The sequence below is a fragment of the Ruegeria sp. AD11(2025) genome (assembly GCF_056542405.1).
In genome coordinates this window covers 1-57,671 of sequence record NZ_JBQFZU010000018.1, presented here as the reverse complement: position 1 = coordinate 57,671, position 57,671 = coordinate 1, and the positions used below count along the sequence as shown (strand labels likewise).

Below are 57,671 nucleotides of genomic sequence, written 5' to 3'. Positions count from 1 at the left end.
GGGTAACAAGGGCGGGTCTCCTGACCCGCCCTTTTTTGCGTCATCTCGGGCAGGACACGTGAGGTGTCTTCACCGCCTGCGCCCGGTTTATCAACGCGGCGACCTTGGCGATGGCAAGATCAAAGCACGGCTGGAAGACCTATTGCAGGCGTTGATTGCACCCAGGCGAGCGCGGCAAGTGCAGAAGGGTTCATGAAGCTTTGAAAAGCTTTGAATTGAAAGGGCGTGCAGCGGCACAACTCAAAGGGCATTCGCGCCATCCGCATGCTGTAGACAGATTTCCTGTTGGAAACCGATATCGTTGCCTTTGTGGGGGATGCCCGGCTTAACCCGAATTAGACGGCCAACTCCCTGACCCGTTGGATGGCATCCGGGACAACGTTTCTATTCATCGTAGATGATATCGGACTTGCGCAGCATCTCTCTCGTATTGCAGGTCACCAGACGATTGCTCTGGAATTGCAAACTTGGCATCGCACTCCGTACAAACAGAGACGAGAATGCCCTAAGCGATCCCGATACCTCCATCAAACGGAACATCGCGTTATTGGAACACTGTCTTCTTCGCTACGCCGCAATTCTCGCTAAATCCGCTGCTTCAATCGCCAGTGCTGTAAACCATTTGATCTTCGCTGACCAAACTGAAGAGACCGCTCCGTTTTTTGTCAAGCGTCGATCATAAGAATTGGGGCTGAGATCACTCCACAAATGTCTTAAAAATATTATAGAATTATCTTTTTACGCCTAACCTTTCGGGTGTGAAACAAAGGATAGGGGTTCATTTGCGAGTCTCGCAAAACGGTTTTCAATTGCTCACTTGGGCTTTCGCGAATGAAAACAGATTGCGAGTTTCTTTGGGCGGAAACCGGTGAGAATTCTCAATGTTTCCGAAAAGTGTTTCGCAGATTTGTCGATATGCCAGCGTTTGCCTTCCGCAAGAAACGATTGTCTCTGGTCCCGATTGCGCCGGAAAGCTAACGCTTCCGCAGGGGACTTTGAACCAGCCAGATTGCTCAGCTAGGTCCCAGCCACTAGGTCTTCCAACGACCCACCATCAAGCAGAAAGTCGCTCCAGATCCACGCCATTCGGTCAACAAACCACATCTTGCCCCCTGAGATCACAGCTATACCGAGGCATGTAAAGCCCAAGTCGAACACCCAAAGACCGTACGCAAACGGCAGAAGACCCAACCCGCTGACATAGGCGAGTGCTTTTGCTACTTGTAAATGATGAGCTGCAACCTTGTCTCGATGCCGCAGCCAGACACGCTCGCCCAGTACACCTTGTGCCGACCAGCTTTCGAAGGTCCTGGGCTGTGAGAACGCACGCGGGTTGATCCAGACCCAAGCCAAAACCACCCCGACGGCAACCCACACCCAACCGCCAATCCACGCCCGACTCCAGATCGCCAACGCGATAAGGGGCAACGGTGTCAGTACGCGGGTCCAGACTGACCAAGGGTTTGTATGCCGCAACCAAACCTCGTCTTTCATACCCATAAGGCGTTCGGAGAAGCGGGCTATGTCCATCGGGTCACTCCAGAATCTGCAAGTTAATAACCGACATTGGATGGATCCAATATCGATCACAACCGCTTTCAAGTCTCGTTCCTTGGTGCAGATCAGGCCTTCGTTGATAGCATGGCGAATACCTGGGTCGAACCTGACAGGGCTGAGTAAAACAAATCTGGTCCGATCTTCGCTTGAGTGTATTCTTGTCACATTTTGGGGCTTTGGGGGGTGAAGTGGCTGATACAGCGGACTTTGAGAAGATGGAACGCCACGGATGGGCGGATCCGTCCATAGCCAAAGGGTATGCCACCGGCTTTGAAACGGCGACACGTCTGGTTGCCAGAAAGCTTGCGGACGAAGTCGCTGCGGGGCCAAATTGCAAAGTACTTGACCTGTGCACCGGACACGGTGTCGTGGCAGCAGAGCTTGTCGCCCGGGGCTCAGATGTGACCGGCTTGGATTTCTCTGGACCGATGATTGAACTTGCCCAATCAGCGGTTCCAACCGCGCGGTTCGTTCAGGGTGACGCGATGGCAATGAATTTTCCAGATGATGTCTTTGATGCAGTCACAATAGGGTTCGGCGTCCCACATTTTCCTGACCCAGCACGCGGCCTCAGGGAAGTGGCCCGAGTTCTGAAACCGGGGGGTAGGATTGCATTCTCGATATGGCAGGGCAAAGGGTCAGATGGCGCGTTTGGCTGGCTGTTTGACGCGGTTGAGCGCCTGGCCGATTCTTCTATTTCTCTGCCCGCAGGGCCGGATGCACACATGCTCGTGGATAGAAAAATTGCCAAACCAATGGTCGAAGGTGCCGGTTTTGGCAATGTGCGGCTAATCGATGTTGCAAGTGAATTGTGCGTTTCAGATCCTCAGTTGCTTTTTGATGTTTTTGACGGTGGTGCAGTGCGTGCGGCATCGCTTCTCAGGCGTCAGCCGAAAGAACGACGCGATGCAATACGAGCGGATTTGGCAATGCGTGTTCAGTCGGAAGCAATCAAAGAAATGAGAGGTTATCATGTGCCTGCTCCCTCGGTTGTAGTCACTGCTTCGTACCATGGCTGAGCAGCTTCGTGGTGAATCGATGTCACCGGAAGATACGTAGAGGGATCGTCCATTGATGCCGCATGGACGTAGATGCAGCCACTCATCTGTTCGCTTCTGCGGGGCAACGGTGATCCACAGTTTTGGCAGAACACGCTAAAGGCGACCGCCCTGATCCTCCTGTCATTTCAAATGTCTTGAGTGCGTCACCAATTGAGAGTGACTTGGCCCCAAGTGGCACCCTCTCTGAATGCCCCGAGCTGGTGAGTCGTTGGCAATCTCGGCAGTGGCACTGAAACATCGCAGCGTCAGAGTGAACCCCAGAATACCGCACCAACCCGCATGTGCATCCACCTTCAACATTATCACTCTTGTCCTCTCCTCCACTCAAAAAGGAAAAACGGTCCGCTCATTGTGTTAGCTTCAGCTTGCTGTTCCGAGTTCAGGAGAACAGGCTGTGGGTCAGAACGTTATAGCCACGCTTGATCCGATACTCCGGCGATCCGCGCCTAAATGGGCGTAGATAATCCTGCGGATGGGCGAAGCGTCCGAATGGATAAGCAAAACGCCCCGGTTTTGCAGAAGAACTGATCGCTGTTACTGTGAATGCGGCGCAACAACGGTGTATGAGGGGTGCAAAATGGCGCGGAAACTCCCACACGAGAGTGACAAGAACTTCCTTGTTTATGCAGGTACAGGTACGGACCTCATCTTTAACCACGGTATCGAGCTCCCGGGATTTGCATCGTTTCCTTTGCTGGAGAAGCCTGACACCCGGGCAGTTTTGGCCGGGCAAATGCGTGCGCTCGTTCAATTGGCTGGCGAAATGGGTGTAGGCTGCATACTTGACGCACCGACCTGGATGGCAAATGCCGACCGTGCTGCTCCTTTGGGTTACGATGCTGAACGCCTTCGTGAGGTAAACAGGGATGGCGTCGCACTGATGGAAGAGGTGCGCAAAGACGCCGGTCGAAACGACGTATTGGTTTCCGCCTGCGTTGGGCCAAGATACGACCCTTATGCTGACATCCCGTCCATGATGGTTGAACAGGCGCGTAAGTACCACGGTGTGCAACTTGCTGTTCTAAAGGAAACCAGTGTTGATCTGGTGACTGCCTACACGTTCAACCGCCCAAGCGAGGCCGCTGGTTGTGTTCTGGCTGCAAGAGACATTGGGTTGCCGATCATTATGTCTTTGGTGGTCGAAACCGATGGCTGTTTGGCTGATGGGACAAAGCTCATTGATGCGGTAAACCAGATCGAGGCAGAAACAGACGGCGCGGCTCTGTTCTACATGGTGAATTGTGCACACCCCACTCACTTCGCTGACGCGCTCAACGCGCACCCAAGACTCAAAGGCGTTGTTGCCAATGCATCAAGTTGTTCACACGCAGAACTTGATGAGGCCGAGGACTTGGATGCAGGAGACCCCGTACAACTTGGCAAAGAAATTGCGGATGTCGTGCGGGAAAACCCGTCTATTCGGGTGTTTGGTGGTTGCTGCGGTACGGATATGCGACACCTGAAACAAATGACGCTCGAGGTCGTTGGGTGATATTATCTCTGATAGTTACACTCAATCTGCTTACGCTGTACTTGGCCCTGATCAGCTCTTCCTTGATTTTCCACCATTGCCCGAATTGGGCTTCGACTCGTGAATCAAGTTAAGAGCGGGGCGAGGTGGGTTTGAATAAAAGCTGAAGGCTGCGTGCGCGCCAGACTATCCGTGAATTTACAGGTCGCCGATGATAAAGATAGGTCGATGGTCCTGACGTTTGAGCATGCACCGGAATTGGCTTGCACCACCAAGGAGAACCGTTTTGAAGCGCCAACTGGCTGCGATTTTATCGGCTGACGTGATCGCCTCGACCAGGCTTATGAGCGAGGACGAAGAAGGTACTCTACAGAGAATCCGTCGACTGCAAAGGGAGGTGATAGAGCCGGAGATCTCGTCGCAAGACGGACGAGTGGTGAAGTACATGGGTGATGGTGTACTTGCCGAATTCCCTTCTGTAGTAAATGCCGTCCAAGCCGCAACTGACATACTCGAAAATAACAAATCCCGAGAACAAGATCAGCCGGAAGACCGCCGCATCCGGTTGCGGGTTGGCATAAATCTTGGTGATATTATCGCCGAAGAAGGAGATATTTTCGGCGACGGAGTGAATGTCGCATCACGCCTAGAAGCACTTGCTGACCCGGATGGGTTGTGCATCTCCGGTTTCGCATTCCAGGGGTTGGGTGCAAAATGGGCACACGAATTCGTAGACAGCGGACCTTACGAGGTCAAAAACATAAAGAAACCCGTTCGTGTCTACAGATGGCGTTCCTCGCTGAACAATTCAGAAGGCGAACGTCGAGGGGAGATCAAACCGACGATTTCCATTGCCCCGTTCAGTTCGCCGCCAAACGACGATGCAATAAACGGATTTGCAGCGGGTCTCGTAGAAGATATCGCAGTTGCAATAGGGACTGTCGAGCAACTCGTTGTTGTCGATGAGACCAAAGCGGTGGAACTACCAAGATACCGGTTGAGCGGAAGTGTTCGAACTCTGGCAGAACGCTTGCGGATTCAAGCGAAACTCGTGGACCAATTTTCTGGAGTTCAGGTTTGGGCGCAGAGATTTGACAGAAAAGCAGAGGACTATTTCGACCTGCAGGATGAACTGGCACAGACCATTGTTATCAGCGTCCATACCAAATTGGGGGCGGGGAGCTATACCAACAGGTGGCAACTCGGTACAAACAACTTCGAAGCTTGGCGATTGAGCGCTCAGGCTTTCAACATTTTCCAAAGGTATTCGCCGGATGCCATGGATCAGTGTATTGAAATTTGGAATGAAGCATTCAAGCACGATCCCGAGTTTCCGACACCACGAATTGCCCGATCCTATTGCCGTGCTCGAAAGGCGTTGTGGTCTTCTCCGGAAGAGGCGCAGGAATTACTTCGCGCGGCAGAAGAAGACTTTGAAGCCGCGCGAAATGCGACGGATGAGACAGATAGCCGACCCAATTCCCTTTTACGCGCCATTCGGATCGCTCGTGGCGATCATGAGGGCGCAATTGAAGCAGCTCGGCAGGGGTTCATGCGAGAGCCTGGAAACGCTGCAACCCGAGCGACATTGGCTTACGCATTGCTAATGGCAGGGCAACATGAGGAAGCGTTAGAAGAAATCCTCAAAAGCACTGCTGAGATCAAGAATTACCCTGGTTGGTTTTCGTCCATCAAAATTTTGAGCTACTTCTTCAGTGGGGATGTTCAACATGCGCGCGCAGAAGCCGAATACATCGTCCAAAAACAACCTGACTTTTATCCAGGCAGACCGCTCCTCGTTGTTTGCCACGTTGAAAGCGAGGCGATGGAGGCAGCACGAAGCATCGCCAATGAAATTAAGGCAAGAGATAGCAAATTCTCTACTGAAGTCTTTGCCAAATCGTTGGGGCTTAACCACGAAGACCGTCGTAATCGCATTCGCTCCGCCTTGACGCGGGCAGGCCTGTGAAAGGCGATTGAGTTATGGATGATCGGTTTGTTATGCATTGCCACCAACCATGCGTCCAACTCCACAGACCTGTTCACGGCGGCCCGCTGGTTTTTTCGATGCAGGGAAATCAGCTTACATAACAGATCATTGATGTTGTTTGCTTCTGCAATGCCCGTGAAGAACCTCATTAGTTTTCCGCATCGTGCATAGAGGGATTTTGATTGCACTTGAACCCGTTCAATGGCTCTGACAATCAGCGGAAAGTTCTAAATCTATTACGCGGGGTCAGAACGCGTAGCGCATTCCGAATTCGGTGCAATTCTGGTTCAGTGTCAGATCGGCTTTCCCGCTATCTCTGATGACACGTTTAGCATTGGGGAGATCGTTCGTTTTCGCGCGTTGCAGTGCGGTCTTTGGGTCAAGTCCGTGCCTGATCCAGCGGTGTTGTAGCCTGTTCTCGAGCTCTTCCAAAGTTTGGCTGACGAAAACCGTTGCGGTATAGACATCTGCCAGTGTACTCCACGGGGCGCTATCCATCAGAAGGTAGTTTCCCTCAACGACGACAATCGGAGTTTCTGGGTGAACAGCAATCGCGTTGGCAATGGCCAGATCCATCTGGCGGTCGAATTTGGGGTGAAAAGACACATGTCGCGCAGACTTCAGCCCTCTGATTGCATTACAAAACCCGTATCCGTCGAAGGTTTCCGGTGCGCCTTTTCGTGCTAGCAAACCACGCGCTTCAAGTATGCGATTGTCCAGATGATAGCCGTCCATAGGAACCAGCGTGGCCAACGGAACCGCGGAACTCTGTTGTCCGTTCAGCGATTGCACAACGGTTTCTGCAAGGGTCGACTTTCCGGATGCAGGGGGGCCAGCGATTGCGACAATCGCGCGGACCCCATCCTGCCTCCGGGAGGAGATCAGATCGCAAACGCGCTTAACATCCTGCTCGATCACGCGGCGTCCTCTTTCGGGGGCTCTTTGGCACCGGTCATGAAAGCCACGGCGTCGGACATCGTGTAGTCCTTGGGATCGATCGTGCAGAGCCTTTTGCCTAGCCGATGTACATGGATGCGATCGGCGACTTCGAAGACATGCGGCATGTTGTGGCTGATGAGAATGATCGGAATGCCACGTGCGCGCACATCCTGAATGAGTTCGAGAACTTTGCGACTCTCTTTGACCCCCAATGCAGCCGTCGGCTCGTCCATGATGATGAACTTGGTTGCAAAGGCCGCAGCGCGTGCAACCGCTACGCCCTGGCGCTGACCACCGGACAGAGTTTCAACTGCCTGATTGATGGATTGTACGGTCATCAGTCCAAGTTCGGTCAATTTTTCACGAGCGAATTTCTCCATCGCGGGTCGGTCGAGCTGACGCATGAATTTGCCCATGAAGCCCTGTTTGCGGATCTCGCGCCCCATGAACATGTTGTCGGCAATGGACAGGGCCGGGGACATGGCAAGCTGCTGATAGACAATCTCGATCCCCATATTCCGGGCGTCGATCGGAGAGGTGAAGTTGACCTTTTTGCCTTCAATGAGGATCTCGCCCTCATCCGGGATTGTGGCACCGCAGATCGCTTTGACGATAGAGGACTTACCTGCGCCGTTGTCCCCGATAACTGCAAGGATTTCTCCTTGGCGCAGTTCAAAGTCGGAATGATCGATGGCGGTGACGTGGCCATAACGCTTCACGATCCCGCGCCCCTGGACGACTGGAGTTGTGTCTGACATTAGCCCGATACCTTTCTGATCCACTGGTCGACCGCGACCGCTGCGATGATGAGAAGTCCGATGAGCAGGAAGGTCCACTGAGCGTCCGCGCCAAGCAACCTCAGCCCAAGTGTGAATACGCCAACGATCAACGCACCGAACAGCGACCCCAGAATAGAGCCCCTTCCGCCGAACAGAGAGATGCCTCCGATCACAACAGCGGTGATGCTCTCGATGTTGGCCAATTGGCCGGACGTTGGCGAAACAGATCCGATGCGGCCGATCAAAGCCCAGCCGGCGAAGGCACAGATCAAGCCGGATAACATGTAGACGGACATGAGGGTTCGATGAACGTTGACACCGGATAGCTCGGCGGCCTCGGGATCATCGCCGACCGCATAGACATGTCGGCCCCAGGCTGTGTGTTTAAGCGCATAGGCCAACACAAAAATCAGGGCGAGCATGAAAATGACGCCAATCGTAAAGGTCGCCCCACCGATGCTGAACTTGGTTCCGAAGAACTGAAGGAAAGGAGCGTTCGCCTCAATATCCTGACTCCGGATGGTCTCATTTGCGGAATACAGAAAGTTGGTGGCCAGAACGATCTGCCACATTCCTAGCGTGACGATGAAAGGCGGGAGTTTGACACGGCTGACAAGCCAGCCGTTGAGTGCTCCGATCAGGGTTCCAATCGCAAGACCGCACATGACGGCGATAGGTACCGGAATGCCGTAGCGGAACGTGAATTGCCCCATGATGACAGAAGAAAACACCATGATCGCACCGACGCTCAGGTCAATGCCTGCTGTCAGAATAACAAGGCTCTGTGCTGCGGCCACGATGCCGACGATCTGAACCTGCTGAAGGATCAGGGTCATTGCAAAAGGCGAGAAGAACTTCGAGCCCAATAGCAGGCCGAAAATCAATATCGCCCCGACCAGGACAATTAACGGCACAAAGGACGGGTTAACATGGAGAAGATGTTGCAACTTCCCCAATACGCCACGCCGATGATCTTCGAACTCGGCTACTGATTCTGTTTTGCTGGCGGCGGATTCAAATCCCTGGGCGCTTTGGTTTGATTCAGACATATCTCCCCCTTTTCGTGCATGGCTTTGCGCCCACGAGATCAGTGTACAGGAAGTTTCGGTTTGCTGGTGAAAGGATTGATGAGGCGCTCTCATGCGCCTCATCCATTAGGTCTGCGTCAGCCCCAGCAGAGATCCAAGCCTTCGGCGACCGAGATTGATTCTACGCCATCAACAGGTTGGTCCGTGATGAGCGCGACACCGGTATCGTAGAAGTCTTTACCGGGCGTGTTTTCAGGCTTCACTCCTTCATCGGCCCACTTTTTGACAGCCTCGACCCCAAGCGAAGCCATCAACAGCGGATATTGCTGGCTTGTGGCGCCAATAACTCCGGCCTGCACATTTTGTACGCCGGGGCAACCGCCGTCGACCGAAACGATCAGAACATCGTTTTCACGTCCAATGGACTTCAGAGCCTCGTAGGCACCTGCCGCTGCCGGTTCGTTGATCGTGTGAACAACGTTGATCGTTGCGTCCTTGGCCAGAAGGTTCTCCATGGCGCGGCGACCGCCTTCTTCGTTGCCGTCGGTCACGTCGCTGCCGACCAGTCGCGCATCCGATTCATCGCCAATGACATTGGGGTCTGCCAGGTCCACACCAAAGCCATCGAGGAAGCCCTGATTGCGCAATACGTCTACCGTTGGTTGGCTAACGTTCAGATCCAGTGTCGCGATCTTGGCGTCCGCTGCCGCATCGCCCATTTTTGCTTTTGCCCATTGTCCGATCAACAAACCAGCCTTGTAGTTGTCTGTCGCAAAGGTTGCATCCGCAGAGTCAATCGGGCTCAACGGTGTGTCCAATGCAATAACCAGGATGCCAGCGTCGCGCGCCTGCTGAACAGCGGGGACAATCGAACTTGTGTCGGAGGCCGTCAGGAGAATTCCCTTTGCACCGTCGAGAATGCAAGTTTCAATAGCCTGAACCTGGGTTTCGTGGTCGCCGTCAACTTTGCCTGCAAAGGCCTTTAGGGTCATGCCAAGCTCTTCAGCCTTGCCCGTGGCGCCTTCCTTCATCTTTACAAAGAATGGATTGGTATCTGTTTTCGTGATCAGGCAAACAGTTTCCCCGGCCGCGTGAGCAGATGCAGCCGCCATAGTAAGTACGGTCGCAGATGCCGCAATCTTGAATAGACTTTTCATGTTGTCCTCCCAGAAAAATGTGTTGCCCCGCATGGCATTCCCGCGAGACCCGCCCTCATCCTCCAATGAAGGTCTTATTCAAGAAACCGTGATTCTAGTCTCTCTGTCAATAAATAAATAAAGTTTATTTATTAATTTACTCCTGTATCTTTTCATAAGAAAACAAGGTGTTTATGTTTAAGGTTATGGAGAGAGAAGCGCTCAAAACACTGACCGGTGGGGTAAGTCAAAGCGGGGTTCGCGATCACAACGAACGTCTGATTTTGACAGTTTTACAACGGCATGGGCCCGCCGCAGGCGCCGACGTCGCGCGATTAACGGGCCTGTCTCCTCAGACTGTGTCGATCATTCTGCGCAAGCTTGAAAAGGATGCGATTCTCAAGCGTGGAATCCCACTGCGCGGGAAGGTGGGAAAGCCTTCGATCCCTATGGAGCTAAACCCGGAAGGCATCTTGTCGGTTGGGATGAAGATCGGGCGGCGCAGCGCTGATCTGCTTTTGATCGACTTTACGGGCACGCCGCGCCGCCAACTTTCCACGACCTATGATTATCCGCTACCCGAGATCATCTTCGGGTTTTTGGAATCTGGTTTGGAAACGCTTCTGTCCCACGAGCCCCAGAGGCTTCGCGACCGCGTTTGCGGGATCGGAATCGGAACCCCATTCGAGCTTTGGAAATGGCATGACCTGTCTGGGCTTGCGGCAAAAAAATTCCGGTCCTGGAAAAACGTGAACTTTTTCTCCGAGGTCGCCAAATTCAGCGACTTGCCTGTTTTTGTGGTTAACGACGCGACGGCCGCCTGTCACGCAGAGCATCTCTATGGGCGTGGGGCAGAATATCGCGACTACTTCTACTTCTTCATTGGCTCAATGATCGGCGGCGGTGTTGCGTTGAACGGAACCGTGTTTGAAGGCAACCAAGGCAATGCCGGTGCCTTGGGTGCCATGCGCACGACAGGTCCTTTGGGTGAAAGCCAGCAACTGATCGATACGGCATCACTGTTTTTGCTCGAGGACCGGTTGATCGAAGCGGGCGTCGATCCGGGGATTCTGTGGAAGAAGCCGCAGGATTGGAGCAGCATTTCTCGCTATGTCGAACCATGGATTGGCACCACGGCACAGGAATTGGCCAAGGCCGCTCTTTCAATTTGTGCTGTCATCGACTTTGAGGCCATTTTCATCGATGGCGCGTTCCCACCGGAAGTTCGGGAAGAACTGGTATCAAGGGTTCGCCGTTACTTAACCAACCAAGACAAACGCGGTTTGATTCCACCGGTCGTGGAGGCCGCAGCGGTTGGCGAAAACGCCCGTGGCATCGGGGCGGCAAGCAGCCCGATTTTTCGTCAGTTTCTACTGAACACCAACGCGGGACTTTCTGGGATGTAGCCGAAGTTCGTCGCCGTCAAATCTCCTAATCTGGAAGAAACCGCGGCGCCTGCAAAAGGTGGTGGCCTTCGAGTGGCCGCTTTGGTGCAGCACCGAATAGAGTAGCGGAGGGCTTGCTATGGGCCGCAGGTGAAGGCGGCGCAGAGGCAGCTTGCAGAAGAAATCGCCAACACTGACATCACCCGATTGGCGGCGGTGAAATAGCTTCTGAAAAAAATCGAAACAACTCTGTGATTGCCAGGCATTCGCTTAGCCTGCAATGTTCAAGGCGACTCTCCAACTGGAAAAGGACCACCCATGTCTCGACTTTCAGAACGCAGAGATTTTGCCGTCGCAGTCTGCGAGGAGGCTGGGGCAATTGCTCAAAAGTACTTCGCGGATCGGGGTAGTCTTGTTGTTGATCGAAAGGGTGCTCAGGACTGGGTCAGCGAGGCGGACAGGAATGTTGAAACCTTTATTCGTCAGAGGATTGCAGAGGCGTGGCCCAATGACGGTGTCTTCGGTGAAGAGCACGGCGCTACTGCTGGCAAGAGCGGTTTTGACTGGGTGATTGACCCAATTGATGGGACAACGAATTTCGTCAACGGCATACCTGCATGGACTATCGTTCTGGCTGGCGTCACCGAAGGACACACGGAAGTCGGTGTGATACGTGATCCAAATGTGGATGAGACCTTTGTAGCGCTGCGCGGAGAAGGAGCAACTCTAAACGGATCACCAATACGCGTCGCATCAGGGGTGGCGCTGCGGGATGGAACAGTCGCCGTGGGGTATTCGAACCGGATTGAGACCCGCCATGTTTTACCCATTGTCGAGAATCTTATCGAGAATGGGGCCATGTTTCACAGAAACGCCAGTGGGGCTCTGTCGTTGGCCTACGTTGCTGCCGGGCGCCTCCTGGGTTACGTGGAAGAACACATGAACGCCTGGGATTGTCTGGCTGGGCAATTGCTGGTCTCGGAAGCGGGTGGCATTGTCGAGGGTCAAAACGCCGATGTGATGATCCGCGAAGGCGGGCGCGTAATCGTGGGTACGCCAGATGTGTTCGAGACGCTGCGCGAAATCGCAGAGAGCGCTTGGAACGCCTAACGTCTATGCCAAGGCGATCCAACATGAGTTAGGCTTAAGCGTCTTTAAATCTGCCTGCCAGAAGTGGCCCTGTGAGGGCTGGTCGTGTTTACGGTCTATCGAACACTCCGACAATGCGCACCAAAGCAACGTGCCGACCGCTCCGTGTGTAACAATTGCAAGATCCCCGGTGTCATGCATCTGGACAATCTCTGCGACCGCGCGATGAATGCGTTTTTGCGCCCCGAAAGCTGTTTCCCAACCGCGATAGCTGACGTCCGGCTGAGCAAAGAATGCATCAGCCGCTGCCTCGAATTCGTCCCGGGGCAAATAACCGGTTGCGCTGCGGTCGTTCTCTCCAAGGCCCAGGTGATAGTTGACGAGTAGCGTTCGTGGTGCAGCAAGAATCTCGCCCGTTTCACGGGCCTTTTGCTCGTTGCTTGCCCAGATTTGCGTGACGTTCGACAAGATTTCACTGGCAGCAAATTCAGTAGCGCGTCTGCGGCCCGTCGCACTCAGACCCCAATCTGTGATCGGGACGACCGGATCGATAGACACCTCGGGGTGTGTGATGATCAAAAGATTCGGCATTTAGTCCGGCAAAAGCACCGGCCCTTTGTCGGCAAAACCCATCGTTATTTCGGTGCCGGGTTCAAGCGGCGCATCGACATCATCATGGACGGCAAAAACCTGACCGAATGCACCTGTCAGCGTGTACTCCATCCGAACGCCAACATAGGTCGCTTTGGCCACCGTGGCTGGTATGCCCTGATCTGAACCGATCACTAAACGTGAGGGGCGCACGGCGATGGTTGCGGTCCCTTCGGACAAACCACGGCGTGGTAATGTGTGGCGGTAGCCTTCGATTTCTATGGTTGCCGCGTCGCCTTCGATACCGACGACCTGGCAGTCCAAAAGGTTTGCCTCACCGATGAAATCGGCAACAAACCGGTCATTCGGGGCATCGTAAAGCTGGCGTGGTGTACCCATCTGAGCGATCGCTGCATTGCGCATGACGACAATCTCATCCGAGACAGCCAGCGCCTCTTCCTGATCGTGGGTAACGTAAACAACTGTCAAACCAAGGTCTTGCTGTATTGCCCGAATATCCTCACGCACTTGACGACGAAGCTTGGCGTCGAGGTTGGACAACGGTTCGTCGAACAGCAGCACCTGCGGCTCAAGAACCAATGCCCGTGCGACGGCAACACGCTGCTGCTGGCCGCCGGATAACTCTGAGGGAAGGCGGTTGTCGAACCCTTGAAGGCCAACCAGCTCCAAACCATGCAACGCGCGACTGCGGGCCTCATCCTTCGCAAAGCCCGAGAATGTGAGGCCATATTTCACATTCTCCAGCACGCTCATATGAGGGAACAGCGCGTATGACTGAAATACCATAGATACATCGCGGTCGGTGGCTGGCAGTTTGGTCACGTCCCGATCACCGATCAGGATCTTGCCGGAACTGGCCATCTCCAACCCTGCAATCATGCGCAATGTCGTTGTTTTTCCGCAGCCCGACGGGCCAAGCAGCGTTACGAGCTTTCCTGCGTCTACGTGAAGGTTGATGTTATCGACGGCGACGACATCCTTGCCGAACACTTTCGACACGTTCTCAAAGCGTACCGGGGCGGCCTTGGAACCGATTTTGGTGTCGGTCATGGCGATGTCTCCGTTCCGAGCTGCGTGCGCCGGCCAATCTGAACCCGGCCGACGAGAAGTTGCAATAAGCCAACCGCCGCGAGCATCACGAAGATCAGCGTCGTCGAATAGGCGATAGCAAGGCCATAGTCGTTATTCTCGACCCGACCGATGATATAGCTGGTTGCCATGTCATACTCCGCGCTGACCAGAAAGATGACGGCCGAGATTGCCGTCATGGCTCGAACAAAGCTGTAGACAAGTGCAGCAAGTATCGCAGGGCGCAACAGCGGAAGGATAACATTCCGGAAGGTCTGCCACGAGTTTGCGCCAAGGGTCAGTGAGGATTCATCAAGGCTGCGGTCAAGTTGCGACATGCTGGCAATGCCCGCGCGAACGCCAACCGGCATGTTGCGGAAGATGAAGCTGACAACAAGGATAACCCCCGTGCCAGTGATTTCGATTGGCGGAACGTTGAAGGCTAGGATGTAGCTAACGCCGATTACAGTGCCGGGGATCGCGAAGGACAGCATGGTGCCGAATTCAAAGGCGTTCTTGCCCGCGAAGCTCTGTCTGGTCAGCAGATAGGCAGTCACCAGTCCAACGGCGGCAGTCAATGGTGCAGCAATGGCGGCGATCGTGATGGTGGTCCAGAAACTGTCCCAAGCAGCTCCGGTCCAGCGTATGCCCTCTTCTTCGAAGCGAACCGAGAATGCGGTGATGTAGTGCTTGATGGTCAGCGAGTTATCGACCCCCCACAACTCGACCACACTGCCGTAGATGATCATCGCATAGACAATGATTGTGAACAGCCCCCAGCCCAGTGCAATGAGCAGAACGGGAACCGAAAGGCCGGTTGGCATCAGCGGATGAACACCCGCATCGCCTTTGCCGGTGACTGTTGTGTAGCTCTTCTTTCCCAGCCAGACGCGCTGCGCGTAAAAGGCGGAAAGGGTAAAGAACAGCAGCACCATTGCCAGAACCGCAGCCCGGCCTTGATCATATTGAGCACCGACGATGGCGAAGAATATCTCAGTCGACAGCACGTCGAAATTCCCACCCAATACAAGCGGGTTGCCGAAGTCAGCCATGCTTTCGATGAAGCCCAGAAGAAATGCATTCGCCAGACCAGGTCGCATCAGGGGTAAGGAAACCGTCTTGAACGTCTGCCATCTGCTGGCCCGCAGGGTCTGGGCCGCTTCCTCCATCGAGGGAGATACACCTTCAACCACGCCGATCAGCACGAGAAACGCTATTGGCGTGAATGCAAGTGTCTGCGCGATCAGAATGCCCGGCATTCCGTAAAGCCAGCGTGTCGGCTGTGTGCCGAGTAGTTCGGCAAAGAACCGGGTGACAGAGCCAGACAGTCCAAAAAGCAGGATGAGCGCGAGGCCGATCACGAATGGCGGGGTGATTATCGGGAGAACGGTCAATGCCCGTAACGCGCGTTTGTAGCGAAAACCCGAGCGCGTCACGACCAACGCGAAGCAAAGGCCGAGGATCGTTGTGATGAAGCCAACGAGGATGGCGAGGAAAAGTGAGTTCCAGGCCGCACCGCATCGGGCACCTTGAAAACACCCCAGCCCCCACAACCGGTCGTCGAAGAACTTCGAGAAAAAAACCGCAATGGAATACGCGCCGTCTTCGGTAATGAAAGCGGCGAAAAGCATCTTGGCGATGGGGAAAAAGACAAAAGCGGTGACGATGGTAATCACGCCGCCGATGGCGCTTACAACAAAGACGTCACCGTTAATGGCACCTCTTGCCGCGATACCTTGAGTGAGCAGGAACAGAAAGCTGGATGCGCAGATCATTGCGCCGTAGCCCATGCCGAACTGACGGTCGCCAAGCTCGCCAAACAACGCTTCTAACCAATCGAAGTTGAAGCCTCGGATGCCAATGCTGAAACCCTGAGCGATCAGCCAGCCGAAGCCGAGCGCACCGGACAGGATCAGAATGCGGGCATAAAGCGGATCAGATTTGGCGCGTTTCAACACCAAAAGTGGTAGGGCCAGAGCGATCAGGAGTGGAGAGAGCCAAAGTTTCTCACCCTGTCCAATCAGAAATGCAGCGGGGGCATAATCCTCATCGAACGGGTAGCCGTCCAAGAGCCATACGAACGACCACAGGCCGCCGTCGACCATGTACCAGGGCAACAGGCAGAATCCGACCCACCCGGCGATGATCCAGAAGATCAAGATCGGATGGGTCGTTTTTGATGTAGTGTCAGTCATTTACTGCGGCAGAACCGAAACCTCTTCGTCCCATTTCTGCAACAGACGTTTTCGTTCATCTGAGGAACCGTACTTTTTGAAGTCATAGTCGATCAGCTTGATCTGGCTCATATCAGGTGCGCTTTCCGATGTTTCCGCCCCCTTGTTCGATGGCACCTGAAACGCGTTGACCTGAAGGGCAAGATTCTGAGCTTCGGGCGACAGGGCCCAGTCGTAGAACTTCTTCGCCTCTTCCTCGTTGCGGGCACCGTCGATGATCGACATTGAGCCAATTTCGTACCCCGTACCCTCGCATGGTGCGACGACCTTGATCGGGAACCCCGAAACGGCCTGCTTTACGGCGTCATGCATGAAGACGATACCAATCGTGTTCTCGCCACGACCGGCGGCCTTGATCGGCGCAGAGCCGGACTTGGTGTATTGGTTGATGTTCGAATGCAGGCCTTTCATGAACTCAAAGCCCTCATCCTCACCAAAGATCTGCACCATTGAGGCCAGTGTTGTATAGGCCGTCCCTGACGAGTTCGGGTTCGCCATCTGAACGTGTCCCTTGTATTCGGGCTTCAGCAGGTCTTCCCAACAGGCAGGTTCGGGCAAGTTGTTTGCGGCGACAAGGTCGGCATTGTAGCCATACCCAAGCGCGCCTGAATAAATACCGATCGTCTTGTTGCCCGCGCTTTCAGCCTGGGATATCGCCCAATCGTGAAGCTGGTCGCGCATTGGCGACATGTATTCCATCGTCAGGCCTTCTTCGGCGGCCTGCAAATGCGGATCACCCGTTCCACCCCACCAAACGTCTCCTTTCGGGTTCGAACTTTCGGCGCGGATTTGTGCGAAGGTCTCGCCTGACGATTTTCGAGTCATGTTGACGTCGATGCCAGTCGCATCTTCAAAGCTGCGTGCCATGAGTTGGCACCAATCTTCTTGCGCCGAACAATAGAGTGTCAGCTTGTCGGCTTGTGCCGCCGACAGTGACGCGGCCAGGGCAATCACCGATCCAACCGCGGTCGATGTCAGTTTCCTCATTTTTTCCTCCCATTGAGCTTAATGCTTCCGGGTTTCCCGGTTCTTTTATGCCCTTCCTCAAGCAGCCTTTCGAAGCTTCTTTACGGCAGTTTTTACTTCTTGATTGTCTGTTAGATTTCTCAGCAATTGTGACAGGTCTTTTTCTTCGACCAGCTTTGCGGCTTTTGTCGGTGAAAACCAGTGACGCGTCCGCTCACCTTCTTCCTTCCAGTGTCGCTTCAGCTTTTCAACGACCAGAGGGTAAAGAGTGACGCGGCAGCGAACGCTGCTTTTGCCCTCGTATCGCTTGTCGTAGAAAAAACAACCGATTGGCCGCTTCGAGATGGTACCGACTGCGCCCGCTTCTTCCTGAGCTTCTATTTCTGCTGCATGCCATGGCTTTTTGCCATCCATTAGCCATCCCTTTGGGATAACCCACCGGCCGGTATCCCGCGAAGTGACCATCAGAACACGCAACTTGCCAGTCTTGTCCCAGCGCATCGGAAGCGCCGCAATCTGATCTGCTGTTTCGCTGTCGCTCATTTTGTCCCTCAATGCCGCACGATCAAAAAACAAAAGGAAGCTGTCTTATTAGCAAGTTGGCCAGTTAAAACACTCCCTCGATTTTGCTTCTGAATTTGATCAGCCTGTGCATCTTTTGCTCTGCGCTTTGAAACACTTGGAATTTCTCGAATTCTCACAACCTTCCGAGGGTTATGCAACAAAAATTATTGCAAAATGCCCGAAAGCCCACAAAGGTAGGTTTCGAAACCTAGTCGGGTTGTCGGATGTCCAAAACCAAAACGCGCGGCAAAATGTTTGAAAAGAACCAGAGCCGGGTCAAGAAATCCGATCGGCGCCAACAGATACTGTTGGAGTTGAAGCTGCGCCCGCACGTTCGCATCAACGAACTGGCACAGCGGTTTAATGTCTCTAACGAGACGGTGCGCAGGGATTTCGACGCCCTGTCGAACGACGGTTTGATCGCGCGTGCACACGGGGGGGCGTCAGCCCCTGCGCAAGGACACTTTCCAGGCTTGGATGAACGGACAAACGCACAGGTTGAGGAACGTGAGCGGATAGGTGTTAGCGCGGCAGAACTAATTCAGGGCGGTGAAACGGTCATGATTGACTCCGGTTCAACCACCATCGAGATGGCACGTGCGCTGGCTTATCTCGGCACCCACTGCACGGTGATCACCAATTCAATTCCCGTTGCGATGACCCTTGGCCATGGAGCTGCCCAAGTCCTGTTATGCCCAGGGGAATACTTGGCAACTGAATCTGCTACGATCGGAACCGAGACGCTGGAATTTCTGTCCCGTTTCAATGTCGACAGGTGCATGATCGGTTCCTCAGGGTTCTCAACCGAGGGTCCTTCAGAGACAGTGCAGGGTTTTGCTGCAGTAAAAAGGATGATGCTGACACGTGCCGAGAAGCGGCATCTTCTTATTGCTTCCGGCAAGTTCGGTCGCAAAGGCCTGTCTCAAGTGGGCGACCTTAGCGGCTTGGATTCCATAGTTACCGACAAAAAACCAACAGGAGAATTGCGTAACGCTATTGAGGGCGCCGAGGTCGATGTTCTCGTCGCCGGGTAGGCATGCCATGATTGATTGACAGCGGATCGAAAAAAGGGCCGCGCATAACTGGGAGGAAAACATGAAGGTCGATTTCAAACTATTGGTTGGGGCATCCGCAATTGCGCTCATGTCGCTGAGTGGGACGGTGTCGGCGCAGGATTGTCCGCGCGGTGACTTGGACGAGCGTTTTTGTGACGCCGACGGAGATCTGATCGCGGATATTCCTACTGATCCTAGTGAGTGGATTGATCCCGACACGTTGATCTTTGCTTATACTCCGGTCGAGGACCCGGCGGTTTATCGGGACGCATGGGTCGAATTCATCGACCACCTTGAAGAAGTTACCGGTAAAAAGGCCGAGATATTTCCGGTTCAATCGAACGCAGCACAGATCGAAGCTATGCGGTCCGGCCGTTTGCATATCTCTGGTTTCAATACTGGATCGAACCCGCTGGCTGTAAACTGCGCGGGGTTCCGGCCATTCACGATCATGGCTTCGGAAGACGGACATTTCGGCTATGAGATGGAGTTGATTACTTTTCCGGGATCAGGGGTCGAGGCGGTTGAAGACATTAAGGGCGGTAAGCTTGCATTCTCGTCACCTACGTCAAATTCTGGGTTCAAGGCACCCTCTGCCATCCTGAAGGGCGACTATGACATGGTTGCGGATCGTGATTTTGAACCGGTCTTCTCGGGTAAGCACGACAACACGGTGCTGGGCGTTGCAAATAAAGATTATCCTGCAGGTGCGGTGGCCAATTCTGTCATGAAACGGATGATCGCTAGGGACGTGATCGATGCTGATCAGGTCGTGTCTATCTACAAATCGCAGACCTTCCCAACCACTGGCTTTGGTACCGTTTACAACCTTCCGCCTGATCTTCAGGACAAAATCAGAGAGGCGTTTTTCACATTCGACTGGGAAGGAACAGCACTTCAAGCAGAGTTCTCTAAATCCAACGAGGCTCAGTTTATTGAAATGAACTACAAAGATTTCTGGGATGTCATTCGCAAGATCGACGCAGCAAATGGCGTTTCCTACGCTTGCCAGTGACACACGGATAATCGGCGGGCCTGAACGGCCCGCCTACAGCCTATACAGGGACAATTTATGCTGCGTCTTCAGGAGCTAACAAAAACATACAAGACCGGGGATCAGGCGCTGAAAGCGGTTGATTTGGAGGTTCCCAAGGGGCAGGTGCTTGCGTTGATTGGTCCTTCAGGCGCGGGCAAATCGACCATGATCCGGTGCATTAACCGGTTGGTTGAACCCACAAGCGGTGGTGTCCTTTTGGGTGACGTGGACCTGACCAAACTCGGATCGGGCTCTTTGCGTAAAGCGCGCCGCGAAATGGGCATGATCTTTCAGGAATATGCCTTGGTCGAACGCCTCACGGTGATGGAAAACGTATTGTCGGGACGGCTGGGATATGTTGGATTCTGGCGCAGTTTCCTGCGACGATATCCGCAGTCGGACGTTGACGAGGCTTTCCGCCTGCTTGATCGGGTGGGGTTGTTGCACATGGCTGACAAACGGGCAGATGAACTGTCGGGTGGTCAACGCCAAAGGGTTGGCATCTGCCGTGCATTGATTCAAAACCCGAAACTGCTGCTGGTCGATGAGCCAACTGCGTCGCTGGACCCAAAGACCAGCCGTCAGATCATGCGCCTAATCACCGAGTTATGTCAGGAGCGCGGGCTGGCGGCCATCATCAATATCCATGACGTGGCACTTGCCCAGATGTTTGTTCCTCGCGTCGTGGGTCTCCGCTTTGGCGAAATTGTGTATGATGGTCTTCCAACAGGCCTTACCCCCGAGAAGTTGACCGAGATCTATGGGGAGGAAGATTGGGAAGCGACCATCGAAAAAGTGGACGAAGATGAAGATGTCGAGGCTGCGGAATGAGCCATCGAGAACTGGATGACATGCTTGGAAAAGGCTGGCGTAAGCCTGCCTTTGTCAAAAACCCATTGCTCCGTTGGGCATTGATCCTTGGCTTTCTCGCCTACCTGATTGCGGCTTTCATGACCATCGATGTTGACTGGGGCCGGGTCTATGAAGGGCTGGACCGGGGATGGGCATTTGTACTCGCGTTTACCAGCCCGGACTTCATTTCGCGGTGGTCAGATATTTGGAGCGGCCTTCTGGAGAGTATCGTGATGACCGTGGCCGCGTCGGTCGTGGGCATCCTGATTTCAATCCCGATTGGATTGGGAGCAGCACGCAATATCGCCCCACTGCCAATCTACATGATTTGCCGGGGCATTGTCGCGATAAGCCGGGCTTTGCAAGAGATCATCGTCGCCATTCTGCTCGTGGCTATCTTCGGTTTTGGTCCGCTGGCCGGATTTCTGACGCTTTCCTTCGCCACCATCGGGTTTCTGTCCAAACTTCTGGCCGAAGATATCGAAGCCATGGACAAGGTGCAGGCCGAGGCGATCAAAGCCTCAGGCGCACGTTGGCCACAATGGATCAACTATGGCGTTCAGCCACAGGTGATGCCGCGACTTGTGGGGCTTTCCATGTATCGGATCGACATAAATTTCCGAGAAAGCGCAATTCTTGGGCTCGTGGGGGCAGGCGGTATCGGTGCAACATTGAACACTGCATTCGACCGTTATGAATACGACACAGCAGCAGCCATTCTAATCCTTATCATCGGGATCGTCATGGCACTTGAATACCTTTCGGGAATTATCCGGGCGAGGGTTCAGTAATGCCGGTGCTTGAACGCGACGATGCGCAAATCTGGCGTCGGCGGACGACGGGCCAGAGTCTGGTTCGATGGTTCGGCTGGCTGTTGGGCGTGGCGATATTTGTTTACTGTTGGCAACTCATATCGGAATCGACGACTTGGTTTTTCGTCTGGGATGCGCCCCGCATCGCCAACGATATCTGGACCCGTGCAACGCCTCCTAAGTGGGACTACATCACCCAACTGGGCCGCCCGATTTGGGATACACTGAACATCGCTACATTGGGTACGATCATCGCCCTGTGCATGGCAGTGCCGGTTGCCTTTTTGGCGGCCCGCAACACCACGCCATCGGCCTTGTTCATCCGGCCCATTGCCCTGTTGGTCATCGTTTCGACCCGCTCAATCAACTCGTTGATCTGGGCGCTTCTTCTGATCGCGATTATTGGTCCCGGCGTCTTTGCCGGTGTCATAGCAATCGCCATCCGTTCCATCGGGTTTTGCGCAAAGCTTCTTTACGAAGCGATTGAGGAAATTGATCACACGCAGGTCGAAGCAATCACGGCGACCGGAGCTTCACGCTGGCAGGTCATGGCTTACGGAATCGTTCCGCAAATCCTGCCCGCTTTCGCCGGCATTGCCGTCTTCCGTTGGGATATCAACATCCGCGAATCCACGGTGCTCGGGCTGGTTGGAGCGGGAGGTATCGGGTTGCAATTGTCGGCTTCGCTCAACGTTCTGGCCTGGCCGCAAGTCAGCCTGATCCTTATTGTAATTCTTGTTGCGGTCATGATCAGTGAATGGGTTTCGGCGAAAGTACGAGGAGCCATCATTTGACCGGGTTCTCTGCGCAAGAGGCTTTTAATGCCTACGAGGCCGTGCGACATCGCCTTCCGGAAAACAGAACGACTGAAGTGAACTATCGTCACGCCGAGACGCTAGAGGACATAGCTCATGAGTTCGACGTGTTCCTTCTCGACGCCTTCGGAGTTCTCAATATTGGTGATACGGCGATCCCAGATACACCAGATCGGGTAAGGTCACTGAAAGCCGCCGGCAAGCGTGTTTTGGTTGTGTCAAATGCCGCAGGGTTTCCGCACGCCGCTCTTTTGGAGAAATATACCAGACTTGGATACGATTTTGCGCCACAGGACGTGATCACCAGCCGGGCCACGTTGCTGTCAGAGCTAAACGGTAAAAGTGGGTTGCATTGGGGATTGATGGCGACCCCCAGCGCCGGTCTTCGCGATTTGGAGGGGTTGAAACTCACTTATCTGGAGGATGATCCGAAGCCCTACGAAACCGTCGACGGGTTTTTGATGATCGGGTCAGCGGTTTGGACTGAAACGCGCCAAGCCATGTTGGAGACCGCCTTGCGAGAGCGTCCCCGCCCGGTAATGGTCGGCAACCCTGATATTGTTGCTCCTCGCGAGTACGGATTTTCCAAAGAGCCCGGTCTTTTTGCGCACCGGCTGGCAGACCGGACGGGTGTCGCCCCTCAGTTCTTTGGAAAGCCTTTCGGCAACATCTATGATCTTGCTTTCCAACGCCTCGGACATATCGACAAGTCGCGAGTTCTGATGGTTGGCGACAGCCTGCACACCGACATTCTGGGCGCACGCAATGCCGGCGTAATTTCGGCGCTGATCTCAGGATTTGGGTTCTTTGCAGGGCATGATGTTGAAGCAGCGATCAAAAAGGCAGGGATAGTACCGAACTTTGTCGTAACCCGCCCCTGAGTTTGGCGCGTTCCTTTTCGATGAATGCTCTGAATACAAAAAGCCAAAGGTCAGTTGTGACCGCAGATTGTGAATTCAGCTGACATTGGATTTCGCACCAGCAGCGCACAGCAGGTTCGACAAGCTGCTGCGCAGCATTAACAACTGATGACCAATGGCAGGAATGAGCCGAGAGCGCGTAGAATTGCATGCTCGTTTGAGCCAATGCTACGCCGATGTCAGAGCGGATTCTGACTCCGAAAAAAATCTCAATCGAAGTGAATGCTGTCGTCAACGACCACAGTTTGCCCAGTAAGCGCCCGTTGATCTGGCTGCAATGACATGCCCAAAGCGGCCCGAGGTGAGGGAAGTCTATGCGGAAAGCAAACTGGCTGTGACAATGTGGAGCCTGACCTTTGCCGAAGCCCATTCGGACGGTCCGGCCCTGTCCGCAGAATTCTTCAACGCGTCGGGCTGCGGGTTTGACAATAACAGAGGTCGGTTCTTGCATCCCAATCAGGATGCCTCTGATCCGCAGTGAGTCGGAAAGGTGGTCGCGGTGATCATTACCGCCATTGCCGGGTATTAGAGTGAGGGCTGAAAATTGTGTGGTTCAGCAAGATTATTCTTCCGGCGTCAACATTATCAGAACATTCTTCTGATCTGGGTGGTGGTAAATTCGCCACAAACACCATATGAAAAGCGTCACGAGTCAATCAGGCAGAAAAACAGTCCCGTGTTCGACCTACCCGCGCAGCGCGCGCATCTCTCCGAAAAGTATGACCTGGCCCCGTCGCCCGAGCTTGCTGCAAGCATGAGCGAAATCTACGACCGCATGTCCCGCGTGGTTTCGCCCGTGGATTGGGCGATCTATGCGCCCTATGTGAAGGCGATCAATGATCTGAAGGCCGAGCGCAACGCCGTTATTCTGGGTCATAACTATATGACGCCCGAGATTTACCATGGCATTTCCGACTTCGGTGGCGACAGCCTGCAACTGGCGATCAAGGCGACCGAGGTCGAGGCGGATGTAATCGTGCAATGCGGCGTGCATTTCATGGCCGAGACCTCCAAGATCCTTAGCCCGCAGAAAACCGTGCTGATGCCGGATATGGAGGCCGGGTGCTCGCTGGCGGAATCGATCACCGCTGAAGGCATCGAGGAAATGCGTCGCCGCTACCCCGGTGCGCCCGTTGTGTCCTATGTGAACACCACGGCTGAGGTCAAAGCGGCCTCTGACATCTGCTGTACCTCGTCCAACGCGGCACAGATCGTTGCCGCGCAGGACAGCGACACCGTTATCATGACCCCCGACCAGTATCTGGCCCAGAACGTGGCCCGCGATGTACCACAGAAGAATGTGGTCTGGTGGGAAGGCTCGTGCATCGTGCACGAACAGTATTCGGCCCGCGACCTGCGCGATTTCCGCGAATGGAACCCGGGCACGCGGCTGATCGCTCACCCCGAATGTCCACCGGACGTTGTGGCCGAGGCGGATTTCTCGGGCTCGACCAGCGGCATCATCAAATACGTCACCGATGAAAAACCGGAAAAGGCGCTGCTGATCACTGAATGTTCGATGGCATCCAACATTGCCGATGAACTGCCCGAGGTCGAGTTTGTCGGCCCCTGCAACATGTGCCCCTACATGAAGAAGATCACGCTGGAAAAGGTGCTGTTCGCTTTGGATACCATGACCGGACAGGTCGAGGTTGATGCGGACGTGGCAGACAAGGCGCGCCTTTCGGTTCAGCGCATGATCGACCTCTCGCGACAATTGGGTATTTGATCGACGACATGCAGACCGTTGAGACGCCGCGTGTGGTCATCATCGGGGCCGGGCTGGCGGCGGTTTACACCGCACTGAAGCTGGCCCCGTGTCCGGTTGTGATGATCTCGCCCGAACCGCTGGGCTCAGGCGCAAGCTCGGCCTGGGCGCAGGGCGGTGTCGCGGCGGCGATGGCGCGGACAGACAGCCCCGAAGCCCACGCCGAGGACACCATGCGCGCAGGCGCTGGGTCGGTCCTGCGCGAGGTGGCCGAGTTCGTCACCAAAGCCGCGCCAGAGCATATTCTCGACCTGTCCGACCTCGGAACCGGGTTCGACCGCACCGCCGACGGTGGCTTTGTGCAATCGCGTGAGGCAGCGCATTCGGCGGCGCGGGTGGTGCGGGTCAAGGGCGATCAGGCCGGGTCCGAGATCATGCGCGCGCTGATCGAGGAATTGCGCCAGACGCCTTCGGTTCAGGTGATCGAAGGCGCGCAGGCCGTTGGGCTGGAAAGCGACGGAACGAAGGTCACTGGTGTTTATCTGACCAACGCAGATACGGCCACGGCGCCAACCGTTCTGTTGCGTGGGGCAGCGCATGTCCTGGCCACCGGCGGGTCGTCTGGCCTCTATGCCCAAACCACCAATCCGGCGCGTATCCGGGGGCAAGGGATCGGCATGGCCGCCCGTGCCGGCGCGCGGATCGCTGATGCCGAGTTTGTGCAGTTTCACCCCACCGCGATTGATGTCGGAGAAGACCCGACCCCGTTGGCGACCGAGGCCCTTCGCGGCGAAGGCGCCGTTCTGATCGACCGCGACGGCCATCGGTTCATGCCTGATATCCACCCCGACGCTGAACTGGCCCCGCGCGATACAGTTGCCCGCGCCGTCTACCTGCAGGCGCAGGTGGGAAAACGACCCGCCTTGGACACCCGCGATGCTATCGGGGCGGAAATTGCGTCCCATTTCCCCGCAGTGACTGAAGCCTGTCTGCGCAATGGCGTTGATCCAGCGCGCGACCCGATCCCAGTAACCGCCTCGGCGCACTACCATATGGGCGGGGTCGAGACAGATCTGGCGGGACGCAGTTCCATGACCGGGCTTTGGGTCTGTGGTGAGGCGGCTTCGACCGGATTGCACGGGGCCAATCGCCTGGCTTCCAATGGGTTGCTTGAGGCACTGGTTTTTGCCCGCTCCTGCGCGCGGGACATTGCGGATGTGGTGACCACGCGGGACGCGCCCGAGGTTGATGCCCAATTGATCTCTGGTGATGAAACCGCGTTGGATCAGGATGTGGCCGCCTTGCGTCGCACCATGACCGAACATGTCGGTGTGGTGCGCGACGAACAAGGCCTGCGCCGTGCCTTGACACAAATAGCTATGCTTGAAGACAAACACTCCGAGTCCGCAGTGTTCCTCAACATGACCGCCACCGCCACTTTGATCGCCGCTGCCGCTTTGTTGCGCGAGGAAAGCCGCGGTGCGCACTACCGATCCGATTTCCCTGACCTTATTCCCGGCCCCGGCCAGCGTTCGGCCCTGACACTGACTCAGGCGATGGCCCTGCGGGACCGCATTGCAAAGGACGCAGCATGAATTATCCGGCTTTGCCCGACATGATCCTTGAACCCATGATCCGGTCCGCGCTGATGGAGGATCTGGGGGCCAATGGTGATGTCACTACGTTGACCGTGATCCCGGCGGATGCCACCTATAACGCCCGGCTGAACGCGCGTGAGGATGCGGTGGTTTCCGGCATGCAAGTGGCCGCGCTGGCGTTCCGTCTGGTCGATCCGTTGCTGCAGGTCACGACCCATCTTGCCGACGGTCAGCGGTGCGTCAAAGGTGATACGCTGATGGAGATCAAAGGCAGTGCCGCGTCGATCCTGTCGGGCGAGAGGGTGGCGTTGAACTTTGCCGGGCGCATGACGGGTGTGGCGACGGCGACGGCTGCACTGGTAGGTGAAACCAGAGGCACCAAAACGCGCATTACCTGTACCCGCAAGACGACGCCCGGCCTGCGCATTTTCGAGAAACAGGCCGTCCAGCATGGCGGCGGTTTCAACCATCGATTCTCGCTGTCAGATGCGATCCTGATCAAGGACAACCACATCGCAGCCGCCGGTGGCGTGCGGGCGGTGCTTGAGGCCACCAAGGCCCGCGCCTCGCATATGATGAAGGTCGAGATCGAGGTGGACACGCTGGACCAGCTGGCCGAAGTGCTTGAGATCGGCGGTGCCGATGTGGTGTTGCTGGACAACATGCCGCCTGAGATGCTGAGAGATGCTGTTGCGCTGGTGGACGGCCGGATCGTGACTGAAGCTTCGGGCAATATCAGCCGTGACACGGTGGCCGCCGTCGCGGCGACCGGTGTGGACTATATCTCGTCCGGCGCGCTGACCCATTCCTATCGCACCATTGATATCGGTCTTGATTTTTAGCTCAGTGCCGGTGCTTCCGGGGCGGGATCTTAACCCTGCTGCGCTCTGCCCAGAAGTCACGAAACATTGATCCCGTTGCCCTTGGCAAGTGGTTGTCACCACCACAAGTGGGGCGACGGGGTTCGGTATTGAGAATATCGGTGAAAATGCAGCCATGACATAGGAAAGGGACACATTATGGAAATACCCGTTATCGGTTTCATCGGCGTCGGCCTGATGGGGCATGGCATGGCGAGAAATATCCTTAAACATGGTTATCCTCTTGTCGTCATGGGGCACCGAAATCGCCAACCGGTTGACGATTTGGTGCAACGTGGTGCGACCGAGGTCACCTCGCCAAAACAGATGGCCGAACAATGTGACATCATCCATCTGTGTGTATCCGGCAGCCCTCAGGTTGAACAACTGGTCCGGTCAGATGACGGGATTCTGGCGTCGGCTAAGGCCGGGTTGATCGTGGTAGATTGCTCGACCTCCGACCCGGTCTCAACATTGCGGCTGGCTGCAGATCTTCGGGCCGCTGGCATGGATCTGGCTGATGCGCCTCTTGGCCGCACTCCAAAAGAGGCCGAGGCTGGCACTCTGGACGCCATGGTCGGCGCCGCGCCGGAGACCTTCGAGCGCATCAAGCCTATTCTCGACTGCTGGGCCGGTCTGGTCGTACACATGGGCGACGTTGGGTTGGGTCACAAAATGAAGCTGATCAACAACTTCATCTCGCTGGGATACGCCACGCTATATTCCGAGGCGCTGGCTGTCGCCCGCAAGTCCGGGCTAAGTGCGGAGCAGGTGGATTCTGTGATCCGCCCCGGCCGGTTGTCGAACGCGTTCTATGAAACCTTCATGAAGTGGACGCTGGAACGAGATGCAAACGCTCACAGGTTCACCATCACCAATGCGCATAAGGACATGCGGTATTTGGCGAACCTTGCCAACGATGTGGGTGCCGTGACCCCAGTGCAGGCCGTGCTGCGAAATGCATTTGCGGCAATGGAGGCCTCGGGACGCGGGGACAGCTACCTTCCGATGCTGGCCGATTTCACGGCTGATGTGAACGGATTGGCTGAAACAGAGGGGCCGAACTAAACCCCTGCGGCACCAATACAAGTGGTGCGGCGGCACAATTCATGACACACCCTAAGCCTGAAGGCTTTTCAGGTCAGGGTGCAGGCATGAAAGACGTCCCCCAAGTGGTCGAGGGTTATCCAAGGCGGTCGCTTGCCGTAGCCTTTGCAATCGGCATCGCGCTTGCGATCATCCTGTCTGTGTTCCTTTACATGTCGCGCGAAACAGGAAACCGCATTGGCGATATGCGGCAGGCCTGGCACAGCTATTCGGTGGAAACCACGCCGCGCGGTTACTGGATTTCCGACATCCGTGCGGATTTCGGCTATGGCGGTCTGATTCACAACTTCAAGAACTACGTGTTGCGGCAGGACCCGAGTTATGGCCCGGTTCTGCGTCAGCAATCGGCCCGCCTTTTGGGCACGATTCAGGCCTATCGCAATTCGGGCCCGTCGCAGGTGGAACTGGACGCCTTGCGGCAGATCGAAGACGTTGCCCTGGAATATACCGGCAATATACCCCTGATCGAGGAGGGTATCGCCGCAGGCCAGACCGCTGAACAGATCGACACCCGTGTCCGCGTTGATGACAGTGGCGCGCTGGCGGCTTTGGCGGCGCTTGAAAACCTGTGGGTCGAAGAGCGGGATCGCAGCCTCTCGGGCATGGTGCGGGCGTTTTCGGATGGCGAGCGGCTGGTGCGCAACTTCTCGGTTCTGCTGGTCGGGCTGATCGTTCTTGTCGGGGTGGTCGCCATTCTGACCACCTTGCTGATCGCCAACATCCTGCGTACCAACAGACGTCTGAAGGCCGAGCTGACATTGCGCGAGCAGGTTGAACTGGCCGAACGCAAACTGGCCCGCGCGGTGGAGCAAAGCCCGGCTTCGATCCTGATCACCGATACCGATCTGAATATCGAATACGCCAATCGCAAGTTCTTTGATCTCAGCGGGTACACGGCGGACGAGGTCTATGGCCACACGCCCAAGATGCTGCAATCGGGCTATTCCGGGCAGGGGGTCTACAAGGACTTGATGGGGCGGCTGAAACAGGGCCAAAGCTGGTATGGCGTGTTCCGGAACCTGCGCAAGGATGGCACGCATTACTGGGTTTCCACGGCCATTTTCCCGCTGGTGGATCAGAACGGCTCGGTCACGCATTACATCGGTATCGGAGAAGACATTACCGAAACCCGTCGCACCCGCGAACAATTCGCCCAGGTGCAGAAGATGGAGGCCGTCAGCATTCTGGCCGGCTCGGTCGCGCATGATTTCAACAACGTGCTGATGAGCGTGATCGGCAACGCCGATCTGATCGAACTGGATGCTGACGGGAACGAGGATGTCCAAACCTCGGTCAGCCACATCCGGATTGCGGCGCGACGGGCGCAGGCGCTGGTGCGCAAGATGCTGACCTTTGCTCGCCAGCGCCCACGCAACCCGCAGCGCGGTGATCTGGTGAAAGCCACGCAAGAGGCGCTGGAGCTGATCAAGGTCTCGGCCCCGCCCAGCATTGAGACCCGCTTTGACATTGAGATCGACGCGGCCTTTTCCGATTTCGACACCACCCTGTTTTTCCAGACCCTGCTGAACCTGTGCCACAACGCGTTCGAGGCGATGGGCGATCAGCACGGCGAGGTGGTGCTGAAGATCAGCCGGGTGGATGACAATGCGCTCGATGACTTGCCGGACGAGGCGATCGGTGTGATCCGTCTGGATGTCACAGACACCGGGCCGGGAATGAGCGACGAGGTACAGCAAAAGGTGTTCGAGCCGTTCTTCTCGACCAAACCGGTGGGCAAGGGCACCGGCCTGGGGCTGACCATCGTGCATAACAGTGTCGAGGAATCCCATGGCCGGGTTGAGCTGCACTCGGAACCCGGCAAGGGCACCCGGTTCAGCCTGTTCTACCCGATGATGCCCGCACTCAGCCGCGAACAGCAGGCCGAGCTTCGCGCGGTGGCCGGGGATGAACATGTGCTGCTGGTCGATGATGATGAAAACGTCCTGTATGTCACGCGCCGATTGCTGACCCGTTATGGCTATCGAGTCGAGGCATATTCTGATCCGCAGCGGGCGTTGGAGGCATTCCGCGCGGCACCGGACAGCTACGATGTCATCGTCACGGACCTGATGATGTCGGGTCTGAAGGGTACTGACCTGATCAGCGCGACCCGATCCCTGCGTCCCGGAGTGCCTACGATCCTGGTCAGCAGCTATTTCGACGACGCTGATACTCCGGATGCGAACGACTCCACGATCCGTGTTCAGAAACCCGTTGAGGTTCAGGACCTTGCGCGGATCATCCGTGCGTCGGCTCTGGGCGTTTCGTTACAAAATTTAACATCATTTCACAGACCTTAACCTGTATCAAATCACTACGAAACAACTGCCCCTTATGGTTCGTGTAGCTGGTCCGCGGCCAACCGTGAGATCGGAATAGCGAAAAAGGGGCTTTCAGATGATGACCAAAGCCAGAACATGGTTCTCGGCGCTATCGACAGTTTCGCTGCTGACGATGGGCGTTGCGGTTCCGGTTCACCAGGCCCAGGCGGATGAGCCGGGCCCGGTAGAAGCCATAGAGTTCGACCCAGCCAAGGCGGCCCTTGGCAAACGTTTGTTTTTTGATCCAAGACTATCTGGCGATACCGAGCTGTCCTGCGCCAGCTGTCACCAGCCGGAATACGGTTTCACCGACGGGCAGGCCCTGTCGGACGCTTACGCGGGCAGCCTGCATTTCCGCAATGTGCCAACGCTGATCAACAGCGCCAAGCGAGCTGCGTGGTTCCATGACGGGCGCATCGGTACCAACCTCAACGACGTGACCCGCGAAAGCATCACCGAAACCTATTCGATGAACATGGACATGCGTCTGATGCAGGAACGCATCAAGCAGGACCCTGTCTATGTCGAGATGTTCGAAGCCGCCGGATTTGGCGAGCCTTCGAACGGTGGTGTCCGCAACGCGATTCCGGAATACCTGAAAACATTGATCTCGCGGGGCGCGCCGTTCGACGCCGGTGAGATGTCTGAAGAGGCCAAAGCGGGCTATGAGCTGTTCAATGCCAGTGGCTGTAACTCCTGCCACTCGGGCGAGCGGTTCACCGATGACCAGCCGCACAATATCGGTGTTGGCGACAATCCCGATATCTGGGCAACTCCGGAACGGCACATCACCTTTGTGACCATGATGAAATTTCTTGGCGTTGCGAACTACATGAACCTGCGCGCCGACCCCGGCGCGTATATCCGCACCCACACCGCCGACACTTTCGGAACCTTCATGACCCCCACGCTGCGTGAGCTGTTCTATACCGCGCCGTATATGCACAACGGTACGCTGGCGACGCTTGAGGACGTCGTGGCCTTCTATAACGCTGGTGGTGGTGACGATGAAAACAAGGATCCGCGCATCAAGCCGCTTGGCCTCACCGAGACTGAGCAAGCGCAGCTGGTGGCCTTCCTCAAGGCCCTGTCCGGCGAGCCGCTGACCGGCCCGGAATTCGTCGCCGAGAGTATCGATACGGACTATGCGCCGATCGAGAACTGGCAAGACGCGACAAACTGAGGAGTGGACCCATGAAAGACCTTTCGTCTTACTTCAAAGGCACGATCGCCACCGCTGCCCTGTTTGCCGTCCTTGGTTCGCAGGCCATTGCGGAAACCAGCATGGAGATTGAGGCCGGTATCGGCGGGGCAGACCCTGACCCGGATGCGCCTCTGGTGGCGCTGGGCGAGCCGCCCGTCCCACTGGACAACCCGCAGACCGACGCCAAGATCGAACTTGGCAAGATGCTCTTCTTCGATCCGCGTCTGGGGGGCAACCCGTCGACGCCCTGCTCGGCCTGTCACAATCCCTATATCGGGTGGGATGTCGAGGCGCCGATTTCATTTGGCTATCCGGGCACGACCCACTGGCGCAATAGTCAGACCATCGTGAATTCGGCCTATTACGGCAAGCTGTTCTGGGCGGGCTCAAGCAAAAGCCTTGAAAGCCAGGCCAAATCCGCCGCAGGCGGCGCGGTCGCAGGGAACGGCGAGGCTGACATGATGGAGGCCCGTCTGGCCTTCGTCCCCGAATATGTCGAACGCTTCAACGATGTCTTCGGCGATCAGTGGCCGCGCGTCGGTAACGCATGGCGGGCCATCGCTGCGTTTGAACGCACCATCGTTCAGACCGACACGCCCTTCGACAACTATCTGCGCGGAGATGATGCGGCGCTGACCGAAGAACAAAAACGCGGGCTGGAGCTGTTCACTGGCAAGGCGCAATGCTCCGAATGCCACAACGGCGCGCTGCTGTCGGATGAGAAATACTACAACACCGGCGTTCCGCCCTATAGCGGCTGGGAAGATGATGGTCTGGCGCAGATTACTTTCCGGTACGAGCTTTATGCCAAAGGCTCGACCGAAGAGATGTATCGCCACACCAAGGACGACCCTGGCTTCTATTTCCGCACCAAGGAAAAGGCCGACAAGGGCAAGTTCCGCACACCGTCCCTGCGTTACACCCTCTATACCGAACCCTACATGCACAACGGCATGTTGGCGACGCTCGAGGATGTGGTTGAATTCTACAACCAGGGCGGCGGCGAGAATGAGTTCTCGGATAACAAATCCCCGCTGATCCAACCCCTTGGTCTGAATGACCAGGAGAAATCGGATCTGGTGGCCTTCCTGAAATCCCTGTCCGGCGAGGAGATCCTGATCGAGGAACCCGACCTGCCGGATTACCAGCCGCTTCCAGCGGCTGCCACAGAGGAGTAAGCGTCATGACAGATCATAACGCAACCGGATGCAGCTGTTCGGGTGAGGCCAAAAAGGCCTGCACCGTGAACCGCCGCCAGTTCCTGTTCGCCTCGGGTGCCACGACCTTTGCCGTGATGGTGGCCATGCCCACCCGCCACGGTCAGGCCGAACAGGTTCCCGCCTTGGTCTCCACCTATCCGCGCAAGCTGATCGGCAAGCTCTCTGAGTTAGAGCAGGATGTCCCGGTCGAGTTCTATTATCCGGATGAGGGCGACTATTCGGACTCGATCCTGGTCAAGACCGGCGTGGAAAGCGGCGGCGGCATCGGTCCGCAGCGGGACGTTGTGGCCTTCAACCTCACCTGCACCCACCAGGGCGGGTCGATGTTTGACAGCTACAAGCCGGATCACAAGGTGCTGGGTCCGTGCCCACTGCACCTGTCCACCTATGACGTGACACGGCACGGCATCCTCGTTTCGGGGCAGGCCTACCAGTCGCTGCCGCAGGTCCTTTTGGAACTGGATGGCGATGACATCTACGCCGTTGGCATGTTCGGCCTGATCTACGGCCGTTACGACAACCTGATTGCATAAGGGGAGACGGTATCATGGCAACCCCGTACTACGTACCCGAAACCAACGTCCCGCTGCCGCCCAAAGGCGCCGAGGTCATCTCGACCGCCTGCGATTACTGCATCGTGGCCTGTGGTTACAAAGTCTATCGCTGGCCCGTGACGGCCAAACCGGGCGGCCCTTCCGCGGACGAAAACGCATTTGGCGAGGATTTTCCCGTTGCACCGCTGGGTGCCTGGGTCGCGCCGAACCAGCACAATATCGTTCTGCACAAGGGCCAGCCGCACCACGTGGTGATCATCCCTGACAAAGACACGCAATACGTCAACACCGATGGCGACAGTTCCTTACGGGGCGGGTGTATCGCGCAGAAATGCTATAACCCGCAAACCCCAACGCGTGACCGTCTGAAGACGCCGCTGATGCGGATCTATGGCACGTTGATGCCGGTTCCGTGGGATCTGGCGCTGGATGTGGCAGCTGAGGTGGGCAGTCACGTCATCGCCAAACACGGCACCAATGCCTATGGCGTGAAAACCTTCAGCTACCAGTATATCGAGAATACCTACGCGATCTCGAAATACGCGCTACGCCATATCAACACCGCGAACTTCACCTTCCACGACACGCCGTCCGACGTGACCTCGACCCCCGGTTTCCGGGACGCTGGGTTCGACAACTTCGGCCCGTCCTACGAGGACTGGCGGGATGCGGAAACCCTTCTGGTCTGCGGCACCGACCCGTATGAGACCAAGACCATCCTCTATACCCAGTGGATGATGAAGGGCATGCAGAACGGTCAGAAAGAGATCTATCTGATCCCGCGACGGTCCGCCGGTGTGGCCCATGCGGAAAAGATGGGCGGTCTGCATATCGACGTACTGCCCGGTACCGACCTGCTGGTCGTCAACGCCATTGCCCGCGTCATCGTGGAAAACGGCTGGGAAGACAGCGACTGGATTCAGAAATGGGTCAACAACAAGTGGGAAAGCTCGTCCGGCTTCGGTCAGGGCACCCGGAACACGCCCTGGCAGTGGCGCACGACCTGGGGCAAGTTCCAGACCAAAGGCTTCGAGGACTGGAAAGAGTGGCTGCTGTCGCAGGACGAATTCGCGCCCGAGACCGCCGCGGCCATGGCCGAGATCGATGTGCAGAAGATCTACACCGCTGCCGAATGGCTTGCCAAACCCAAGGATGACGGCTCGCGCCCGAAAACCTCGATCATGATCGAGAAAGGGTTCTACTGGTCCAACAACACTGGCAACACACAGGCGATTTCCGCGCTGGGCATCATCTGTGGATGTGGTGGACGTCCGGGTCAGGTCATTGGCCGGGCCGGTGGTCACCAGCGGGGCGGCGTGAAGGGCGGGAAATACCCGCGCAACAAATCGCCCGAGAAACTGCCGGGTCGCCGTCGTCGCGCGATGGATACCGACCGGTATCTGATCGCAGGTCATACCCGTATGGCCCACGTGATTGGCACCACATGGATCCAGTCCATGTGCGGATCGCAGCAACTGGCCGACAAGTTCGAGGAGCTCACCGTCCGCAACCCGCATCAGATCGCCTCTTTCGACAAGCAAGAGATGATCGATACGCTGAAGGCGCGCGCCGACAGTGGCGGCATGGTGGTGATCAATCAGGACATCTATCTGCAGGACCCGATCGGCAACCGATACGCCGACATCGTATTCCCGGCAGCAACCTGGGGCGAAGAGGACTTCCTGCGCGCCAATGGCGAACGCCGCCTGCGCCTGTATCAAAAGTTCTATGATGCCCCCGGTGCGGCCAAGCCCGACTGGTGGATCATTGCGCAACTGGCACAGCGGATGGGCTTTGACGGGTTCGACTGGCAGAACTCGAACGAGGTCGCCGAAGAGGCCGTGCGCTTTACCCGCGGGTCGCGCAAGGATTTCCACGCGGTCTATCATCTTGCCAAGAAGGAAGGCAAAGGCCTGCACCAGAAGGTCCGTGAATTCGGCACCGATGGGGTGCAATGCCCGGTCATGCTGGATGCCGACGGTGTTACACTGATTGAGACCAAGCGCCTGCACGACACGACACGCACGCTGCCGGAGACCGGTGCAGCTGGGAAAGATGTGTTCAACAAGAAACTGACGCACTTCAACAGCCAAACCGGTAAGTGCAACATCCAGAAATCGCCTTGGGGTCTGTTCTCGGACTATTGGGAATGGCTGAAACCAAACAAGGACGAAGGCGAGTTGTGGGCGACCTCCGGTCGGATCAACGAACGCTGGCAATCCGGTTTCGACGACCGCCGTCGCCCGTACATCGTGCAGCGCTGGCCGGAAAACTGGGTCGAGATTCACCCTGACGATGCGGCCGAACGCGGTATCGAAAGCGGCGACTATGTGATGGTGTACTCGGAACGCGTTCCGGGCAACAAGCACACGTTGCTGGGTGTGGAAGGCGATGACTTCCAGTTCTCGAAACTGATGGAGAACGGGCATATCGAACTGACCAAAGCGGCGATCACCGCCGTGGCCATGGTCACGCCCGCCATCAAGAAAAGCGTTGTCTACATGGACTTCCTGCACATGCAGCAGCCCGCCAACGCGCTTGAGGGCCGGATCGTCGACTGGATCAGCGGCAACTACAACTACAAGATGGGCGTTGCCAAGCTACGCAAGCTGGGGCCGAGCCCCTACAAGACCTCGTTTCGAACGATGTCCTTTGCACCGCGCGACATCGCCTGATGACAGCTTTCCGGGGGGCGGACGCCATGCCGCCCTCCGGGTTCGGTCCCACTGCAGAAGGGACCTTGGGTCGGGCACCCCCGGCTCATTGGAAGGCAGGTATCGGTTGGGAAACCTGCCTTCCACTTCACCCAACCCGTCCAACCGCAAACATGGCAGCTTGATATGAACATGCATTCCGATACCGCATTGCGCAATGAGGCCACCGGCCTGTTTTCCGAATACGCAAAATCCGAATATGACGTGATCCGCCTGCGCGCCATTCAGGCGCTGACCGCAATCGGCGCAAAGAACAGCCCGGCCCTGGTCGAGGCGCTGCTGGACGACGACGAAGACGTCCGGCAAGACGCCGCCCGGGCATTGGGCGCGCTGGGCGTGCAAGACGCCGCGCCGCAACTGCTGGAAAACCTGATCCACGATCCCTGTGGCGAGGTGAAGCTCGCCTGCGTTACCGCCTTGGCTGAGTTAAAGGCCGAAGACGCCGCGCCCTACCTGCGCACTCTGGTCACCGGGCGCGGGGACGAGATCACGTGGGACGAGGACGAACTGCATCAAGACGAATGGGACGACTGGCTCGACACTCAGATCGCCGCGATCAAGGCTTTGGGCCAGATGGGCGACTCGGCGGCGATTGAACCCATCGTTATGGCCCTGATGGACGAAGACGGGCAGGAACTGGGTGATGTGGCCTGTGAAGCGCTGGGCCGGATCGGTGAGGCCTCGGTGCCGACCTTGGGCGTTTTCACGCAATCTTCGAACCGCCGCCTGCGCCATCGCGCCCTAGGGACGCTGGCGACGATTGGTGGCGTCGAAGCCGAAGCCATTCTTCGCAAGTCCGTCACCGACAAGGACGGCGCCGTGCGCCTGATCGCCTATGAGGCACTTATGCCGAACGATCCGGCATTGGTCGAACAGGCGCTTACCGACGCGGTGGAAGAGATTCGCATCGCGGCGCTGAACCAGTCTGGTTTCTCGGAGCCCGAACTGTTGGATCGCATGATGCGCGACCCCGGAGCCAAGGTGCAACTGGCGCTGATTGAACGTCTGGACCGAACCACGCCGATTGCGGATCAGGAGGACTTGCGCTGGCAGGTGCTGGATTTCCTTGCCACCGGCCACCGGCCCGAGGTTTCGGCACAGGCATTGGGCTTGCTGGCGGCACTGGCCCCCGAGCTTGTGGCGGATCGCCTGAATGCGCTGTTCTCGGTTGACGTCGACGACCTCAAGGCCGAGCGCACCCAATGGGCCATTGTCGATGCGCTGGCGACCTCGCCATTGCGCGAAGCAGCAGAGTGGTTGCAGCGCGCCTGCCGTTCGCCTTTCCGGTCGGTGCGGCTGAAGGCCGTGGCCTCTCTGGCAATGATCGTCACCGATGCGGACCGCCCGCATCTGAACCTGCAGCAAGGTCGCGAATTGCTGCTGTCCATTGCTTTAGCCCCGATTTCGGATTCGGAAGAACAGCTCGCAAAGTCGCCGCGAACCGACATCGCCGCGCTGGAAGGGGCGGGGCTGGACGTGTCCGAGGGGGGCGAAAACGGCCCGACCTCCAGCCTTGGCGCGATCCTTGGCCATGATGCCATTGCCGCCGAGATGACACAGGAGGCCGAGGAGGACGAAGTCCAGCCCCTGAGCCCACGCGAACAGGCATTGTTGGCAAAGGCGACCCGCCACCCCAAACGTCGCCGCGTTGCGCTGGATGACGATGCTGAGGCGCTGGAACGTGAAGCCCGCATGTCCGCCATACGCCTGCTGGGTGAGGTGAAGGGCATGCAGATCATGTTGGCACAGATCGCCGATGACCCCGAGACCGAGGTCGCCCAGCAAGCCTTTGCGGCGTTGGGCGTCGCCGTGGCGCATCACGGCTCGGAACTGGATGAACGCCAGCTTGTCGATCTGATCACCCAGGGCCTGTCGCACACGGATTCTGCCCTTTCGCTGCAAGCCCTGAAACTGCTGCAACAGGCGAAGCTACCGCCGCAAGACGCGTTGCGCGGCAAGCTGCGGGCGATGTTGAAAACCGGGGATACCCCGTTCCGTATCGACGCCATGCACATCCTGACCAGATGGGATGGCACCCCGGACGTCGCGCGCAGCCAGCTCGATGATGAATCGGCCCCGGTGCGTCAGGCGGCAATGCGGCTGCTGTCCGAGATGGCGCCGCATCAGGCGGGAGAGTCCATCGTGCCCTTCCTGCTGGCCAACCCCGAGCAGCGAATCGTGACCTATGTCAATGACAGCTCCCCGGCGGTGGTGTCCATTGGGCGCGAATTGCTGACCGGGCTGCGCGACGATGACCGTCGCGCCCAGTGGCCGGTGATGATCAGCGCGCTGGCCGATCTGCTGGGGAATCCCTCGCAAGAGGCCTGAACCCGGAGAGACAAATGAAGATTTCGCTGAAATTGAGTGCAGCGATTATTGCGGGGGCGATGGTCTTTGCCCCCGCCGCACAGGCCGAGGACCTCCCTGAGGTCGCCGTAGTGCACCAGATCATAGACCTCAACGCAGATACTCCGGCCCATGCCTTTCGGTTTGAGCCGAAGCTGCTGCAGGTACCGGCCGGATCGACCGTCCGTTTCAAAGGCTCGACGGGGCGGCATACGGTGACCTCGATCATTCGTATGATCCCTGTGGGTGCGCGCGCGTTCGAGATTCGCGGCAAGCCCGAGATGGACCTGACCTTTGAAAAAGAGGGCGTCTATGGCATCCGTTGCCGTGTGCATGGGCGGCATGGCATGGTGATGCTGCTGATTGTGGGTGACCCCAGCCCGAACCTGGAAGAGGCGCGCGCCTACCTGCCGAAATTGGGTGAGGCCGAACGGGCCGGGTTTGAAGAGCTGTTCGAACAATTGGAGGATCAAAATGGCTGATGGATGCGCCTGCGACCGGCACGCTCAAATGTATTTGACGGTGTCCGAAGCTCTGACCCGGGGTCTGGCCGTGTCCGATCCGGTTGCCGGTACCGAGACGCTGCCGCTGATCGACGCCATCGGCCGGGTGCTGGCCGAGGACTGCACCAGCAAAGTGGACATGCCCGCCTTTGATAACTCGGCCATGGATGGCTATGCGGTGCGAACGACGGAACTGGGCGATGGTCCGACGTTTGACTTGCCGGTCGCCGGGCGTGTGGCCGCAGGTGACAGTGGTGCCCATGATGCGCCCGCAGGTGCCGCGCTGCGGATTTTCACCGGCGCTCTGGTGCCAGCGGATTTTGATGCCGTTCTGATGCAGGAAGATTGCGAGACCACCGCTGACGGTATCCGTTTTACGCGCCGTCCTGAGCCTGGTCAGCATATCCGCCGTGCGGGCGAGGACCTGAAAGCCGGTGCACCGATCTTGCGGCGCGGATGTGAGATCACCGCGCGCGAGGCTGCCGCGCTGGCCTCGGCCGGGTATGGCGAGGTCAGAGTATGTCGCAAGCTCAAGGTCACGATCTTCTCGACCGGCAGCGAGTTGCGCCAGCCGGGCGAGGCTTTGGGCCCCGGTCAAATTTACAACTCAAATCGCTACATGCTGCGCGCGCTGCTGGACAAACCGTGGATCGACCTGACCGACAAGGGCCCGGTTGAAGATGATCCCGAGCGGTTGGAGCAGGTGTTGCGCGCGACCTGTGATTCCTCTGATCTGATCGTTACGACGGGCGGCGTATCGGTTGGTGAAGAAGACCACATGCCGCGCCTGTTTGTCGAAATCGGTGGCCAGACCGAAGTGATGAAGGTTGCGATGAAGCCGGGCAAACCAATCATGTTCGGCCGCCGGGGCGATGCGCTCTATGTCGGGCTGCCGGGCAATCCGGTCTCGGCCTACGTGACATGGCAGATTATCGGATCGCATATGATGGCGCGCCGGGCCGGTCTGCACCACGCTCCGCGCACGCCGGAACAGGCGGTTCTGGCCGAGCCGCTGGAACGTCGCGCCGGCCGTCAGGAATATCGCCCCGTCATGATCGAGGGCACGTCACCCGATGGCGCCCCTCGATTGCGCCTGATGGCGCCGTCCTATAGCGGTCGGGTCGCGTTGCTGGCGCAAGCGGATGGCCTGGCCGTCATTCCGGCCGAAACCGAGGCATTACCGCAGGGCCACGGGTTGCAGTTCCTGCGATTCTGACACCGTTGGACAGGTCAGCCAGGTTCTTGCAAGAGCCGGGCGGCGGCAGCTACAACTGTTATGTGCCAGCTCTACGCGCCCGCTTGGACTCGATTATGGTTAAAGAACATATCCTTGTCGTCGATGATGACCCGCAGATCACGTCCTTTCTGCAGCGCTACCTTGAAAAGCAGGGTTGCCGGGTCAGCTGTGCCGCAGACGGCAATGCGATGGACGCTGTTCTGGGCACCTCCGAGATCGATCTGATCCTGCTGGATATCGGTCTGCCCGGTCGCAACGGGTTCGACATCACGCGCGAGCTGCGGGTGAGTTCCAACATTCCGATCATCGTTCTTTCGGGCCGAGATGAGATTTTCGATCGGGTCGTCGGGTTGGAGTTCGGGGCCGATGACTACATCACCAAACCTTTTGAGGCGCGCGAGGTTCTGGCTCGCATACGCACCGTTCTGCGTCGGGCCCGGCCCGAAGAGAAAGGGGCCAACGGTGCCGAGACGCCTCAGGTCAAATTCGGCGACTGGGTGCTGAACGTGAATGAGCGCACACTGACGGCAACCGGTGCATCCGAAGCCACGCCGTTGACGACCACGGAATTCGATGTGCTGCTGGCTTTTGTGACGAACCCGCATATGGTCTTTTCCCGGGACCAACTGCTGGACAAGGCGCGCGGGCGCGAGACCATTGTGGGCGATCGAACCATCGACGTGCATGTGGCACGGTTGCGCAAAAAGATCGAACCCGAACCCACCGCGCCGACATTCATCAAGACTGTGCATGGTATCGGTTATTGCTTTGCCGCTAACGTGCGCAAAAGCTCGGCCTAACTCAGATCCTTGAACATATAAGTCGTTGGCTCCAGCCGGTCTTCGAACGGGTTACGGCAGTAGTTCGGAATCTCTCCGGCGATCTGAAATCCCATGCTTTGATACAGGATGCGCGAGGGGTCAGAGCTGCGCGTATCCAACACCAGTAGAGTCCTGCCCAATTGGGTCGCCCGATCCTGTAGCGCGTCCATCAAAGCGCGCCCAAGCCCTCGGCGCCGGGCCTTTGGGTGGACCAGCAGCTTGGCCACATCGGCGCGATGCGGTTGGTTGGGCATTGCTGCCGGGATCAATTGCACCGTGCCCACAACCCGACCACTGTCGCGGGCCACGAACAGGTCCAGTGCACCGGTTTGAATGTCTTGCTGCACATGGTTCTGCCAATAGGCGCGTGCTTGATCCAATGTGAAGGGCAGGACGAACCCGATGCTGGCGCCGTCCTGTACACAGGCGTGCAGGATATCCGTCAGATCCTGCAGGGCGTCGTCAAAGCCGCTGTTGTCCAGACGCAAAATCATATCAGAACCAGCAGGTATCGCGCGCCCCGAGCGGGCGTTGTTTCAAACCGGGTCGGGCCGGACAGATGATAGCGCAGGCAATCGCCGCCATTCAGATCATGTGCGACCCCGTCCACCGTCAGCGTCAGGGCACCGTCCAGTATGATCAGGTGATGCTCCTGCCCGGGCTTTGGCGGGGTGTCATAGGTGATCACCGTACCGGGCGGCAGATGGCCTTCCAGAACCTCGGCGCTGAGACCGGTGGCAGGTGGAGACACCGACCGGCGGGTGAACCCGGTTTCGGGATCGCGCCATTCCGGTTGCCGTTCAAAGGGCACGCGTGGGTCGAAACTATCCTCGACCATCATCAGCAGGCGGGACATCGGCAGACCATATGCGGAACATAACCTCCCGAGCGTTTCCGCGGTGGGGCTGACATCCCCTTTCTCCATCCGCGAGAGGGTGGCGCGGCTGACGCCGCTGCGCTCGGCCAGTTGGTCCAGTGACCATCTATGGCCCCGGCGCAGTTCGTTCAGGCGGTTGGCAAGGCGGTTTGAGAGTTCATCCAGCATTGTTCAGATATGAGAATCGCGTTCGTATCTGAGATTATCGTCCAAAAAAATTTGTAACGCAACAAGAAGGGGCGCAGAAATTTCTGCGCCCTGTCGTTTGATCTGTGTGTTTGACCGGATCAGTTCCAGCCGACCTCGTTGAAGATTTTCTGCGCCTCGGGCAGATTCTCTGCGACTTCGGACAGGTTCACCTCATCGGCCTTGAACTCACCCAATGCCTTGACCGAGTCCACAAGTTCGACCCCTTCGACCGCCGGGAATTCGTCATTGCCTGCCGAGAAGTATTTCTGGGCCGAGTCGCTGGCCAGGTATTCCAGGAACAGGATCGCGTTTTCCTTGTTCGGTGCGTTCGCCGCCACACCGGCGCCGGACAGGTTCATATGCGCGCCGGTGCTGTCCTGGTTGGGGAAGACCCAGCCGATCGAGTCGATGTCAGCGGACACACCTTTGACGTCCTTGCGGATGGCGCGGGCAAAGTAATAAGTGTTCGAAACTGCGATGCCGCATTCACCCGAAACGATGCCGCGCAGCTGGTCGGTGTCGCCGCCCTGCGGGTCACGCGCCATGTTGGCGACGATGCCTTCGGCCCAGGCTTTGGCAGCCTCGGGGCCCTCATGGGTGATGATCGAGGCCAGCAGGGTCTGGTTGTAGGTGTTGCTGGACGACCGGATGCAGATCAGGCCCTTGTATTCCGGCTTGGCCAGATCGGCATAGGTGGCCGGCGGGTTGGCCACGTTTTCCTTGTCGAAAAAGATGATGCGGCCCCGCTGGGAAAAGCCGAACCACTCGTTATCGGTGTCCTGCAGGTTGGCAGGGATACGCTCTTCCAGAACGGTGCTATCGATCGATTGCAGGATGCCCGCGTTTTTGGCCCGCGCCAGACGAGATGTATCGACGGTCAGCAGGATATCGGCAGGCGAATTCGCCCCTTCGGCTTCCATACGGGCGATCAACTCATCAGCCTTGCCCTCGATACGGTTGATGGTGATGCCGGTCGCCTCTTCGAAGTCACCGTACAGGTTTTCGTCGGTGTCGTAGTGGCGCGAGGAATAGAGGTTCAGTTCCCCCTCGGCAGCGGCGGAGGTTGCAATCAGGGCCGTCAGAGCGGCGGCAATGCAGGTAGAGGATTTCAGCATCATGTGTCCCAACATTTTAAACTTCGGTGGATCGATATCCGACTGAATTGGTCAATTAAACGATTCTCGAGGGGATGCAAGCAATTCCGACAAAATTAGTTGGTCAAAAGGTCGCCGTTGGCGGGCGCGTATAGGCATGAGGCTACGAGTACCTGAAAAAATGCGGGTGGAAATGACCGAAATAGAGCCCAGTGCAGACATTTGAAACTGACGGTATTCTACCCATGGCAACACGATTTTGACTTGGCAGGAAGTTTGGGTGCCGCACTGAATCGTGACTTAACGCTGATTTCAGGTAAGATGATCGAAAGAGGAAGCGGACAAAATGAAAGCTATCCCTGCCATCTTAGTTGCTCTTCTAGGTTCGCAGTCATTTGCACAAGAAGACCCAATTGGGGGTCGTATGATCTGCGAAATCCTTGCAAGCAAATTTGTTCCAACCAGCGACGATCACCACATCTCAAACGACAACGACGGTGAAAGGTATTCGTCTGGCACAGCATTCAACTTTGACTACACGCACGATTTAGAGAATGGCCTAGAAATATTTCTTGGCGAGCCGAATAGGGCAAATATGCTGATTGAAGAGTCGTTTCCTGCTGGCAGCTTCAAAGGGATATCCCGAATAACTAACAGAGCTGAGTTTAGGAAAGCCTACAGTGAATTATCACTCGACAAGTTTTCGATGAACTACAAAGGCGATTATCAACTCTATCTTAGAAAGTGCGATACTGAGGAGTGGGAAGGTTTCTACACTGAGACCTATGTCAGCGGCCATTTTACTCAGGTAGTTTCGTTAAAATGTAGCACGTTTGTGGATTCCGTTGATGAAGTCTTGGCGCGCTTAAGGTTAACCGACTAGCCTGCTGTTTATCTCAACGCCAAACTAGGAGAAGTGCTTTAGAGCGGCCAGTATCACCCCTATCAGCTTGTGGAACAAACGGCAGGTTTGTCCGCGTAGCAGACATAGAAGTGCCCAACAAAAAAACCGCACCCAGGGGCGCGGTTCTTTCAAACAGTTATGTGCAATTCTCAGCCCTGACGAGCTTTGAACTTGCGCTGCGTCTTGTTGATCACGTAGACGCGGCCTTTGCGACGCACAACCCGGCAATCACGGTGCCGGTTCTTGAGCGAGCGGAGCGAGTTCTTGACCTTCATGGGTCTGTCTCCAATCTGCGGCGCCTTCATCAAGGACGTGGCCAGCGCCTGGGTTAGCGGGTGCCCCGGAACTCCGGAACAGTGAAACGATGGTGGGCGGTACAAGGATCGAACTTGTGACCCCTTCGATGTCAACGAAGTGCTCTACCGCTGAGCTAACCGCCCACTGAAACCTTTGCGTGCCCTGCCCCATAACGAAATGGGGCGCGGATCCCCGCGCCGGTAGCGGGGTCTATAAAAGGAGTCGCAGAGGGGTTCAAGGGGTTTGGTAGAACTATTTTCCGGTCTATGTTGAAACCGAACAAGGAGTCACCATGCAGAACACGCCCTATGTATTGGATATGCCCACCAGCCGCACGTCCTGCGTGGTGTTTTCCTCTCCGCATAGTGGCCGGAATTACCCTGAAACCATGCTCAGCCGCTCGGTTCTGAGCGAAAACGTGATTCGATCCTCGGAAGATGCCTTTGTGGATCAGTTGTTTTCTGCGGCGGCTGATTTTGGCGCGCCGTTGATCTCGGCTGTGATGCCGCGTGCCTATCTGGACCTGAACCGCAGCGCCGAGGAGCTGGACCCGGCGCTGATTCAGGGCGCGCGCCGTCATGGGCACAACCCGCGTGTGGCTTCGGGGTTGGGGGTGATTCCCCGCGTGGTGGCGAATGGGCGTGCGATTTATCGCGGCAAGCTGACGATGGATGAGGCCCGCCTGCGTATCGACACCATCTGGCGCCCGTATCACGCCCGCATCAAATCCCTGCTCACCGAATCGCACAAGGCGTTCGGGCAGGCGATTCTGGTCGATTGCCATTCGATGCCGCATGAGGCCGTTGCCATGGTCAGCAATCCAAGAACCAGACGCCCGGACGTTGTGCTGGGCGACAGGTTCGGGGCGTCGGCGTCGGTCGATGTGGTAGACCGGATCGAAGCGGCCTTTGTCGCCGCCGGGCTGAACGTTGCGCGCAACACGCCGTTTGCCGGGGCTTACGTCACCCAGACCTATGGCCGCCCGACCCGTGATCAGCACGCCGTACAGATCGAGATCGACCGGGCGCTGTATATGGACGAAGTCCGAATCGAGCCGAATGAGAACTTCGCCGCGTTTCAGGAGATTCTGCGTGAGATCATTCGGGACATTGCCGGTATCGGCGAGGAATCCCTGCGTTTGGCCGCCGAGTGACCTCAGCGCAGGGCGCGGCCTTTGACAATCGCATCGCTGCCAAAGCGACGCCGGATCTCATCGGTGGCCCGCTCAGCTTGTGACCTTTGGGTGGCGCCGGGGTCCAGCAGGTCACCCGATATGTCCGCCTGCGATTCAGCGCACAGATCGGACAGGCCAACGCCCAGCAAGCGATAGGGCCCCTGATCCCCGACCTGATCGAACAACCCCCGTGCGGTGCGATAAATCCGGTCAGCGATCTGCGTCGCGTCCCGCAGGGACAGGCGGCGGGTGATGATCTTGTGATTGGCGCGTTTCAGTTTCAGCGTGATGACCCGTCCGGCCAGCGCCTTGGCCTTGGCGCGGTCGGCTACCTTTTCTGACATGCGCCACAAGTGGCCATCCAGAATGTCCAGACTGGCGGTGTCTTCGAAGAACGTGGTCTCGTTGCTGATCGATTTCATCGGCTCGTGCGCCGAGACGCGTCGCTTGTCCTGCCCGCGGGCCAGATGCCACAGCCGATAACCCATGGATCCAAACCGCGCAGTCAGCGCCTCTTGGTCCCATCGCAGCAGGTCGGAAAAGCTGCGGATACCTGCGCGGTCCAGAGATTCCTGTGCGGCCGGACCGATGCCCCAGATCAGCCGCACCGGTTTGTCATACAGGAAGCCCGCCGTCTCAGCCTGACCGATCACCGAAAACCCGCGTGGCTTGTCGAGATCGGACGCGACCTTGGCCAGAAACTTGTTGTGCGACAGGCCGATCGAGCCGGTCACGCCCAACTCATCCTTCATCCGCTTCACCAGCCGCGCCAGCATCACGGCAGGCGGCGCACCGTGCAGGCGTTCGGTGCCGGACAGGTCCATGAACGCCTCATCCAATGACAGCGGCTCAACCACCGGAGTCAGCTCATCCATCATCTTGCGAATCTCGCGCGAGACTTCGGCATAGACCGACATGCGCGGCTTAATCACCACCGCCTCGGGGCAGAGTTGCAGCGCCTTGAACATCGGCATCGCCGAGCGGACGCCGCGAATGCGGGCCACATAGCAGGCGGTGGACACAACGCCCCGCTTGCCGCCGCCGATGATCACCGGCTTGTCGGCCAGTTCCGGATCGTCGCGCTTCTCGACCGAGGCGTAAAAGGCGTCACAATCCATATGCGCGATGGACAGATCGAACAGTTCCGGATGTGTCTTTACCCGCGGGCTGCCGCAGGCAGGACAGCGCCGTTCGTTGGTCAAGGTGGTCAGGCAATCTCGGCAGAGACCGGGCATGTAGTTTTCCCGCCTTCCGTGCGATCCAGTCAGCGGCTTACTTATACCAGCCTTGGCTGCTGCGCAAAGTACCAGCGGATGCAAAGGTAACGGCGATGTTCGGAAGAAGACCCCCCGCGAAGTGGCGGGGGGAGGTGACGGACCTCAGGAAGAGACGGTCCGCGGGGAGTATCACGACCCTAGAATCGCTTAAAACCGCCGGTTTCGATAGGACCCAGATCGCGCTAGAAAAACTCGGGTTTTTCATGTGTGTTTTGGGGCACAGGGTCGATTTGGCGCGGACCAGCTGAAAAGTGACGCAAGGTCAACCGGTTGACTGCGGTTTTCGGCGTGAAAATCCGCCGATCTGCAAGGGTGTCTCAGTGCTGTGTCAAGGAATTTAACTCGGCAAGAACCGCCTCTGCGGCCGCTTTCGGATCCGCGGCCTGATAGATCGGGCGTCCGACAACGATGTGATCGGCACCGTTGCCGATGGCGCTGGCCGGGGTGGCCACACGTTTCTGGTCGCCGAAGGCTGAGCCGGTCGGGCGGACGCCAGGTGTGACGATCAGGCGGCCCTCGGCCTGCGGCAGGGCGCGGATCAAGGCGGCTTCCTGCGGGCTGGCGATCACACCATCGGCGCCGGCCTCTAGTGCGTTGGCCGCACGTTCAACCACCAGATCCTGCACGTCGCCCTGTTTCAGCAGGCTGGCATCCAGATCGTCCCGGTTCAGCGAAGTCAGGATGGTTACCGCCAGAATCTTGAGGTCTTTACCTGAGGCCCCCTCTTTCGCGGCACGCACCACATGCGGGTCGCCATGCACGGTCAGGAAATCCAGATCGAACTGCGCCAGTCCCCGCACAGCGTTTTCCACCGTGTTGCTGATATCGAACAGCTTCATGTCAAGAAATATGCGCTTGCCGTGATCCTGTTTCAGCTCATTGGCCAGAGCCAAACCGCCTCCGGTCAGCATTCCCAGCCCGATCTTGTAGAAGGACACCGCGTCGCCCAGCCGCTCGGCCATGGCTAAACCCTGCAGGGCGTTCGGGACATCAAGGGCAACGATCAGGCGGTCATCGGACATGGGGCAAGCTCCTTTTTGGCAAACGTCTGCGTCCTAGCGGGTTCGGGCGCCTCTGTCCATGCGGGACCGAAGGGTGACGAAAACCAACCCGCAAATACCGGACTGTGATATGGTGCAGGACATTCAATGGCGCATTTCAGATGGGGGAGAATATGAAAGCACGGATTGGAGTTGGACTTGTTCTGGTATTGGCGGCGTGTCAGGACATGCCGCTGGAGAGAGAAGCTGCGGACACTTTCATCGTGTCACCAACAAATGATGATCTGCGTCTTGTGCGCGGATATCGGTCCACCGATGACGATTGTCGGCTGACCGGGGAAACAGCCTTTACAATCGATTTTCTGGATGATGCGGCGGATCTTGTATCCTGTCCGACAGGAAGCGATGCGGCGCAATCCTTGGTCGAGATGTATGGTGCGCGGCAGGTAGCGGCAACCGGAGGCTATTCAGTCTTTACGGTTCCTCGCCGATAGACCGCCCCAGGCGTGGCCGACCCTAGGAAAAAGCGATGTCAGCCTGTCGTCCATTTCTGCCAGGATATTGATTTTCCTCAGCCCGCGCGGCGCTACAGGATATTCTTTGCCCTCGGCGATCTTCATCGAGCTGATCAGGTGTGGCACGGCTTGCAGCATGGCATTACGTAAGGGGATGGTTGTGTCACCGTCTCGCTATTGCGCAGACGAGTTGGCTTTGCGGCGTTGCGTGTCTCCCCACTTGATCAAAGCGCTGTGACGGTAACTGCGGTCCTGCACCGGTGCATCGCGCAGCATCCCGAAATCGGCCTCCGGAGCGTCAAACCGGTGTTGCATGGATGTCCTGTTGGCCAGTGGAAAGTGAATCAGCGCAAATTCGGGGCGTGGGCTCATGGATGGAAGGCCCCGTGTGCGCCCAGGAAAAACTTGATCGGTTCGCTCAAGTCAAAGCGTTTGGAATAGCGTGTCGAAGACCTGAGTTGCATCCGGTCCTCTGGCAGCGGCTCGACCTCGAACCCCACCGCCCCACGACACTTTGCGGCAGTTGGCTTTCCAAAATCTGAAGCAAGGTCTGCTCGCGCTGTGTCGGCAGGACGAATTCATCCACGTCTCCGCACAGCACCCAGGTACGCGAGTTGAGAAGAACAGCGCAGATATCGGTGAGTATCCGCCAACGTTGTTCATCAAAATCCTCTGGCAACTGATTGCGTGGGATTCTGATCAGGTTACAGTCTTTCGCCATTTCAGAATGAACTTCGTCGTTGCCACGACCAACGATTTACTGGTTTTTCTTACCGAGCATCTGGCCACAATACTCAATCCATTTCGAAAAATACCAATGGTCTTACAGGCCATCGTGACGGCGCAAACATTCAACTCAAACTCTCTTGTCGGAGACGCGAAAAAAATTGAGCGTGATTTTCCGGGCAAGGCCAAAGGTTTTGATGAGTTTGTGTCATTTCGGCCTTGTGGACCTTCCCGGCATTGCGATGTGTTAACTACGGCAACCGGCGCGTTGTGCGTGGAGATAGAAGAAAACACTGCGGCATTTGCGTATGCTATGTCTTGAAAGCGTTCAGAAATTCACCAGATTGAATGCGAGGCCCAGACCGACGCGTGCCGCCAAGCGGGCGCATCACATTCAGGGCGCTTGAGGAAAAGGAGAATAATATGGACTTGAACAAGTTCACCGAGCGGGCACGGGGATTCGTGCAGGCGGCGCAGACGATTGCGTTGCGCGAGGGGCACCAAAGGCTGGAGCCCACACACATACTTAAGGCATTGATGGATGACGATCAGGGGCTGGCCAGCAACCTGATCACCCGCGCGGGCGGTGCACCGAACCGCGTGGTTGAGGCGCTGGACGCGGCGCTGTCTAAGATTCCGAAGGTTAGCGGGGACGCGAGCCAGATCTATATGGACGGCCAGACCGCCAAGGTTTTTGCCGAAGCTGAGAAAATCGCGACCAAGGCAGGCGACAGCTTTGTGCCGGTCGAACGCGTCCTGATGGCGCTGTGCATGGTGAAGTCCAAAGCCAAGGAAGCGTTGGAAGCCGGTGCTGTATCCGCCCAGAAGCTGAACGAGGCGATCAATGACATCCGTAAAGGGCGTACCGCTGATACCGCATCGGCGGAAGAAGGCTATGACGCGCTCAAGAAATATGCGCGTGACCTGACCGAGGCAGCGGCCGAAGGCAAGATCGATCCGATCATTGGGCGGGACGAGGAAATCCGCCGCTCGATGCAGGTTCTGTCACGTCGAACCAAGAACAACCCGGTTCTGATCGGTGAACCCGGCGTCGGTAAAACCGCGATTGCCGAGGGCATGGCCCTGCGCATCGTCAACGGCGACGTACCGGAATCGCTGAAGGACAAGAAGCTGCTCGCGCTCGATATGGGTGCGTTGATTGCCGGTGCGAAGTATCGCGGTGAATTCGAGGAGCGTCTGAAGGCCGTTCTGACCGAGGTGACTGAAGCCGCTGGTGAGATCATCCTGTTCATCGATGAGATGCACACTCTGGTCGGCGCCGGTAAATCCGATGGCGCGATGGATGCCGCAAACCTGATCAAGCCTGCGCTTGCCCGGGGTGAGTTGCATTGTATTGGTGCGACCACGCTGGACGAGTACCGTAAGTACGTCGAAAAAGACGCGGCCCTTGCGCGCCGGTTCCAGCCTGTGATGGTCACCGAGCCGACGGTCGAGGACACCATCAGCATCCTGCGCGGCATCAAGGAAAAGTACGAACTGCACCATGGCGTGCGTATCTCGGATTCGGCGCTGGTATCGGCGGCGACTTTGTCGCATCGCTATATCACCGACCGGTTCCTGCCCGACAAAGCCATCGACTTGGTCGATGAGGCCGCGTCGCGCCTGCGGATGGAAGTGGACTCCAAGCCCGAGGAGCTCGATCAGCTGGATCGTCAGATCCTGCAGATGCAGATCGAGGAAGAGGCGCTGAAGCTGGAAGATGACGCGGCCTCGAAGGATCGTCTGGAAACCTTGCAAAAGGATCTGGCCGATCTGCAGGAGCAATCCGCCGAGATGACCGCCCAATGGCAAGCCGAACGTGACAAGCTCGCGGGCGCACGGGATCTGAAAGAACAGCTCGACAAAGCACGTGCTGATCTGGAGATCGCCAAGCGCGAAGGCAATCTCGCCAAGGCGGGTGAGCTGTCCTATGGCGTCATCCCCGAGCTTGAGAAAAAGCTGACCGAGGCCGAAAACGCCGAAAGTAGCCAGATGATGGCCGAGGAAACGGTGCGTCCGGAACAGATCGCCTCGGTGGTCGAACGCTGGACGGGTATCCCGACGTCGAAAATGCTGGAAGGTGAGCGCGAGAAACTGCTGCGGATGGAAGACGATCTGCATTCCCGCGTGATAGGTCAGGATGCGGCTGTGACCGCCGTGGCCAACGCCGTGCGCCGTGCACGAGCAGGCCTGAATGACGAAGGCCGCCCGTTGGGCTCGTTCCTGTTCCTCGGCCCGACCGGCGTGGGTAAGACCGAGCTGACCAAAGCCGTGGCAAATTTCCTGTTCGACGACGACAACGCGATGGTGCGCATCGACATGTCCGAGTTCATGGAGAAACACGCGGTCGCCCGTCTGATAGGTGCCCCTCCGGGCTATGTCGGCTATGACGAAGGTGGCGTGCTGACCGAAGCGGTACGGCGCCGGCCCTATCAGGTCGTGCTGTTTGATGAGGTCGAAAAGGCGCATCCGGATGTGTTCAACGTGCTGTTGCAGGTTCTGGACGATGGTGTTCTGACCGATGGTCAGGGTCGCACCGTGGACTTCAAGCAGACGCTGATCATCCTGACGTCGAACCTCGGGTCTCAGGCGCTCAGCCAGTTGCCCGAAGGAGCTGACAGCGCGCAGGCACGGCGAGATGTGATGGATGCGGTCCGAGCGCATTTCCGGCCCGAGTTCCTGAACCGTCTGGACGAGACCATCATCTTTGATCGGCTCAAGCGGGCCGATATGGATGGCATTGTCGATATCCAGATGGCACGCCTGCAGAAACGTCTGGCCGCCCGCAAGATCGAGCTGGTGTTGGACAATGGCGCGAAGGAATGGCTGGCGAACGAAGGCTATGATCCGGTCTTCGGGGCGCGTCCGCTGAAGCGGGTGATTCAGCGCGCCCTGCAGAACCCGCTGGCTGAGGCCCTGCTGGCCGGTGAGATCAAGGATGGTGAGACCGTTCCGGTTACGGCCGGGACAGATGGCCTGATCATCGGTGACAGGTTGGGCACATCAGAGCGGCCCCGCCCGGATGATGCCGTGGTGCACTAACGAACGCCCGACAAAAGAAAGACCCGCCACCCCGGCGGGTCTTTATTCTTATGTCCCGGCAAATTGCCGGTTCAGAAAACCGGCGATTTCCGTCAGCGACGCGTCCGCCTCGGGGATATCCGGGTAGAATTCGAACACGTGCCACATGCCCTCCCAGATGCGCAAAGTGCTGTCCGCACCCGCCCTACGCAGGAGGTGATCCAGACGCACGCAGCCGCTCAGCAGGTGATCGCGGGTTCCGCTGGTCAGGAAGACGGGCGGAAAATCGGCGTCGAACGGACCGTAGATCGGTGAGATGTCAGGGTGCGTCGGGTCGGCGTTCTGGGGCACGTAACAGGACCGGAAAAACTCGATTTCCGACTGGTTGAGAAACGGGTCTTGGTCAGCCTGTCCGCTGTCACCGGGATTGAGCAGATCGACAAACGGCGACAGCAGGGCCAGCGCTTTTGGTTGCAGTTCATGAGTCGCCCGCAGCCGGTGAAGCGCTGCCAGCGCCAGGTTGCCGCCAGCAGATTCTCCGCACAGGCAAGCGCCGGGCGTTTCCGCCAGAACGGAAGATATCACCGCAGTACAGGCGTCAAGGGCCGCCGGGTAGGGGAGTTCTGGGGCCAGCGGGTAATGGGGCGCAATCACAACAGCACCGGTTTTTTCCGCGAGCGAGGCGGAAATCGGCAGATCCTCGAACGGGCTGCCCAAGGCAAAACCGCCCCCGAACAGATAGACAAGCTTGCGGCCTGCACGCGGTTCAGGTGGCGTGATGATCATGCATTGAACGCCTGCGATTGCCTGCTTGGACAGGGTGACGCCGGTTTTTTCAAGCACCAACGCACACCCCTGTTCGCTTTGCTCGCGCAACATGACTCGAAACTCGTCCAGGGGAAGGCTCAGATCGCGGCTCTGGGCCTGGGCTGCAAACGCCTGGGCCTCGGGGCTGATCAGGGCAAGGTTCGGCAAAGGATGGTCTTTGGTCTTGGTCATATTAGAGGCTTGGAAAGCGGGCCCTGAAACCGCTTTATATCAGTGCAAATATTCGTGCCGGACCGCCCGTGCCGCCGACATGTTTGGGGGCGCCTATGACCAACGTGGCACCGACCGCAGGTACCCGATCCAGACCGGCCATGTTTTCGATCCCAAAGCGGCCTGTTGGCAACCATGCATAGTGTGTGGCGAAATCTGTAGATATGCCGTGGTCCAGAGACAGGGTGTCCGATGCAATCGAGCGCGCGCCGGTTTCTTCCATCAACATCTGCGCAGCCTCAACGTGGAAACCGGGATAATGCTGTGCTTGACCGTCAAACCCGCGATAAGCGTCACTATCGGCCTTGGCAGCCCAGCCGGAATACAGCGCGACACAAGCGCCGTCCGGAATGTCGCCATTGGCCGACATCCACGCCCTCAGATCATCCGGGGTGAGCAGCGTATCCACGTCTTCGGCTGCGCGGGCCGCGATGTCCACGACACAGAGTGGAGCAACAAGATCCGAGACCGGGATTTCCTCTACCGAGGCCCCATCGGCGGAAAAATGCAAAGGTGCATCAATATGCGTGCCGGTATGTTCATTCACCATCATCCGTTGCACGTTGAAGCCATGGTCCGCGAAATTGAATACCTGTTCGGACGCATATCCCGGTTCTCCGAAATACGTCGGGAAATCGGCGCTGAGCGGATGGGTCATGTCCTCGATCCCGCCGTGACCTGCAGCCAGTGCCGCGGGCGCGGCAGCTCCGGTTGCAGCGGCGGCCACGCCGGTGGCAGCTGCGGCTTTGAAAAACCCGCGCCGCGACAGCATACGGTTCTTGACGGCGTTCATTACGCAAATGTCACACATTCGTCTTCTCCCTCTGAGGTTCTTCAACTGATCGGATGGGCAGGCCACCCGCTTTTCGTTTTCAGTTCCTGAGGATCAGCCTGCATTTTTGCCGCAAGCGTTGTAAAGTCCGGGTTGGCCGAAGGTACCGCCACCGTCACTCCCCCGAGCGCGCAGACCGGCTTCAGTAGTTGCCTGTCTGGCGGCTTTTGCGCAGGGCGCGCAGGTCTTCCGCGCTCATCCGTGGGGCGTCCTCAGCGCTTTGCACGGGCTTTAGATTGGCCTCGATCACCTCGGCCAGTTTTGGCGCCGTGTCGCGCAAACGCAGATACCCCAGAACGCCGCCTGCGCATTGCAGGCTGAAAACCCAGGTTCCAATCAGCATGTAGACGACGAACAGACCGATCAGCGACCAGATTGGGCGGATGGATGCCATGCCCTTTGTCATGTCTTCAAGCTCTTGCAGGTCAGCCTGCAACGACCCGAAATAGTCCGTGGCAATCAACAACGCGATAAGAAGCGCATGCAGGACGAACATCCCCACGTAGCTGAAGATGGTCAGCGCAAACAACGGGCCGAACGACGCCCGAAAATGCCGGAAAGGCGTATAGTGCATACCGTCCGGGTCCCGCCCGACCGAGGCGGATGTGATCGGTACAAGCAGGCTGGCCCGGATCGAGCATATGGACAAAAAGACCGCAAGCAGCCCCAGCAACCCCGGAAGCGCCCAGGACGGGTCGACATATTCAAGCGCCAGGTCGGCGACTTCACTCTGCTGCAGAATGTCGGGTGAAATCACGAAAATCGAGGCCGCAATAACCACGCCCAGGATAAGGGTCACGCTCACGCCTTCGACAGCGCCGTAGATCACCGCCGGGGTGAACAGCCCTTTGATTCCTGTGCTGGGTTTCACGCCTTTGACCTGCAGACCCATCCTTGTTCCAAGCAGGGTCGGGACGACGCTGGAAGAGGCCATGATCAGGAACGTCACAATAAATGCAAATGGCGGGAAAATAAGGCCCAGCAAAAACCCGACCAGGGCTCCGATCAGATTGTAGAGGGTCAATCCAATAAACATGACCGGCAAAACTACCGCCAAGCGCCAGAAAATGGACAAGGACAAAGGGAAGGCTTTGGCAAACAGCACTGCTATAATCTCTGATCGGTATCCGTCTATATGTCGGCGTATCGAAGCCGCTCAGACTGCGCCAGTTCTTTTCCGGAGCGTTGTCAAATGCTGTGTCGCTATGTGTCATTTTGGAATCGCAATGACGGGGCTGCGGAGGTGAGGGCGCGCCCGATACGTTACAATCTCGTCTCTCAATCGTGAGGCCTGTTTCCTTGGCTCTGTGCTATCAGCGGATTACCTCATACCCGAGTAAGTTTGACGACTGGAGACATACATGGCGTTTCGCTGGACCAATTCACTGACACAAGCCGACGTCACCCCGCGGTCGGCGTTTCTGAACCGGCGGCAAGTCATGGCCGGGCTGGCGGGTGTCGGACTGGCGGGGATGACGCGTGGCGCCTTGGCGCAGGAGGCGCTGGAACCGAACACGTGGGAAGAGATCACCTCGTACAACAATTATTACGAGTTCGGGACCGGCAAGGACGATCCGGTCAAATATGCGGGCGCGCTGACGACCGAACCTTGGAGCATCAAGATCGACGGTCTGGTCGACAATCCGGGCGAGTACGACTTCAAAGACATTATGTCCGAGATGACGGTTGAGGAACGCATATACCGCTTCCGCTGTGTCGAGGCCTGGTCGATGGTGATTCCCTGGAACGGGTTCGAACTGGCCGATCTGCTGAATTTGGCCGGCGTGCAGGATGGCGCCAGATACGTGGCTTTTGAAACCGCCGTGATCCCTGATGAGATGCCGGGCGTGCGATATCCGATTCTGGACTGGCCCTATCGCGAAGGTCTGCGCCTGGATGAGGCGATGCACCCGCTGACCATCATGGCCACCGGCATCTATGGTCGTCCGATCCCGAACCAGAACGGTGCGCCGCTGCGTCTGGTGGTGCCGTGGAAATACGGCTTCAAGTCAATTAAGTCGATCGTGCGGATCACCCTGACGGATGTCGAGCCGCCCACCAGTTGGAACATGTCCAACCCGCGCGAGTATGGTTTCTATAGTAATGTGAACCCGAATGTGAATCACCCGCGCTGGTCTCAGGCCTCGGAACGTCAGGTCGGCGGCGGCCTCTTTGCCAAACGGATTCCGACACTGATGTTCAATGGCTACGAGAAAGAAGTTGCGGGCCTGTACGAGGGCATGGATCTGTCGGAATACTATTAAGCTTATGCAATGGGTGAATCAGACATTGCGCCGTATTCCAGTCTGGGCGGTGTATCTGTTGGGAGTGCTCCCAGCACCTTGGCTGTTCTATCAGGCGCTGACCGGTGGTTTGGGCGTGGAACCGATCGAGGCGCTGGAACACCGGTACGGAGAGCTGGCGCTGCAACTGTTGATTGCGGTGCTGGCGATTTCCCCGCTGCGACGGTTCCTCGGGCTGAACCTGTTGAAGTTCCGCCGTGCCCTTGGCGTACTGACATTTACCTATGTCGGCCTGCACCTGCTGGTGTGGTTGGTCCTGGATGTTCAAGTGCCCAGCCAGATCTGGGCTGATATTGTCAAACGCCCTTATATTACGGTCGGCATGGCCGCGTTCACCCTAATGCTGCCGCTGGCGGTGACATCGAACAATCTGTCCGTGCGCAAACTGGGGCCTCGTTGGCGCAGCCTGCAACGTCTTGTCTTCCCGGCAGCGGTTCTGGGGGGGCTGCACTACGTCATACTGGCCAAGGGATTTCAGATCGAACCGCTGGTCTATTTGACCCTGATCGTTGGCTTGCTGCTGCTGCGCCTTCCGGGTGCGGGTCTGCAGACTCGACCGCGTGAGGCCGATTCCGCCTGACTCGCTGCCGAGTCTGTGGGTAATTCTGTGTAGAAGCCGGGATTCGTGGCGTAGCTCTTACGGAAATACTCGGCGGGTTCAACTTGGCTCACTTCAACATATTGATTTAATACAAAATTATTTGATTGCGCGGTTTTTTGCAGATTTCGTGTTTTTTCTGCTTGCGGCTAGTGCTGGTTATACTTAGAACCCCCTTCACCGGCGCTGCTGAGGCGCTTGGGACGCACCGGTGAGACGGTGGGACGGGCCGGAGAGACGGTTGAGACGCTCAGGAGAGACTG

General features: G+C 57.3%; 54 protein-coding genes and 1 tRNA gene. 32 read left to right on the top strand and 23 right to left on the bottom strand.

Going from position 1 to position 57,671, the window contains the following annotated elements; genetic code table 11:
- Positions 1–1,017 precede the first annotated feature (1,017 nt).
- Entirely contained in the window at positions 1,018–1,530 is a 513-nt protein-coding gene (locus ACR1XY_RS16705; RefSeq protein ID WP_480594746.1) for a DUF6653 family protein, read from the bottom strand.
- A 173-nt stretch (positions 1,531–1,703) separates the two neighbouring features.
- On the opposite strand from ACR1XY_RS16705, the gene ACR1XY_RS16700 reads away from it, so the two are divergent.
- Entirely contained in the window at positions 1,704–2,576 is an 873-nt protein-coding gene (locus ACR1XY_RS16700; protein WP_480594745.1) for a class I SAM-dependent methyltransferase, read from the top strand.
- Here the strand turns inward: ACR1XY_RS16700 and ACR1XY_RS16695 are convergent.
- Together ACR1XY_RS16695 and ACR1XY_RS16690 are read right to left on the bottom strand one after the other, a co-directional pair.
- A complete protein-coding gene (locus ACR1XY_RS16695; protein ID WP_480594744.1) occupies positions 2,528–2,710 on the bottom strand; it encodes a GFA family protein in 183 nt (60 codons plus the stop codon). The genes ACR1XY_RS16700 and ACR1XY_RS16695 overlap by 49 nt on opposite strands.
- Entirely contained in the window at positions 2,659–2,946 is a 288-nt protein-coding gene (locus ACR1XY_RS16690; RefSeq protein ID WP_480594743.1) for a GFA family protein, read from the bottom strand. Before ACR1XY_RS16690 ends, ACR1XY_RS16695 begins: the two co-directional genes overlap by 52 nt.
- Positions 2,947–3,090: 144 nt before the next feature.
- Here ACR1XY_RS16690 and ACR1XY_RS16685 point away from each other — a divergent pair, with 144 nt between their 5' ends.
- Positions 3,091–4,110 carry a homocysteine S-methyltransferase family protein gene (locus ACR1XY_RS16685; protein WP_480594742.1) on the top strand — a complete coding sequence of 340 codons (1,020 nt, stop codon included), beginning with the start codon at positions 3,091–3,093 and terminating at the stop codon, positions 4,108–4,110.
- A gap of 265 nt (positions 4,111–4,375) precedes the next feature.
- A complete protein-coding gene (locus ACR1XY_RS16680) occupies positions 4,376–6,058 on the top strand; it encodes a tetratricopeptide repeat protein (protein WP_480594741.1) in 1,683 nt (560 codons plus the stop codon).
- 267 nt (positions 6,059–6,325) lie between these two features.
- Here the strand turns inward: ACR1XY_RS16680 and ACR1XY_RS16675 are convergent, their stop codons facing one another.
- The 4 genes from ACR1XY_RS16675 to ACR1XY_RS16660 all read right to left on the bottom strand — a co-directional run bounded on the left by ACR1XY_RS16675 (position 6,326) and on the right by ACR1XY_RS16660 (position 9,937).
- Positions 6,326–6,871 (bottom strand): nucleoside/nucleotide kinase family protein, encoded by a 546-nt coding sequence (locus ACR1XY_RS16675; RefSeq protein WP_480594740.1) that lies wholly within the window; start codon positions 6,869–6,871, stop codon positions 6,326–6,328.
- Positions 6,872–6,993: 122 nt separating this feature from the next.
- Positions 6,994–7,776, bottom strand: coding sequence for an ATP-binding cassette domain-containing protein (locus ACR1XY_RS16670; protein WP_480594739.1), 783 nt, complete (start codon positions 7,774–7,776; stop codon positions 6,994–6,996).
- Entirely contained in the window at positions 7,776–8,846 is a 1,071-nt protein-coding gene (locus ACR1XY_RS16665) for an ABC transporter permease (RefSeq protein WP_480594738.1), read from the bottom strand. Before ACR1XY_RS16665 ends, ACR1XY_RS16670 begins: the two co-directional genes overlap by 1 nt.
- A gap of 116 nt (positions 8,847–8,962) precedes the next feature.
- Positions 8,963–9,937 (bottom strand): substrate-binding domain-containing protein, encoded by a 975-nt coding sequence (locus ACR1XY_RS16660; protein WP_480594791.1) that lies wholly within the window; start codon positions 9,935–9,937, stop codon positions 8,963–8,965.
- A 230-nt stretch (positions 9,938–10,167) separates the two neighbouring features.
- Here ACR1XY_RS16660 and ACR1XY_RS16655 point away from each other — a divergent pair, with 230 nt between their 5' ends.
- Positions 10,168–11,367, top strand: a complete 1,200-nt coding sequence (locus ACR1XY_RS16655; protein ID WP_480594789.1) for an ROK family transcriptional regulator — start codon at positions 10,168–10,170, stop codon at positions 11,365–11,367.
- Positions 11,368–11,664: 297 nt separating this feature from the next.
- Positions 11,665–12,456, top strand: coding sequence for an inositol monophosphatase family protein (locus ACR1XY_RS16650; RefSeq protein ID WP_480594737.1), 792 nt, complete (start codon positions 11,665–11,667; stop codon positions 12,454–12,456).
- Positions 12,457–12,459: 3 nt separating this feature from the next.
- Here the strand turns inward: ACR1XY_RS16650 and ACR1XY_RS16645 are convergent, their stop codons facing one another.
- From ACR1XY_RS16645 to ACR1XY_RS16625, 5 genes are read right to left on the bottom strand one after another with little or no spacing between them, the layout of a single operon-like run.
- Positions 12,460–13,026, bottom strand: a complete 567-nt coding sequence (locus tag ACR1XY_RS16645; RefSeq protein WP_480594736.1) for a histidine phosphatase family protein — start codon at positions 13,024–13,026, stop codon at positions 12,460–12,462.
- Positions 13,027–14,097, bottom strand: a complete 1,071-nt coding sequence (locus ACR1XY_RS16640) for an ABC transporter ATP-binding protein (RefSeq protein WP_480594735.1) — start codon at positions 14,095–14,097, stop codon at positions 13,027–13,029.
- Positions 14,094–16,310 carry an ABC transporter permease gene (locus tag ACR1XY_RS16635; protein ID WP_480594734.1) on the bottom strand — a complete coding sequence of 739 codons (2,217 nt, stop codon included), beginning with the start codon at positions 16,308–16,310 and terminating at the stop codon, positions 14,094–14,096. Before ACR1XY_RS16635 ends, ACR1XY_RS16640 begins: the two co-directional genes overlap by 4 nt.
- Positions 16,311–17,336, bottom strand: a complete 1,026-nt coding sequence (locus ACR1XY_RS16630) for an ABC transporter substrate-binding protein (protein ID WP_480594733.1) — start codon at positions 17,334–17,336, stop codon at positions 16,311–16,313.
- Positions 17,337–17,393: 57 nt separating this feature from the next.
- Positions 17,394–17,858, bottom strand: a complete 465-nt coding sequence (locus ACR1XY_RS16625; RefSeq protein WP_480594732.1) for an NUDIX hydrolase — start codon at positions 17,856–17,858, stop codon at positions 17,394–17,396.
- A gap of 245 nt (positions 17,859–18,103) precedes the next feature.
- On the opposite strand from ACR1XY_RS16625, the gene ACR1XY_RS16620 reads away from it, so the two are divergent.
- The 20 genes from ACR1XY_RS16620 (at position 18,104) to ACR1XY_RS16525 (ending at position 41,541) form a co-directional block, all read left to right on the top strand.
- Entirely contained in the window at positions 18,104–18,913 is an 810-nt protein-coding gene (locus ACR1XY_RS16620; protein WP_480594731.1) for a DeoR/GlpR family DNA-binding transcription regulator, read from the top strand.
- Between the two features lie 61 nt (positions 18,914–18,974).
- Positions 18,975–19,949: a phosphate/phosphite/phosphonate ABC transporter substrate-binding protein gene (phnD, locus tag ACR1XY_RS16615; protein ID WP_480594730.1), complete on the top strand. Its 975-nt coding sequence runs from the start codon at positions 18,975–18,977 to the stop codon at positions 19,947–19,949.
- Positions 19,950–20,006: 57 nt separating this feature from the next.
- Complete coding sequence (phnC, locus tag ACR1XY_RS16610) at positions 20,007–20,801, top strand: phosphonate ABC transporter ATP-binding protein (protein ID WP_480594729.1); 795 nt, start codon at positions 20,007–20,009, stop codon at positions 20,799–20,801.
- A complete protein-coding gene (gene phnE, locus ACR1XY_RS16605; RefSeq protein ID WP_480594728.1) occupies positions 20,798–21,613 on the top strand; it encodes a phosphonate ABC transporter, permease protein PhnE in 816 nt (271 codons plus the stop codon). The genes phnC and phnE (ACR1XY_RS16605) overlap by 4 nt, the downstream gene beginning before the upstream one ends.
- On the top strand, positions 21,613–22,428 hold the full coding sequence (gene phnE / locus ACR1XY_RS16600; RefSeq protein WP_480594727.1) for a phosphonate ABC transporter, permease protein PhnE: 816 nt from the start codon (positions 21,613–21,615) through the stop codon (positions 22,426–22,428). The genes phnE (ACR1XY_RS16605) and phnE (ACR1XY_RS16600) overlap by 1 nt, the downstream gene beginning before the upstream one ends.
- Positions 22,392–23,330, top strand: coding sequence for an HAD-IIA family hydrolase (locus ACR1XY_RS16595; RefSeq protein ID WP_480594726.1), 939 nt, complete (start codon positions 22,392–22,394; stop codon positions 23,328–23,330). The genes phnE (ACR1XY_RS16600) and ACR1XY_RS16595 overlap by 37 nt, the downstream gene beginning before the upstream one ends.
- A 340-nt stretch (positions 23,331–23,670) precedes the next feature.
- Positions 23,671–23,850: a hypothetical protein gene (locus ACR1XY_RS16590; protein ID WP_480594725.1), complete on the top strand. Its 180-nt coding sequence runs from the start codon at positions 23,671–23,673 to the stop codon at positions 23,848–23,850.
- 195 nt (positions 23,851–24,045) lie between these two features.
- Positions 24,046–25,098 carry a quinolinate synthase NadA gene (gene nadA / locus ACR1XY_RS16585; RefSeq protein WP_480594724.1) on the top strand — a complete coding sequence of 351 codons (1,053 nt, stop codon included), beginning with the start codon at positions 24,046–24,048 and terminating at the stop codon, positions 25,096–25,098.
- 8 nt (positions 25,099–25,106) lie between these two features.
- Positions 25,107–26,672: an L-aspartate oxidase gene (locus ACR1XY_RS16580; RefSeq protein WP_480594723.1), complete on the top strand. Its 1,566-nt coding sequence runs from the start codon at positions 25,107–25,109 to the stop codon at positions 26,670–26,672.
- Entirely contained in the window at positions 26,669–27,517 is an 849-nt protein-coding gene (nadC, locus tag ACR1XY_RS16575) for a carboxylating nicotinate-nucleotide diphosphorylase (protein WP_480594722.1), read from the top strand. The genes ACR1XY_RS16580 and nadC overlap by 4 nt, the downstream gene beginning before the upstream one ends.
- Before the next feature lie 177 nt (positions 27,518–27,694).
- Positions 27,695–28,603: an NAD(P)-dependent oxidoreductase gene (locus ACR1XY_RS16570; protein ID WP_480594721.1), complete on the top strand. Its 909-nt coding sequence runs from the start codon at positions 27,695–27,697 to the stop codon at positions 28,601–28,603.
- Between the two features lie 86 nt (positions 28,604–28,689).
- Entirely contained in the window at positions 28,690–30,942 is a 2,253-nt protein-coding gene (locus ACR1XY_RS16565) for a hybrid sensor histidine kinase/response regulator (RefSeq protein WP_480594720.1), read from the top strand.
- Between the two features lie 97 nt (positions 30,943–31,039).
- A complete protein-coding gene (locus tag ACR1XY_RS16560; RefSeq protein ID WP_480594719.1) occupies positions 31,040–32,146 on the top strand; it encodes a cytochrome-c peroxidase in 1,107 nt (368 codons plus the stop codon).
- 11 nt (positions 32,147–32,157) lie between these two features.
- The gene (locus ACR1XY_RS16555; RefSeq protein ID WP_480594718.1) at positions 32,158–33,345 is read left to right on the top strand and encodes a cytochrome-c peroxidase; all 1,188 of its coding nucleotides are present in this window, start codon (positions 32,158–32,160) and stop codon (positions 33,343–33,345) included.
- 5 nt (positions 33,346–33,350) lie between these two features.
- Positions 33,351–33,920, top strand: a complete 570-nt coding sequence (locus tag ACR1XY_RS16550; protein ID WP_480594717.1) for an arsenate reductase (azurin) small subunit — start codon at positions 33,351–33,353, stop codon at positions 33,918–33,920.
- Positions 33,921–33,934: 14 nt separating this feature from the next.
- Entirely contained in the window at positions 33,935–36,616 is a 2,682-nt protein-coding gene (locus ACR1XY_RS16545; RefSeq protein ID WP_480594716.1) for an arsenate reductase (azurin) large subunit, read from the top strand.
- A gap of 165 nt (positions 36,617–36,781) precedes the next feature.
- Entirely contained in the window at positions 36,782–38,983 is a 2,202-nt protein-coding gene (locus tag ACR1XY_RS16540) for a HEAT repeat domain-containing protein (RefSeq protein ID WP_480594715.1), read from the top strand.
- A gap of 14 nt (positions 38,984–38,997) precedes the next feature.
- On the top strand, positions 38,998–39,483 hold the full coding sequence (locus ACR1XY_RS16535) for a plastocyanin/azurin family copper-binding protein (RefSeq protein WP_480594714.1): 486 nt from the start codon (positions 38,998–39,000) through the stop codon (positions 39,481–39,483).
- On the top strand, positions 39,476–40,720 hold the full coding sequence (locus ACR1XY_RS16530; protein ID WP_480594713.1) for a molybdopterin molybdotransferase MoeA: 1,245 nt from the start codon (positions 39,476–39,478) through the stop codon (positions 40,718–40,720). The genes ACR1XY_RS16535 and ACR1XY_RS16530 overlap by 8 nt, the downstream gene beginning before the upstream one ends.
- A 95-nt stretch (positions 40,721–40,815) precedes the next feature.
- Positions 40,816–41,541 (top strand): response regulator, encoded by a 726-nt coding sequence (locus tag ACR1XY_RS16525; RefSeq protein WP_480594712.1) that lies wholly within the window; start codon positions 40,816–40,818, stop codon positions 41,539–41,541.
- Here the strand turns inward: ACR1XY_RS16525 and ACR1XY_RS16520 are convergent.
- The 3 genes from ACR1XY_RS16520 to ACR1XY_RS16510 all read right to left on the bottom strand — a co-directional run bounded on the left by ACR1XY_RS16520 (position 41,538) and on the right by ACR1XY_RS16510 (position 43,743).
- On the bottom strand, positions 41,538–42,056 hold the full coding sequence (locus ACR1XY_RS16520) for an N-acetyltransferase family protein (protein WP_480594711.1): 519 nt from the start codon (positions 42,054–42,056) through the stop codon (positions 41,538–41,540). The two genes, ACR1XY_RS16525 and ACR1XY_RS16520, sit on opposite strands and share 4 nt — an antisense overlap.
- Complete coding sequence (locus ACR1XY_RS16515) at positions 42,053–42,607, bottom strand: helix-turn-helix domain-containing protein (protein WP_480594710.1); 555 nt, start codon at positions 42,605–42,607, stop codon at positions 42,053–42,055. The genes ACR1XY_RS16520 and ACR1XY_RS16515 overlap by 4 nt, the downstream gene beginning before the upstream one ends.
- Before the next feature lie 119 nt (positions 42,608–42,726).
- A complete protein-coding gene (locus tag ACR1XY_RS16510; RefSeq protein WP_480594788.1) occupies positions 42,727–43,743 on the bottom strand; it encodes a Fe(3+) ABC transporter substrate-binding protein in 1,017 nt (338 codons plus the stop codon).
- A 325-nt stretch (positions 43,744–44,068) separates the two neighbouring features.
- Between ACR1XY_RS16510 and ACR1XY_RS16505 the strand changes: the two genes are divergently transcribed.
- Positions 44,069–44,605 (top strand): hypothetical protein, encoded by a 537-nt coding sequence (locus tag ACR1XY_RS16505; protein WP_480594709.1) that lies wholly within the window; start codon positions 44,069–44,071, stop codon positions 44,603–44,605.
- A 170-nt stretch (positions 44,606–44,775) separates the two neighbouring features.
- Here ACR1XY_RS16505 and ykgO read toward each other — a convergent pair whose 3' ends face one another.
- Together ykgO and ACR1XY_RS16495 are read right to left on the bottom strand one after the other, a co-directional pair.
- Positions 44,776–44,901, bottom strand: coding sequence for a type B 50S ribosomal protein L36 (ykgO, locus tag ACR1XY_RS16500; protein WP_005648635.1), 126 nt, complete (start codon positions 44,899–44,901; stop codon positions 44,776–44,778).
- A gap of 90 nt (positions 44,902–44,991) precedes the next feature.
- Positions 44,992–45,066: transfer RNA gene (locus tag ACR1XY_RS16495), tRNA-Val, on the bottom strand.
- 149 nt (positions 45,067–45,215) lie between these two features.
- On the opposite strand from ACR1XY_RS16495, the gene ACR1XY_RS16490 reads away from it, so the two are divergent.
- On the top strand, positions 45,216–46,076 hold the full coding sequence (locus ACR1XY_RS16490) for an N-formylglutamate amidohydrolase (protein ID WP_480594708.1): 861 nt from the start codon (positions 45,216–45,218) through the stop codon (positions 46,074–46,076).
- A 2-nt stretch (positions 46,077–46,078) separates the two neighbouring features.
- Here ACR1XY_RS16490 and ACR1XY_RS16485 read toward each other — a convergent pair whose 3' ends face one another.
- Both ACR1XY_RS16485 and pyrF read right to left on the bottom strand, forming a co-directional pair.
- A complete protein-coding gene (locus tag ACR1XY_RS16485) occupies positions 46,079–47,332 on the bottom strand; it encodes a DNA polymerase IV (protein ID WP_480594707.1) in 1,254 nt (417 codons plus the stop codon).
- Positions 47,333–47,691: 359 nt separating this feature from the next.
- The gene (pyrF, locus tag ACR1XY_RS16480; protein ID WP_480594706.1) at positions 47,692–48,396 is read right to left on the bottom strand and encodes an orotidine-5'-phosphate decarboxylase; all 705 of its coding nucleotides are present in this window, start codon (positions 48,394–48,396) and stop codon (positions 47,692–47,694) included.
- A 152-nt stretch (positions 48,397–48,548) separates the two neighbouring features.
- Here pyrF and ACR1XY_RS16475 point away from each other — a divergent pair, with 152 nt between their 5' ends.
- A complete protein-coding gene (locus ACR1XY_RS16475) occupies positions 48,549–48,869 on the top strand; it encodes a hypothetical protein (RefSeq protein ID WP_480594705.1) in 321 nt (106 codons plus the stop codon).
- A gap of 195 nt (positions 48,870–49,064) precedes the next feature.
- Here ACR1XY_RS16475 and ACR1XY_RS16470 read toward each other — a convergent pair whose 3' ends face one another.
- Positions 49,065–49,262, bottom strand: coding sequence for a hypothetical protein (locus ACR1XY_RS16470; RefSeq protein WP_480594704.1), 198 nt, complete (start codon positions 49,260–49,262; stop codon positions 49,065–49,067).
- 151 nt (positions 49,263–49,413) lie between these two features.
- Between ACR1XY_RS16470 and ACR1XY_RS16465 the strand changes: the two genes are divergently transcribed.
- Both ACR1XY_RS16465 and clpB read left to right on the top strand, forming a co-directional pair.
- Complete coding sequence (locus tag ACR1XY_RS16465; protein WP_480594703.1) at positions 49,414–49,938, top strand: hypothetical protein; 525 nt, start codon at positions 49,414–49,416, stop codon at positions 49,936–49,938.
- Positions 49,939–50,039: 101 nt separating this feature from the next.
- Complete coding sequence (gene clpB / locus ACR1XY_RS16460) at positions 50,040–52,658, top strand: ATP-dependent chaperone ClpB (protein ID WP_480594702.1); 2,619 nt, start codon at positions 50,040–50,042, stop codon at positions 52,656–52,658.
- 48 nt (positions 52,659–52,706) lie between these two features.
- On the opposite strand, the gene ACR1XY_RS16455 is transcribed toward clpB, so the two are convergent.
- From ACR1XY_RS16455 to ACR1XY_RS16445, 3 genes are all read right to left on the bottom strand, one after another.
- Complete coding sequence (locus ACR1XY_RS16455) at positions 52,707–53,636, bottom strand: alpha/beta hydrolase (protein WP_480594701.1); 930 nt, start codon at positions 53,634–53,636, stop codon at positions 52,707–52,709.
- A gap of 34 nt (positions 53,637–53,670) precedes the next feature.
- The gene (locus ACR1XY_RS16450) at positions 53,671–54,486 is read right to left on the bottom strand and encodes a cyclase family protein (protein ID WP_480594700.1); all 816 of its coding nucleotides are present in this window, start codon (positions 54,484–54,486) and stop codon (positions 53,671–53,673) included.
- A 163-nt stretch (positions 54,487–54,649) separates the two neighbouring features.
- Entirely contained in the window at positions 54,650–55,612 is a 963-nt protein-coding gene (locus ACR1XY_RS16445) for a hypothetical protein (RefSeq protein WP_480594699.1), read from the bottom strand.
- A 256-nt stretch (positions 55,613–55,868) separates the two neighbouring features.
- Here ACR1XY_RS16445 and msrP point away from each other — a divergent pair, with 256 nt between their 5' ends.
- Both msrP and msrQ read left to right on the top strand, forming a co-directional pair.
- Entirely contained in the window at positions 55,869–56,771 is a 903-nt protein-coding gene (gene msrP / locus ACR1XY_RS16440) for a protein-methionine-sulfoxide reductase catalytic subunit MsrP (protein WP_480594698.1), read from the top strand.
- 4 nt (positions 56,772–56,775) lie between these two features.
- Complete coding sequence (msrQ, locus tag ACR1XY_RS16435) at positions 56,776–57,390, top strand: protein-methionine-sulfoxide reductase heme-binding subunit MsrQ (protein WP_480594697.1); 615 nt, start codon at positions 56,776–56,778, stop codon at positions 57,388–57,390.
- The last annotated feature ends 281 nt before the right edge of the window (positions 57,391–57,671 follow it).

Coding starts and splice junctions, on each gene's coding strand:
- ACR1XY_RS16705 (WP_480594746.1), bottom strand. CDS start 1,530: ATGGACATAGCCCGCTTCTCCGAACGCCTTATGGGTATGAAAGACGAG.
- ACR1XY_RS16685 (WP_480594742.1), top strand. CDS start 3,091: ATGGGCGAAGCGTCCGAATGGATAAGCAAAACGCCCCGGTTTTGCAGA.
- ACR1XY_RS16670 (WP_480594739.1), bottom strand. CDS start 7,776: ATGTCAGACACAACTCCAGTCGTCCAGGGGCGCGGGATCGTGAAGCGT.
- ACR1XY_RS16665 (WP_480594738.1), bottom strand. CDS start 8,846: ATGTCTGAATCAAACCAAAGCGCCCAGGGATTTGAATCCGCCGCCAGC.
- ACR1XY_RS16660 (WP_480594791.1), bottom strand. CDS start 9,937: ATGGCGGCTGCATCTGCTCACGCGGCCGGGGAAACTGTTTGCCTGATC.
- ACR1XY_RS16655 (WP_480594789.1), top strand. CDS start 10,168: ATGGAGAGAGAAGCGCTCAAAACACTGACCGGTGGGGTAAGTCAAAGC.
- ACR1XY_RS16650 (WP_480594737.1), top strand. CDS start 11,665: ATGTCTCGACTTTCAGAACGCAGAGATTTTGCCGTCGCAGTCTGCGAG.
- ACR1XY_RS16645 (WP_480594736.1), bottom strand. CDS start 13,026: ATGCCGAATCTTTTGATCATCACACACCCCGAGGTGTCTATCGATCCG.
- ACR1XY_RS16640 (WP_480594735.1), bottom strand. CDS start 14,097: ATGACCGACACCAAAATCGGTTCCAAGGCCGCCCCGGTACGCTTTGAG.
- ACR1XY_RS16635 (WP_480594734.1), bottom strand. CDS start 16,310: ATGACTGACACTACATCAAAAACGACCCATCCGATCTTGATCTTCTGG.
- ACR1XY_RS16630 (WP_480594733.1), bottom strand. CDS start 17,336: ATGAGGAAACTGACATCGACCGCGGTTGGATCGGTGATTGCCCTGGCC.
- ACR1XY_RS16625 (WP_480594732.1), bottom strand. CDS start 17,858: ATGAGCGACAGCGAAACAGCAGATCAGATTGCGGCGCTTCCGATGCGC.
- ACR1XY_RS16620 (WP_480594731.1), top strand. CDS start 18,104: ATGTCCAAAACCAAAACGCGCGGCAAAATGTTTGAAAAGAACCAGAGC.
- phnD (WP_480594730.1), top strand. CDS start 18,975: ATGAAGGTCGATTTCAAACTATTGGTTGGGGCATCCGCAATTGCGCTC.
- phnC (WP_480594729.1), top strand. CDS start 20,007: ATGCTGCGTCTTCAGGAGCTAACAAAAACATACAAGACCGGGGATCAG.
- phnE (WP_480594728.1), top strand. CDS start 20,798: ATGAGCCATCGAGAACTGGATGACATGCTTGGAAAAGGCTGGCGTAAG.
- phnE (WP_480594727.1), top strand. CDS start 21,613: ATGCCGGTGCTTGAACGCGACGATGCGCAAATCTGGCGTCGGCGGACG.
- ACR1XY_RS16595 (WP_480594726.1), top strand. CDS start 22,392: ATGGGTTTCGGCGAAAGTACGAGGAGCCATCATTTGACCGGGTTCTCT.
- ACR1XY_RS16580 (WP_480594723.1), top strand. CDS start 25,107: ATGCAGACCGTTGAGACGCCGCGTGTGGTCATCATCGGGGCCGGGCTG.
- nadC (WP_480594722.1), top strand. CDS start 26,669: ATGAATTATCCGGCTTTGCCCGACATGATCCTTGAACCCATGATCCGG.
- ACR1XY_RS16570 (WP_480594721.1), top strand. CDS start 27,695: ATGGAAATACCCGTTATCGGTTTCATCGGCGTCGGCCTGATGGGGCAT.
- ACR1XY_RS16565 (WP_480594720.1), top strand. CDS start 28,690: ATGAAAGACGTCCCCCAAGTGGTCGAGGGTTATCCAAGGCGGTCGCTT.
- ACR1XY_RS16560 (WP_480594719.1), top strand. CDS start 31,040: ATGATGACCAAAGCCAGAACATGGTTCTCGGCGCTATCGACAGTTTCG.
- ACR1XY_RS16555 (WP_480594718.1), top strand. CDS start 32,158: ATGAAAGACCTTTCGTCTTACTTCAAAGGCACGATCGCCACCGCTGCC.
- ACR1XY_RS16550 (WP_480594717.1), top strand. CDS start 33,351: ATGACAGATCATAACGCAACCGGATGCAGCTGTTCGGGTGAGGCCAAA.
- ACR1XY_RS16545 (WP_480594716.1), top strand. CDS start 33,935: ATGGCAACCCCGTACTACGTACCCGAAACCAACGTCCCGCTGCCGCCC.
- ACR1XY_RS16540 (WP_480594715.1), top strand. CDS start 36,782: ATGAACATGCATTCCGATACCGCATTGCGCAATGAGGCCACCGGCCTG.
- ACR1XY_RS16535 (WP_480594714.1), top strand. CDS start 38,998: ATGAAGATTTCGCTGAAATTGAGTGCAGCGATTATTGCGGGGGCGATG.
- ACR1XY_RS16530 (WP_480594713.1), top strand. CDS start 39,476: ATGGCTGATGGATGCGCCTGCGACCGGCACGCTCAAATGTATTTGACG.
- ACR1XY_RS16525 (WP_480594712.1), top strand. CDS start 40,816: ATGGTTAAAGAACATATCCTTGTCGTCGATGATGACCCGCAGATCACG.
- ACR1XY_RS16520 (WP_480594711.1), bottom strand. CDS start 42,056: ATGATTTTGCGTCTGGACAACAGCGGCTTTGACGACGCCCTGCAGGAT.
- ACR1XY_RS16515 (WP_480594710.1), bottom strand. CDS start 42,607: ATGCTGGATGAACTCTCAAACCGCCTTGCCAACCGCCTGAACGAACTG.
- ACR1XY_RS16510 (WP_480594788.1), bottom strand. CDS start 43,743: ATGCTGAAATCCTCTACCTGCATTGCCGCCGCTCTGACGGCCCTGATT.
- ACR1XY_RS16505 (WP_480594709.1), top strand. CDS start 44,069: ATGAAAGCTATCCCTGCCATCTTAGTTGCTCTTCTAGGTTCGCAGTCA.
- ykgO (WP_005648635.1), bottom strand. CDS start 44,901: ATGAAGGTCAAGAACTCGCTCCGCTCGCTCAAGAACCGGCACCGTGAT.
- ACR1XY_RS16490 (WP_480594708.1), top strand. CDS start 45,216: ATGCAGAACACGCCCTATGTATTGGATATGCCCACCAGCCGCACGTCC.
- ACR1XY_RS16485 (WP_480594707.1), bottom strand. CDS start 47,332: ATGCCCGGTCTCTGCCGAGATTGCCTGACCACCTTGACCAACGAACGG.
- pyrF (WP_480594706.1), bottom strand. CDS start 48,396: ATGTCCGATGACCGCCTGATCGTTGCCCTTGATGTCCCGAACGCCCTG.
- ACR1XY_RS16475 (WP_480594705.1), top strand. CDS start 48,549: ATGAAAGCACGGATTGGAGTTGGACTTGTTCTGGTATTGGCGGCGTGT.
- ACR1XY_RS16470 (WP_480594704.1), bottom strand. CDS start 49,262: ATGAGCCCACGCCCCGAATTTGCGCTGATTCACTTTCCACTGGCCAAC.
- clpB (WP_480594702.1), top strand. CDS start 50,040: ATGGACTTGAACAAGTTCACCGAGCGGGCACGGGGATTCGTGCAGGCG.
- ACR1XY_RS16455 (WP_480594701.1), bottom strand. CDS start 53,636: ATGACCAAGACCAAAGACCATCCTTTGCCGAACCTTGCCCTGATCAGC.
- ACR1XY_RS16450 (WP_480594700.1), bottom strand. CDS start 54,486: ATGTGTGACATTTGCGTAATGAACGCCGTCAAGAACCGTATGCTGTCG.
- msrP (WP_480594698.1), top strand. CDS start 55,869: ATGGCGTTTCGCTGGACCAATTCACTGACACAAGCCGACGTCACCCCG.
- msrQ (WP_480594697.1), top strand. CDS start 56,776: ATGCAATGGGTGAATCAGACATTGCGCCGTATTCCAGTCTGGGCGGTG.